Annotated in this window: 49 protein-coding genes and 1 pseudogene; 24 read left to right on the top strand and 26 right to left on the bottom strand. The window is 65.4% G+C overall.

From position 1 onward, the window contains the following. The 5 genes from SE92_RS31240 to SE92_RS31215 all read right to left on the bottom strand — a co-directional run bounded on the left by SE92_RS31240 (nt 1) and on the right by SE92_RS31215 (nt 7,577). Nucleotides 1–237, bottom strand: coding sequence for a DUF6894 family protein (locus SE92_RS31240; RefSeq protein ID WP_063202247.1), 237 nt, complete (start codon nt 235–237; stop codon nt 1–3). A gap of 251 nt (nt 238–488) precedes the next feature. Further along, nucleotides 489–842 carry a hypothetical protein gene (locus SE92_RS31230; RefSeq protein ID WP_157095764.1) on the bottom strand — a complete coding sequence of 118 codons (354 nt, stop codon included), beginning with the start codon at nt 840–842 and terminating at the stop codon, nt 489–491. A gap of 107 nt (nt 843–949) precedes the next feature. Then, nucleotides 950–3,535, bottom strand: a complete 2,586-nt coding sequence (locus tag SE92_RS31225) for an EAL domain-containing protein (protein WP_063202241.1) — start codon at nt 3,533–3,535, stop codon at nt 950–952. 158 nt (nt 3,536–3,693) lie between these two features. Then, entirely contained in the window at nt 3,694–4,992 is a 1,299-nt protein-coding gene (locus SE92_RS31220) for an MFS transporter (RefSeq protein ID WP_063202239.1), read from the bottom strand. 155 nt (nt 4,993–5,147) lie between these two features. Continuing rightward, nucleotides 5,148–7,577: a bifunctional diguanylate cyclase/phosphodiesterase gene (locus SE92_RS31215; protein ID WP_063202237.1), complete on the bottom strand. Its 2,430-nt coding sequence runs from the start codon at nt 7,575–7,577 to the stop codon at nt 5,148–5,150. Between the two features lie 289 nt (nt 7,578–7,866). Here SE92_RS31215 and SE92_RS31210 point away from each other — a divergent pair, with 289 nt between their 5' ends. Beyond that, nucleotides 7,867–9,033, top strand: a complete 1,167-nt coding sequence (locus tag SE92_RS31210; protein ID WP_063202235.1) for an ABC transporter substrate-binding protein — start codon at nt 7,867–7,869, stop codon at nt 9,031–9,033. Here the strand turns inward: SE92_RS31210 and SE92_RS31205 are convergent. Genes SE92_RS31205 through SE92_RS31195 form a run of 3 tightly spaced genes read right to left on the bottom strand, consistent with a single transcriptional unit; the run spans nt 9,030 to nt 12,912 of the window. After that, entirely contained in the window at nt 9,030–10,007 is a 978-nt protein-coding gene (locus SE92_RS31205) for a hydroxyacid dehydrogenase (RefSeq protein WP_063202233.1), read from the bottom strand. The two genes, SE92_RS31210 and SE92_RS31205, sit on opposite strands and share 4 nt — an antisense overlap. Nucleotides 10,008–10,019: 12 nt before the next feature. Continuing rightward, nucleotides 10,020–11,879, bottom strand: a complete 1,860-nt coding sequence (locus tag SE92_RS31200) for a TRAP transporter large permease (RefSeq protein ID WP_157095762.1) — start codon at nt 11,877–11,879, stop codon at nt 10,020–10,022. A 1-nt stretch (nt 11,880) separates the two neighbouring features. Next, a complete protein-coding gene (locus SE92_RS31195; protein ID WP_063202231.1) occupies nt 11,881–12,912 on the bottom strand; it encodes a TRAP transporter substrate-binding protein in 1,032 nt (343 codons plus the stop codon). Between the two features lie 425 nt (nt 12,913–13,337). On the opposite strand from SE92_RS31195, the gene SE92_RS31190 reads away from it, so the two are divergent. After that, nucleotides 13,338–14,810: a caspase family protein gene (locus SE92_RS31190; protein ID WP_063202228.1), complete on the top strand. Its 1,473-nt coding sequence runs from the start codon at nt 13,338–13,340 to the stop codon at nt 14,808–14,810. A 52-nt stretch (nt 14,811–14,862) separates the two neighbouring features. Here the strand turns inward: SE92_RS31190 and SE92_RS31185 are convergent, their stop codons facing one another. Together SE92_RS31185 and SE92_RS31180 are read right to left on the bottom strand one after the other, a co-directional pair. Continuing rightward, nucleotides 14,863–15,219, bottom strand: coding sequence for a hypothetical protein (locus SE92_RS31185; RefSeq protein ID WP_063202226.1), 357 nt, complete (start codon nt 15,217–15,219; stop codon nt 14,863–14,865). 51 nt (nt 15,220–15,270) lie between these two features. Then, the gene (locus SE92_RS31180) at nt 15,271–16,695 is read right to left on the bottom strand and encodes an FAD-binding oxidoreductase (RefSeq protein ID WP_063202224.1); all 1,425 of its coding nucleotides are present in this window, start codon (nt 16,693–16,695) and stop codon (nt 15,271–15,273) included. Nucleotides 16,696–16,780: 85 nt separating this feature from the next. Between SE92_RS31180 and SE92_RS31175 the strand changes: the two genes are divergently transcribed. Beyond that, nucleotides 16,781–17,287 (top strand): thioesterase family protein, encoded by a 507-nt coding sequence (locus tag SE92_RS31175; RefSeq protein ID WP_063202221.1) that lies wholly within the window; start codon nt 16,781–16,783, stop codon nt 17,285–17,287. A gap of 68 nt (nt 17,288–17,355) precedes the next feature. Here the strand turns inward: SE92_RS31175 and SE92_RS35245 are convergent, their stop codons facing one another. After that, nucleotides 17,356–17,529 carry a DUF1328 domain-containing protein gene (locus SE92_RS35245; RefSeq protein WP_011089300.1) on the bottom strand — a complete coding sequence of 58 codons (174 nt, stop codon included), beginning with the start codon at nt 17,527–17,529 and terminating at the stop codon, nt 17,356–17,358. A 236-nt stretch (nt 17,530–17,765) separates the two neighbouring features. Here SE92_RS35245 and SE92_RS31170 point away from each other — a divergent pair, with 236 nt between their 5' ends. The 9 genes from SE92_RS31170 (at nt 17,766) to SE92_RS31130 (ending at nt 26,029) form a co-directional block, all read left to right on the top strand. Next, complete coding sequence (locus SE92_RS31170) at nt 17,766–20,360, top strand: ATP-dependent helicase (RefSeq protein WP_063202218.1); 2,595 nt, start codon at nt 17,766–17,768, stop codon at nt 20,358–20,360. A gap of 8 nt (nt 20,361–20,368) precedes the next feature. Continuing rightward, a complete protein-coding gene (locus SE92_RS31165; RefSeq protein ID WP_063202215.1) occupies nt 20,369–20,653 on the top strand; it encodes a type II toxin-antitoxin system HicB family antitoxin in 285 nt (94 codons plus the stop codon). Nucleotides 20,654–20,741: 88 nt separating this feature from the next. After that, on the top strand, nt 20,742–21,155 hold the full coding sequence (locus SE92_RS36855) for a hypothetical protein (RefSeq protein WP_063202212.1): 414 nt from the start codon (nt 20,742–20,744) through the stop codon (nt 21,153–21,155). Next, nucleotides 21,155–21,826 (top strand): OmpA family protein, encoded by a 672-nt coding sequence (locus tag SE92_RS36850; RefSeq protein ID WP_063202209.1) that lies wholly within the window; start codon nt 21,155–21,157, stop codon nt 21,824–21,826. The genes SE92_RS36855 and SE92_RS36850 overlap by 1 nt, the downstream gene beginning before the upstream one ends. Before the next feature lie 170 nt (nt 21,827–21,996). Then, the gene (locus tag SE92_RS31150; RefSeq protein WP_063202206.1) at nt 21,997–22,515 is read left to right on the top strand and encodes an Mpo1 family 2-hydroxy fatty acid dioxygenase; all 519 of its coding nucleotides are present in this window, start codon (nt 21,997–21,999) and stop codon (nt 22,513–22,515) included. A gap of 28 nt (nt 22,516–22,543) precedes the next feature. Next, a complete protein-coding gene (locus SE92_RS31145) occupies nt 22,544–23,575 on the top strand; it encodes an NAD-dependent epimerase/dehydratase family protein (RefSeq protein WP_063202203.1) in 1,032 nt (343 codons plus the stop codon). A gap of 28 nt (nt 23,576–23,603) precedes the next feature. Then, the gene (locus tag SE92_RS31140) at nt 23,604–24,230 is read left to right on the top strand and encodes a methyltransferase family protein (protein WP_063202200.1); all 627 of its coding nucleotides are present in this window, start codon (nt 23,604–23,606) and stop codon (nt 24,228–24,230) included. 144 nt (nt 24,231–24,374) lie between these two features. Beyond that, a complete protein-coding gene (locus tag SE92_RS31135) occupies nt 24,375–24,584 on the top strand; it encodes a hypothetical protein (protein WP_063202198.1) in 210 nt (69 codons plus the stop codon). Between the two features lie 140 nt (nt 24,585–24,724). After that, entirely contained in the window at nt 24,725–26,029 is a 1,305-nt protein-coding gene (locus SE92_RS31130; protein WP_063202196.1) for a PQQ-dependent sugar dehydrogenase, read from the top strand. A 3-nt stretch (nt 26,030–26,032) separates the two neighbouring features. On the opposite strand, the gene SE92_RS31125 is transcribed toward SE92_RS31130, so the two are convergent. Both SE92_RS31125 and SE92_RS31120 read right to left on the bottom strand, forming a co-directional pair. Beyond that, nucleotides 26,033–26,857: an aspartate dehydrogenase gene (locus SE92_RS31125; RefSeq protein ID WP_063202195.1), complete on the bottom strand. Its 825-nt coding sequence runs from the start codon at nt 26,855–26,857 to the stop codon at nt 26,033–26,035. 37 nt (nt 26,858–26,894) lie between these two features. Beyond that, nucleotides 26,895–27,812, bottom strand: coding sequence for a LysR family transcriptional regulator (locus tag SE92_RS31120; protein WP_063202192.1), 918 nt, complete (start codon nt 27,810–27,812; stop codon nt 26,895–26,897). Nucleotides 27,813–27,967: 155 nt separating this feature from the next. Between SE92_RS31120 and SE92_RS31115 the strand changes: the two genes are divergently transcribed. Further along, nucleotides 27,968–29,041: a tartrate dehydrogenase gene (locus SE92_RS31115; RefSeq protein ID WP_063202189.1), complete on the top strand. Its 1,074-nt coding sequence runs from the start codon at nt 27,968–27,970 to the stop codon at nt 29,039–29,041. Between the two features lie 38 nt (nt 29,042–29,079). Here SE92_RS31115 and SE92_RS31110 read toward each other — a convergent pair whose 3' ends face one another. Together SE92_RS31110 and SE92_RS31105 are read right to left on the bottom strand one after the other, a co-directional pair. Further along, entirely contained in the window at nt 29,080–30,021 is a 942-nt protein-coding gene (locus tag SE92_RS31110; RefSeq protein ID WP_063202186.1) for a LysM peptidoglycan-binding domain-containing protein, read from the bottom strand. Between the two features lie 185 nt (nt 30,022–30,206). Next, a complete protein-coding gene (locus SE92_RS31105; RefSeq protein ID WP_245324747.1) occupies nt 30,207–30,689 on the bottom strand; it encodes a MarR family winged helix-turn-helix transcriptional regulator in 483 nt (160 codons plus the stop codon). A gap of 106 nt (nt 30,690–30,795) precedes the next feature. Here SE92_RS31105 and SE92_RS31100 point away from each other — a divergent pair, with 106 nt between their 5' ends. Both SE92_RS31100 and SE92_RS31095 read left to right on the top strand, forming a co-directional pair. Next, nucleotides 30,796–32,007, top strand: a complete 1,212-nt coding sequence (locus SE92_RS31100) for an ABC transporter substrate-binding protein (protein WP_063202183.1) — start codon at nt 30,796–30,798, stop codon at nt 32,005–32,007. A gap of 16 nt (nt 32,008–32,023) precedes the next feature. Further along, complete coding sequence (locus tag SE92_RS31095) at nt 32,024–33,202, top strand: cytochrome P450 (protein ID WP_063202180.1); 1,179 nt, start codon at nt 32,024–32,026, stop codon at nt 33,200–33,202. Between the two features lie 59 nt (nt 33,203–33,261). Here the strand turns inward: SE92_RS31095 and SE92_RS31090 are convergent, their stop codons facing one another. Next, nucleotides 33,262–33,882 (bottom strand): CGNR zinc finger domain-containing protein, encoded by a 621-nt coding sequence (locus SE92_RS31090; RefSeq protein WP_063202177.1) that lies wholly within the window; start codon nt 33,880–33,882, stop codon nt 33,262–33,264. Nucleotides 33,883–34,028: 146 nt separating this feature from the next. Between SE92_RS31090 and SE92_RS31085 the strand changes: the two genes are divergently transcribed. Beyond that, entirely contained in the window at nt 34,029–34,880 is an 852-nt protein-coding gene (locus SE92_RS31085) for an alpha/beta fold hydrolase (RefSeq protein ID WP_063202174.1), read from the top strand. A gap of 122 nt (nt 34,881–35,002) precedes the next feature. On the opposite strand, the gene SE92_RS31080 is transcribed toward SE92_RS31085, so the two are convergent. Continuing rightward, complete coding sequence (locus SE92_RS31080) at nt 35,003–35,722, bottom strand: hypothetical protein (RefSeq protein WP_063202171.1); 720 nt, start codon at nt 35,720–35,722, stop codon at nt 35,003–35,005. Between the two features lie 288 nt (nt 35,723–36,010). Between SE92_RS31080 and SE92_RS31075 the strand changes: the two genes are divergently transcribed. Together SE92_RS31075 and SE92_RS31070 are read left to right on the top strand one after the other, a co-directional pair. Continuing rightward, the gene (locus SE92_RS31075; protein WP_063202168.1) at nt 36,011–36,934 is read left to right on the top strand and encodes an ABC transporter ATP-binding protein; all 924 of its coding nucleotides are present in this window, start codon (nt 36,011–36,013) and stop codon (nt 36,932–36,934) included. Next, entirely contained in the window at nt 36,931–37,692 is a 762-nt protein-coding gene (locus SE92_RS31070; protein ID WP_063202165.1) for an ABC transporter permease, read from the top strand. Before SE92_RS31075 ends, SE92_RS31070 begins: the two co-directional genes overlap by 4 nt. Nucleotides 37,693–37,742: 50 nt before the next feature. On the opposite strand, the gene SE92_RS31065 is transcribed toward SE92_RS31070, so the two are convergent. Next, nucleotides 37,743–38,066, bottom strand: coding sequence for a hypothetical protein (locus tag SE92_RS31065; RefSeq protein ID WP_063202162.1), 324 nt, complete (start codon nt 38,064–38,066; stop codon nt 37,743–37,745). A 304-nt stretch (nt 38,067–38,370) separates the two neighbouring features. Between SE92_RS31065 and SE92_RS31060 the strand changes: the two genes are divergently transcribed. Together SE92_RS31060 and SE92_RS31055 are read left to right on the top strand one after the other, a co-directional pair. After that, nucleotides 38,371–39,165 carry a L,D-transpeptidase gene (locus SE92_RS31060; protein ID WP_198172824.1) on the top strand — a complete coding sequence of 265 codons (795 nt, stop codon included), beginning with the start codon at nt 38,371–38,373 and terminating at the stop codon, nt 39,163–39,165. Nucleotides 39,166–39,231: 66 nt separating this feature from the next. Further along, nucleotides 39,232–40,215 (top strand): glycerophosphodiester phosphodiesterase, encoded by a 984-nt coding sequence (locus SE92_RS31055; RefSeq protein ID WP_063202159.1) that lies wholly within the window; start codon nt 39,232–39,234, stop codon nt 40,213–40,215. 119 nt (nt 40,216–40,334) lie between these two features. Here the strand turns inward: SE92_RS31055 and SE92_RS31050 are convergent, their stop codons facing one another. Then, a complete protein-coding gene (locus tag SE92_RS31050; protein ID WP_063202156.1) occupies nt 40,335–42,614 on the bottom strand; it encodes a fused MFS/spermidine synthase in 2,280 nt (759 codons plus the stop codon). A gap of 227 nt (nt 42,615–42,841) precedes the next feature. On the opposite strand from SE92_RS31050, the gene SE92_RS31045 reads away from it, so the two are divergent. Continuing rightward, entirely contained in the window at nt 42,842–44,452 is a 1,611-nt protein-coding gene (locus SE92_RS31045) for a phytoene desaturase family protein (protein ID WP_063202153.1), read from the top strand. A gap of 324 nt (nt 44,453–44,776) precedes the next feature. Here the strand turns inward: SE92_RS31045 and SE92_RS31040 are convergent, their stop codons facing one another. Next, nucleotides 44,777–44,932 carry a Flp family type IVb pilin gene (locus tag SE92_RS31040; RefSeq protein ID WP_157095990.1) on the bottom strand — a complete coding sequence of 52 codons (156 nt, stop codon included), beginning with the start codon at nt 44,930–44,932 and terminating at the stop codon, nt 44,777–44,779. A gap of 163 nt (nt 44,933–45,095) precedes the next feature. Here SE92_RS31040 and SE92_RS31035 point away from each other — a divergent pair, with 163 nt between their 5' ends. After that, complete coding sequence (locus SE92_RS31035; RefSeq protein ID WP_063202148.1) at nt 45,096–45,983, top strand: 50S ribosomal protein L11 methyltransferase; 888 nt, start codon at nt 45,096–45,098, stop codon at nt 45,981–45,983. Between the two features lie 86 nt (nt 45,984–46,069). Here the strand turns inward: SE92_RS31035 and SE92_RS31030 are convergent, their stop codons facing one another. After that, the gene (locus SE92_RS31030; protein ID WP_063202145.1) at nt 46,070–46,249 is read right to left on the bottom strand and encodes a hypothetical protein; all 180 of its coding nucleotides are present in this window, start codon (nt 46,247–46,249) and stop codon (nt 46,070–46,072) included. 188 nt (nt 46,250–46,437) lie between these two features. Between SE92_RS31030 and SE92_RS31025 the strand changes: the two genes are divergently transcribed. Beyond that, complete coding sequence (locus SE92_RS31025) at nt 46,438–48,267, top strand: aminopeptidase P family protein (protein ID WP_063202142.1); 1,830 nt, start codon at nt 46,438–46,440, stop codon at nt 48,265–48,267. A 223-nt stretch (nt 48,268–48,490) separates the two neighbouring features. Next, entirely contained in the window at nt 48,491–49,765 is a 1,275-nt protein-coding gene (locus SE92_RS31020; protein ID WP_063202139.1) for a multidrug effflux MFS transporter, read from the top strand. A 42-nt stretch (nt 49,766–49,807) separates the two neighbouring features. Here SE92_RS31020 and ligA read toward each other — a convergent pair whose 3' ends face one another. The 5 genes and pseudogenes from ligA to SE92_RS30995 form a co-directional block, all read right to left on the bottom strand. Beyond that, nucleotides 49,808–51,955, bottom strand: coding sequence for an NAD-dependent DNA ligase LigA (gene ligA / locus SE92_RS31015; RefSeq protein ID WP_063202136.1), 2,148 nt, complete (start codon nt 51,953–51,955; stop codon nt 49,808–49,810). A 156-nt stretch (nt 51,956–52,111) separates the two neighbouring features. Next, entirely contained in the window at nt 52,112–53,785 is a 1,674-nt protein-coding gene (gene recN, locus SE92_RS31010) for a DNA repair protein RecN (protein ID WP_063202133.1), read from the bottom strand. 14 nt (nt 53,786–53,799) lie between these two features. Continuing rightward, nucleotides 53,800–54,702: an outer membrane protein assembly factor BamD gene (locus tag SE92_RS31005; RefSeq protein ID WP_063202130.1), complete on the bottom strand. Its 903-nt coding sequence runs from the start codon at nt 54,700–54,702 to the stop codon at nt 53,800–53,802. 261 nt (nt 54,703–54,963) lie between these two features. Beyond that, a complete protein-coding gene (lpxC, locus tag SE92_RS31000) occupies nt 54,964–55,926 on the bottom strand; it encodes a UDP-3-O-acyl-N-acetylglucosamine deacetylase (protein ID WP_063202127.1) in 963 nt (320 codons plus the stop codon). A 366-nt stretch (nt 55,927–56,292) separates the two neighbouring features. Beyond that, nucleotides 56,293–57,129: pseudogene (locus tag SE92_RS30995) on the bottom strand (cell division protein FtsZ); the annotation flags it as partial.

Here is a 57,129-nt window from a genome sequence, read left to right as displayed (position 1 = left end):
TCAATTGATCGAGTGAACCCTTTTACCGACGAATATCGCTCTTAACACCGGTCCGTTGGCATCCCGGACATTGACAGCCAAGCCGTCGCTGCTGGCGAGCGGCTCGAGTTGTCTGGCCATGTCGGCAAGCGACAGCGCAGCCTCGACCTCCGCGGCTCGCTGGCTGACCAAATCCAGGCCTTCTTCGTCTACGACGAGCGCTTCACCATCCCAGATGTCGAAGTAGAAGTGCGACATCTAAGGAGTCCTCTCGGACCGGCCTCGTCGTTCGGCCTCTCTCGCCAACCGTTCAGCCTTCAGTCGCTCCCGATTTGACTGGAAAGCCTGTTCCGCTTTCTCGTAGTCGGTCGCCGGCTTCGCCGCGACCTGCTTGAAGTGGCTGTTCGCCTCATCCGCTGCGTGCGATTGGGAATGCCGTCTCATCTCTCGTCCTTTCTGTCTGTGGCGGCGCGAAGTCCTCCGGTGTCGGGGCTTCCGCGTGCTGGCCACTATTCCTGGATCGGCCCGCCGCGTTTGGCTCGATCAATTCGCACACGGTCGAACTCCTTTGGGCCATCGAGCAGATCCTGCTTGCGGATGGCCCGATCGTTCGCCGACGTCGTCGCATCGCCCATTTGATCAATCGTATCGCCGGCCATCTCGCGGGCGCGCAGCTTCTGTCGGTCCCAGTCGGCGTGCGTAAGCCCCAGCTCCACCAAGCGAGCTATTGCCTGGGACAGGCTGGGCCTTTCCTCCTGAAGCGCCATCCATGCCGTGATGGCTCTGAGCAGCGATTGCGAAGGTCGAAAACCTGCCGGTCGAACCAAGGTAGTGGCGTCTTCCGGTCTCTTCGTCGAGCCCATGCATTCTCCAAACTGGCTACGGCGTGGCGCCCCTCCGGCAGATAGCATAGATCAAACCGCTGGCGTTCCGATACGTTCCTATTGGTCGGAAGATCGCCGAAAGGCAGTCACGCCGACCGTCTCACCGCAGCCATGCCGGCCGGTCCCACCTCGAGCCGCCCGAGCATCGCCTTCGCCTGCTCGGCGCAGTGCTCGATCAGCCAGCGCTCGAAGGCGACGGGGGGAAGTGCGGGGGAGTAGAGAAAGCCCTGCACGACGTCGCAGCCGAGCTCGGCCAGCGTCTTGCGCTGACCCTCGGTCTCGACGCCCTCGGCGACGACGGTCATGCCGAGGCCCTGGCCGACGCGCACCACGGCGGTGGCGATCGCGAGCGCGCCGGCGTCACGCTCGATGTCGCGCATGAAACTGCGGTCGATCTTGAGTTCGCGGATCGGCAGATGCGCGAGCCGGCTGAGGCTGGAATAGCCGGTGCCGAAATCGTCCACTGACAACCCGACGCCGAGCTCGCGGATCGCGTTCATCGTCTCGAGCGCGGCGACGCTGTCCTGCATGAACACGCCTTCGGTGATCTCCAGCATCAAGACATCGGCCGGCAGGTCGTATTCGGCGAGGATATCCTTGAGCCGCGCGGCCAACGTGACGTTGCGGAAATTGATCGGCGACAGGTTCACCGAGACGGAGGGAATGTTCAGGCCAGCGCGGCGCCAGCTCGCCATCTGGCGGCAGGCCTCACGCACCGACCACAGGCCGATCTGCTCGATCAGGCCGCACTCCTCGGCAAGCGGGATGAACTTCGCCGGCGAGACGTCGCCGAGCACGGCATCGTGCCAGCGCGACAGCGCCTCGACCCCGTGGATCGCGCCGTCGGAGCTGCGGATCTGCGGCTGGTAACTCAGGCTCAGCGCGCCGTCCCCGATGGCGCGGCGCAGCGCTACGATCAGCGCCAGCCGCTGCTCGGTGAGCCCGTTCATCTCGGCGCTGAAAATGCGATGGGTCGAGCGTCCGGCCTGCTTGGCCATGTACATGGCGGCATCAGCCTGCTGCATCAGCGTGTCGATGTCGGTGGCATGGTCGGGATAGAGGCTGATGCCGATGCTGACCGACATCGGCATCAGCTTCGTTCCGAGCCTCAAGGGGGCGGCCAGCGCTTCGGTGATTCCCGCAGCGACGCGCTCGGCGCCCTCGGCGTTACGCTGCGGCAGCAGGATGACGAACTCGTCGCCGCCGAGCCGTCCCAGCATGTCTTCGGGGCCGATCTGCTCGCGCAGCCGCTGCGCGAGCTGGACCAGCAGCTCGTCGCCGGCGGCGTGACCGAGCGTGTCGTTGACGTCCTTGAAGTGATCGACGTCGAGGAAGGCCAGCGCGATATGGCTGCCGGTCGGGCAGGCATCGATCGCGGTGGTGATCAGGTGCCGCAGCTGCGCGCGGTTCGGCAGGCCGGTGAGGATGTCGTGATAGGCCAGCCGCGCGATCTCGGCGCGCGCCTCCTTGCGCTCGATCGCGAAGGCGCCGAGATTGACGCAGGCGTCGACGATACGCCGGTGCCAATTGCTCGGCGCACGCGGCTCACGATAATAGAAGGCGAAGGTCGCAATGACCCGTCCGTCCTTGGCCTTGACCGGGGTCGACCAGCAGGCGCGCAAGCCGATCCCCATCGGCATCGCCTTGTAGGGCTGCCAGCGCGGATCGGTGTCGAGATCTTCGGCCAGCACCGGCTCGCCGTAGAAGGCGGCGGTGCCGCAGGAGCCGACGTTGGGACCGATGGCGATGCCGTCCAGTGCGCGGGAATACGCCTCGGGCAGGCTGGGACCGCCGAGCGGATGGATCAGGCCCGCGGCATCGACGTGAAGCAGCGAACACACGACATCGGGCGCGATCTCCTCGACGCGGCGACAGAGCCGGTCGGCGATCTCACCGATCGGCACCTCGTCGGCGAGCGCGCCCATGATGAGCTGCTGGAGCGAGCGCAGCTGCTTGGTCTCGGTGATGTCATCGAGCAGCGCGAAGATGTGCTTGACCCGGCCCTTCCTGTCGCGGAAGGCGTCGATCCGCGCGCTGACCCAGATCTCCTCGCCGGTCTTGGTATAGATCAGGACCTCGGCTTCACCGCCCGGACCGCCCTTGATGAGACGCCGTCCGATCGTCGTCAGCGCCTTGCGGTTGGTGTGACGGCCGGCCAGCAGGTCGGTCGCCCGCCGCCCCTCGGCCTCCGCGGCGGAATAGCCGAATAGCGAGGTGAACGCTGCATTGGTGTAGCGGATGTCGAGCTCGGTGTCGGTGATGAGCACGGCGCGGTTGGTCTGGTCCGAGACGGCATCGAGCAGCGCGATCCGCGCCCGGCGTTCCGCTTCGGTGGTCACGTCGCGCGCGAACACGACGCGATGGGTCACCCCGCCGCTCGCGAAGGACGAAAGCGAGACGGCCGCCCGGATCCGGGTGCCGTCGGGCCGCGTGAGGCTGATCTCGTCGCGGAATTCAGCGATCGAATCGTCCTGAAGACACTTCAAGGTGAGAATGTCGGCATCGCAGCCGAGCGCGTCGATGCGCGCGAGCTTCCAGATCCGCTCCGCGCCGGCGTTGAAATGCGTGATGCGACGCGCGCTGTCGACGATGACAATAGCGTCGTCGACGTGTTCCAGCGCGGCCAGCAACACGTCGGGAGTTTCAGTCACAAGACAATCGGAGGCGGACATCGATGGACCCGGGAGCATCGGGAAGAAGCGGCAATCGACCCGAAGCTAACGCTCCGATGGTGTCCAAGACGTTTTTGCAATCCCTCTCCGCGCCGACGAAGCCGCGACATGCTTAACGTTCAGCGAAAGACGCGCAGGTAATGCGGTGTGTTAGGAACTCACTCCGCGGCGCGGTCCTGAAGCTTGTGCAGCCGGCCGGCCACGGCCCGCACCTTGCGCGGCGCGGCCTGCCAGATCGAGAGCGCCGACAATCCGCTCACGACCATCGCGATGCCGAAGGCGAGCGTGTAGTCGCCGGCGCGATCGTAGAGCAAGCCGGTCACCCACGGTCCGGCCGCGCCGCCCGCCAGCGCCGCCAGCATGATCGTGCCGAAAATGCTGCCCTGATGCCTGCCCTGGAAAATCTCGAACACCACCGCGCCCATGATCGAGGTGAGGCCGTAGCCGAGCGCGCCTTGCGCAAACACCATGAGATACACGAGCCAGAACGACGGCTGGACCTTCAGTGCCATCAGCGCCGCAAAGCAGATCGCAAAGCCGGCACAGCTGATCGCCCGCACCCATTCCCGCCCTATCCGGTCGGAGACGTGGCCGAGCAGGATCTGGCCGGGAATGCCGAGCAGGCTGACGGTGCCGAGCGCCCACACCGCGACGGAAGGGCTGAAGCCGATGTCGAGCAGGAATTTCGTCTGGTGCACCTGCACCGCATACCAGATGTACAGGCCTGAGAAATAGCCGACCGAGATCCACCAGAAACGCGCAGTGGCGATGGCACGCTTGAGCGTCCAGTCGGTATTGACCCAATCGGGATCGACAATGTTGGAGACCGGTTGGACGCCGCCCACGGCCGGGGCGGCATCGCCGTCGGGTTCGAGGCCGATGTCCTGCGGACGCTTGTGCAGCAGCAAATTGATCGGCGCCAGCACGATCAGGACCAGCAGCCCCATCGCCGTACAGGCGGTGCGCCAGCCGGTCTGCTCGATCATGTGCTGCACCCACGGCAGCAGCGTCACCGAGCCGATGCCGACGCCGGCAAAGGCGATGCCGATGGCGAAGCCGCGTTTGCGGATGAACCAGTTCGGCAGGAACAGCGACTGGCCCGAATAGCCGAGACACACCGAGCCGGCACCGACCATGACGCCGATGGTGACATAGAGATGCCAGGGCGTGCTGGTGAGCGGGGCCAGCAGCAGCCCGCCGCCCATCAACACGACCCCGAGCTCCATCACCGCACGCGGGCCGGCACGATCCATCAGGCGGCCGATCAGCGGGCTGACCACACCCGACACCACGAAGCCGAAGGAGAAGGCGCCGGCAGTGACACCACGCTCCCAGCCGAATTCGGAGATGATGGGAGGAAAGAACAGTGAAAAGGCGGTACGCGCGTTGACGCCGATGGCCATGGTGACGAAGGTCACGGCAACCACGACCCAGCCGTAGAAGAACGGAAGCCGCATGATGTTATTGTTTCACCCCTAGATAGGCCTACCGACCATCTGAGGTTGTCCGGGTCAAGCGTTTTTCGCGCGATGCCTGCTTGGGTGCGTAACGCTCGGAAATGATGGAGGCATGGCAGCCGGTTGCGCCGCGGTCATCTTTAGACGCCCGCCGGTCAAGCGGCGTCGCGCCGCGAGGATTTGACCGGCGCATCGAACAGGATGCGCTCGATCGGGTGCGGGCGGCCGAACAGATAGCCTTGTGCAAAATTGACGCCGAGCGCTTTCAGCCGATCGAACTCCTCGCGGGTCTCGACGCCCTCGGCGGTGACCGACATGTCGAGCCCGCGCGCCAGCGTCACGATGGACGAGATGATGGCGGAAGAGCGCGGCTGATGCGTGAGGTTGCGGATGAACGACTTGTCGATCTTGATCTTGTCGAACGGGAACGCCGTCAGATAGCTGAGCGAGGAATAGCCGGTGCCGAAATCGTCGAGCGCGAGCTCGATGCCGAGCTGCTTCAACCGCTGCATGAAGGCATGGTTCTCGCTGCCGCGCTCCAGCAGCACGGATTCGGTGATCTCGATCTCCAGTCGCTGCGGCGGCAATCCGGAATCGGTGAGCGCCGCACAGATCATTTCGAACAGCTCGGCCTCCTTGAACTGGATCGGCGACAGATTGACGGCGACCGAGAGGTGTGACGGCCAGCCGGCCGCATCCGCGCAGGCGCGCCGCAGCACGAATTCCCCGAGCGGCACGATCAGCCCGGTCTCCTCCGCAAGCGGAATGAACTGGTCCGGCGGGATCAGGCCGCGTGTCGGATGCCGCCAGCGCACCAACGCCTCGAAACCGCGGCGCTCGCCGCTGAGCGCGTCGACGAACGGCTGGTAGTGCACCTCCAGCTGGCACCGCGCGATGGCATCGCGCAGATCGCCCTCCAGGGTGTTGCGAGCCTCCAGCTCGGCCGACATCGCCTCGTCGTAGATGGTGAAGCAGTTGCGGCCCGCCGATTTCGAACGATAGAGCGCAAGATCCGCCTTCTTCAGCAGCTGTTCCTGATCGCGGCCGTGATCCGGCGCGATGGCGATGCCGATGCTGGTGCCGATCTCGACGCGGTGACCGGGCAGGAGGAACGGTTCGGTCAGGAGCTTGGCGATCCGCGCCGCCAGCTCGGTCGAGCAGGCGCGCTGATCCTGGCACCGCTCCTGGATGATGGCGAATTCGTCGCCGCCGAGCCGTGCCAGCACGTCGCTGGCGCGCACGGCCGATTTCAGCCGCTGCGCCACCTGGCGCAGCAGCGCGTCACCGGCGCCGTGACCGAGGGAGTCGTTGACGTTCTTGAAGCGGTCGAGGTCGAGCATCAGGATCGAGAAGGTCGGCCCGCCGTCCTCCAGCCGGCCATTGAGCTCGTCGAGCCGGGCGAGGAAGAAGGCGCGGTTCGGCAGGCCGGTCAGGGTGTCGGTCTGGGCGAGCTCGAGCACTCGCCGGTTGGCCAGCGACAGCCGCCGCGAATTGCGGCTCGCCAGCATGAGATAGGTCGACAGCGACAGCGTCAGCAGCATGCCGACGATCAGCACCGTGCCCGCGCGATCGTAGGTCGTCTCCAGCGGACCGCCGGCAGTCGGAACCGCCCGCACCTGCCAATCGGTGTCGCCGATCCTGAGACTTCCCGACCAGTGCAGCGCCCGCGCGACGTCCCGCATCGACTGCGGCGCCGTCGCTGCCGACGAATAGTCCGGCAGCATCTGCTCCAGGCTGACGATCTGCGCGGTGAAGGGCGGATAGACGTTCATGCTGACCGCGGGGCTTGCCCCGGTGGTCACGCGAATGGCCTGGATCAGCAGCGGCAGGTCGAAGATGCCGACCACGAAACCGGCGAGATTGCGGCGCCGGTCGGCGACCGTCTCCCGCGAGGTTCCCTTGGCGTAGACGGGAACGGCAACGAGGATATCGGGCAGCCGGCCCCCCTCCCTCGGCTCGAACAGGCGCGTGCGAATGGCTGCGACCTTGTCGTTGTCGCGCGCACGCTCAAGGACCGTGCGGCGCTCCGGAACGGTGGCGTAGTCCATACCGTAGACCGCCGAGGTCTTCGGCTGGGTCGAGTAGAACACTGGAAAATATTCGTCGCTTTGCGGCGCAGTCGCGAAGGCTTCACCCTGGAGCGACTTGATGCGATAGCCGGAAACGCCGTCCGTGATCGCTAAGGCCTCGTATTCGGTGCGCTCCTTGCGGTTGACGCGCGGCAGCCAGGCGATGCGCAGCATGCCGGGATGGCGCTCGAACAGGCGGGCGCTGAAGGTTTCGAATTCACTGCGGGTGACTTCGTCGTTGGTCGATTCGAACAGCGTGCGCAGCGCGAGGAGCCGGGAGATGTACTCGCCCATGCCGTTCTGCATGACAATCGCTTCGGTTTCGGCGGCGTTCTCGAACTCGATCCTGTTGACGCGATCTTCCCACCGCGCCACGGCGGCCGCGCCCACCACCGAGAACAGAAGGCCGACGCCGGCCGCGACGAGCGCAGGGCGATAGAGTCCGAGCAGCGGCGCGGTACGCCACCATCCGGTCGCACGCCTCCGATCCTGATCGTTCTGATCGCGATCGCCCATCTTGAAAGCCGCTGTCCCCTATCTGCGACGAACCGAACCTCTGGTTGAGGCACCGGCGGGGCTATCGGAACAAGACCGCGGTTAAGAACTGCACAATTTCGGAACCCGAGCGTTATGCAACGCGTGAATTAGTTAATGAACTGCGTGAATGAGCCGGCAGAGTGGAAACAAGCTGCCGGTTTTGCCCGGAGTACTACGGGCTGCGGACACGCCGTCGGTTAGCGAGCTATTCAGGCTGCCGGGGATATCTTGCACGGGACTTCTTCCATCCATCCGGCAGAATCTTCCGATGCATCGATTTCGATCAGCGACATCCGTCGTCCTGACCATCGTGCTCCTGACCACGACCATGCTCGCGGCCAAAGCCGACGAGGCCGGCGTCAGCGAGGATGCGATTCTGTTCGGCCAGGCCGCCGCACTGGAAGGCCCCTCCTCCGCGCTCGGACAGCGCATGCGGCAAGGCATCGTCGCGGCGTTCAACGAGATCAACGCCAAGGGCGGCGTCAACGGCCGCAAGCTCCAGCTCATCAGCCGCGATGACGGCTACGACCCCGACCGTTCGGTGGCCCAGACGCTGCACCTGATCGAGGACGACAAGGTGTTCGCGCTGATCGGCGCGGTGGGCACGCCGACCGCGATGGCGACAATCCCGATCACCAGCGCCAGGAACGTTCCGTTCATCGGCCCCTTCAGCGGCGCGGAATTCCTGCGCGACCTCGAACTTGCGAACGTCGTCAACATCCGCGCGAGCTATGGTGCGGAGGCCGAAGCGTGGATCAAGCACCTCACCGAGGACCGCCACTTCACCCGCATCGGCATCTTCTATCAGGACGATTCCTTCGGCCGCGACGGTCTGACCGGTGTGAAGCGCGCGCTCGCCAAGCGCGGCCTGGAGCTTGCCGCCGAAGGCACCTTCGAGCGCAACACCCGCGCGGTCACGGCCGCCTGGCGGATGATCAAGCGCGCCGAACCCGAGGCCATCGTGATGGTCGGGACCTATGGTCCCTGCGCGGAGTTCATCAAGCTCGCGCACCGCAGCGGCTTCTATCCAACCTTCGTCAACATCTCCTTCGTCGGTGCCAACGCGCTTGCCAAGGAACTGGGCCCGGAAGGTGAAGGCGTCATCGTCTCGCAGGTCGTGCCGTTTCCCTGGGATCGCTCGCTCAAGCTGGTCGCCGACTATCAGGCGGCGCAGAAGGCGTTCGACCCGACGCTGACGCCGGACTTCGTATCGCTGGAGGGCTATCTCTCCGGCCGCCTTGCGGCCGCGGCGCTGGAACAGGCCGGGCCGAAGCCGACGCGCGCAAGCCTGCTCCGCGCCATCAACGATGTCGGCCGTTTCGACATCAGCGGCAGCACCGTCACCGTCGGCACGCGCATGATCGACACGCCGCCGAAGGTGTTTTTGACGGTGATCCAGAAGGACGGGACCTTCAAGGCGGTCGACCGGCTTTAGGGCCTTCGCGTCCAGCGCTCGGCGTTGACGGCGCCCGGCGGGACCTCGCCTTTGACGATCGCCTCGACCTGCCGCACCGTTTCCAGCGACTGATATTCGATCGCCTGCGGCGTCAGCCCGCCGACATGCGGGGTCGCGATGACATTGGGGAGCTTCGCCAGCTCCGGTGTCGGCATCTGGTCGGGCGCGCGGCCGACATCCATCGCCGCGCCGGCGATGCGGTTTTCGCGCAGCGCCCTCGCGAGCGCCGCTTCGTCGACGAGATTGCCACGCGAGAGATTGATGAACACGGCATGCTTTTGCATCCGCGCGAGCGCCCCATCCCCGATCAGATTCTCGGTCTGCTCGTTGGCGATGGCGAGGCAGACGACATAGTCCGATGCTGCGAGCAGCTCGTCCAGACCGACGTGCCTGATCGCGCCGTCGCTGACTTCAGCGAAGGGATCGGCGACCAGCACCTCCATGCGCAACACCTTTGCCACTTCGGCAAGGTATCGCCCGATGCTGCCATAACCGATGATGCCGAGCCTGCTGCCGGCGAGCTGACGGCCCATCCGTGCCTCTACCTTGCGACCGGCCTGGTAGTCCGCCGTGGTTCGCGACACGCCGCGGGAGAGATCGACCATGAAGCCCAGCGCGAGCTCGGCGACCGCCTGCACGAAGCCGGGCCCGGCGCGGGTCACGAGCACGCCGGCGTCGGAAGCCGCGTCCACATTGACGTTACGGATATCGACGGCACAGCGGACGAAGGCCCGCAGACGCGGCAGCTGCGCAAAGATCTCGCCGCGCCCTTCCGTCATGCGGTCGGCGACGATGATGTCGACGTCCTTCGCCGCGCGCACGAGCCCGGCCGCATCGAGCGGATCGTCCCCCTCATGCAGGATCACCTCCGCGGCCGCGCGAAGACCGTTCAGGCTGCGATCGCCGTAGTAGTTGCGCCGCATCTCCGGCGTATGCGCGAGCAGGACCTTCACGACATCTCTCCTTCAATAGCCGAATGCTCGCGGCAGCGCTGTGCTCAGCCATGGGACGAAGGCGATGACGAGCAGGCAGAGGAACAGGAGGCCAAGATAACCCATGATCGGCTTCACCGTCTGCTCGATCGGCACGTTGCCGATCAGGCAGGCACCGTAGAGCCCGAGCCCGAGCGGCGGCGCGAACAGTCCGATGCCCATGGCAATGACCAGCACGACGCCGAAATGCAGGGGATCGACGCCGAGCTGCACGGCCACCGGCAGCAGCAAAGGCCCGAAGATGATGAGGGCGGCGGCGCCCTCCAGCACCGAGCCCATCACGATCAGCACGGCAATGGCGAGAAGGATAAAGAGCCAGACGCCTGAGGTCTTGGAGAGCCCCAGCATGAAGTCGCCGACTGCGTGCGGCACCTGCTGCAGGGTCAGCGTGAACGCGAGCGACTGCGCGGCGGCGACGATGAACAGCACAAGCCCCGCGCGCGTCGCGGCCTGCACGAAACTGTGCGCCGCCGATTTGAAGCTGAGCTCGCGGAACACCACGCTGCCGACAACGAGCGCATAGGCCACCGCAAAGGCCGAGATTTCGGTCGCGGTGGCAAAACCGCTCTTGAAGCCGAAGAAGATCATGAAGATCAGGCCGAACGAGGCGATCGCGCCGCTCCACAGGCCCGACACCGGCATCTGTGGCTCGACCTCCTCAACTTGCACCGGCCGCTTGCCGAAGATGATGGACACCGCGATCAGCACAGACGCCATCAGCGCCGACGGCAACAGGCCGGCGACGAACAGGCCACCGATCGACAGATTGGCGACGAACCCGAGAATGATCAGGTTGATGCATGGCGGAATGGTCTCCGCCATCACAGCGGAGGCCGCGAGCAGAGCCACCGCGCCGCCCGGATTCTGCTTCGAGCGGCGCGCGGCCGGAATCAGCACCGAGCCGACCGCGGCGACGTCGGCCATCTTCGAGCCCGATATCCCCGAGAACAGCACCATGGACGCCACCATCACGACGTTCAACCCGCCGCGCATGCGCCCTACCGCGCGCTGCAGCAGCTCGATCAGGCGCAACGACATGCCGTTGGCTTCCATGAGGTAGCCGACGAGAATGAAGAAGGGGATCGCCAGCAGCACGAAATTGTCGATGCCGCGCGCCATCTGCTGGGCGAAGATGACGCCCGGCAGCGCCCCCTCGACCCAGATGAAAACAAGCGCCGCCAGCGCCAGCGCAAAACCGATCGGCAAGCCGCCGAACAGGGTTGCGAAGAAGCCGATCAGCATCAAGGTGCCGGCCGACGGCACCGAGGACGGCGACAGATAATCCCAGGCGAGATATAGGCCGGTCACGACGATGATCGCGGCGAGCCCCCTCACGATGTCCGGGAATGGGCGTGCGCAGAGATGATCGATTGCGAACACCGTCATGAACAGCGCGCCGACGCCCATGGGATAGAAGGTCAGCTCCAGCGGCAGGCCCGAGCCTGTGGTCTGGCCTGCGGTGAGCGAACCCAGCTTGATGGCGTTGGTGGCGACGTATCCCGAAATCAGCACGATCAGAAGGGCGCTCGCGGCGTCGACCAGCGCGCGCAGCCGCACCGGCAAGAGGTCGCGAAAGAATGCGACGCCGACATTCTCGCCGCGCGCGAGTGCACTCGCCGCGCCGAAGAAGGCCGAGCCGACCATCAGCCCGCGCGCGACGTCATCAGACCATTCGACCGGCGCGTTGAAGAAGAAGCGCAGCAGCACGGAGGCGCAGACCACGACGAGGTCGGCGGCGAGCAGGGTGGCCGCGATCGCATCGCTGGCACGCAGCAGCAGGGCAATGCTGCCGTGGCGACCGCCCGAGACGGGCACGGCGGCTGTGATGGTCATTTCAGGCTTGAGTCGCGCGGATGATGTCGATGACGGCCTTGGAGTCCGGCCGCGCCTTGATGAAGTTCTCGTGCTGCGGCGCCACACGCTTTTTGAACGCCTCGCGGTCGCATTCGGCCACCGTCACGCCCTTCTCGGTCAAGGCCGCCAGCGCTTCCTTCTCGACCGCAAGCCCATGGGCGCGGGTGTCGGCCGCGGCCTTCTTCGCGGCATCGAGGAAGCCCTCGCGCAGCTTCGGATCCATGCGGTTGTAGGTCATGTCGCTGAAGTAGATCGCGAGCGGCGAGAAATTGTGCTGCGTCAGCGCATAGAATTTCGACGTCTCGAAGAACTTGCTGGCGAGGATCGTCGGCGGATCGTGCTCGAGACCGTCGAGCACGCCGGCCTGCAAGGCCGTGTAGATTTCGCCGAACGCCAGCGGCGTCGCGGCGGCCCCCATCAGCCGCAGGCATTCGGTGATGACGGGGTTGGGCAGCGTCCTGATCTTGAGGCCGGCGAGATCCTCCGGCGTCTTCACCGGCTTCTTCGCCAGCACGCTGCGCGAGCCGAAATTATAGGCCCAGGCGATGATGCGGATGTTGCCGCCCTTGAGCAGCGCGTCCTCGATCGGCTTGGCGGCGCCGGCATCGAACGCCTTGGTCTGCTGCGGAAAGCTCGAGAACAGGAACCCGAGGTCGAAGGTGCCGACCAGCGGCACCAGATTGGCCGAGATCGACGAGCCCGACACCATGAGGTCGATGACGCCGAGCTTCACCGAGTTGATGACGTCGATCTCCTGGCCGAGTTGGTTGTCGGGGAAGAAGGCGACCTCGATCTGCTCGCCGAGCCCATTCCCCTTCAGGTTCTTGACGAGGTTGTCGTAGTAGACGCGGCCGTTGGCGAATTTGGCATCGTTCGGCAGCGAGGAGGAGCATTTCAGCTTCAGCGTCGCGGCTTCGGCGCGGCCGATGATGGCGGGGGAGAGCACGAGACCGGCGGTGACCGCCGCCGATGACTTGATGAACGCGCGACGGTTCACGGGCACGATGGTCATGGTGCGGCTTCTCCCACATTGTCTTTTTTGTTCGCCGCGGTCGTTGCCCCGGCCTGTTGCGTCAACTGTATGGCCAAAGCAACGGCACAGGCAAGCGTGAGGGTCAGTCGCCGCAGAGCGGCACGGCGTGCGCACAACCGTCCGCAAGCGCGGCGGAGCGACGACGAATCCCCTGATATTTGCGAGGCGGATCGGTCTGCGACCGCATCCGCGCAACGCGCGCGGTCACGAGAGCCGACATCGATCCAATTGGCGCATGGATCAATGCGCGATTCACATGGATGGACCCAGAACGATGCCTTCTCCGGGCAGACACCCTGCCCCATTTTGCCGCACGGCGAACGTGATCCAGCGCACAGACGGACAGATGGCGGCCCCCTAGAAAAAGTGACATCATCGCGCGTATTGCCGTTGGAGGTGACATCATGCGCCGTCCAGTCTTTTCGAGTTTGCTTCTTGCATCCGGTCTTCTTGCGTTCGCACAGGTGATGATTCCGACGGAGGCCGCCGCCGAAGCGCGGCTCGCGCTGGTGATCGGCCAGTCCGCCTATCGCACGGTGCCGGAACTGCCCAACGCCGCCAATGACGCCAAGGGCATGACCGAGCTGCTCGGCAGTGCCGGCTTCACCGTCACCACGGCCGCCAATCTGGCACAGAACGAGATGCGCGCGGCGATCTCTGATTTCGCCGGCAAGGTCAGCGCCAGTGGCGCCGACACCGTCGCGCTGGTGTTCTATGCCGGCCACGGCCTGCAGATCGACGGCGAGAACTATCTCGTTCCCGTCGATCTCGATCCCAAGCGCGAGGCCGACATTCCGCTGCAGGGTGTGCGACTGAACGATCTGCTCAACACGCTCGGCGCGCTGCCGACGCGGGCGCGCATCTTCATGCTCGATGCCTGCCGCAACAATCCGTTCCCGGCGCTCAGCGGTGCCGGCCACGGCCTGGCGATCGTCGACACCAAGGCCGGTGCGCCCGGCTCCTTCATTTCCTATTCGACCTCGCCCGGCGCAGAAGCCGAGGACGGCTCCGGCATCGACAGCCCCTACACCACCGCAGCCCTCACCGTCGCCAAGCAGCCGAACCTTCCGATCGAGGAGGTGTTCAAACGCATCCGGGTCGCCGTCGCGCAATCGACCGACGGACGACAGATTCCCTGGGAAAGCTCCTCGCTGACCACCGACTTCAAGTTCTTCGGCGAGAGCAGCGGCAGCACGCCCGCTCTTCCCGGCGCGTCAGCGATGGCGCTTGCCGGCGGCACGCGCAGTGTCGAGGACTGGCGCAAGGAATTGCAGGGCAAGCCGGCCATGGTCGCCTACGAGCTCGTCATTACCGACGACACCGTGCCGGCCTATCAGGCCTATATCGAGCTGTATGCGCAGGACACCCGCACACCGCGCGTGCGCACAGTGCTGGAACGGCGGCGCCAGATGCTGGCCTGGGAGCGTGCGACCGCGATCAACACCCGCGCTTCGTTCGAGGCTTATCTCGCCAACTGGGACAACAGCGACCTCGCCGCGACCGCGCGCCGGCTGCTGCTGCGCGTGCAGAACCGCAATTATGGCGTACCTGTCGCCGCCGCGACGACCCCGGTTGCCGTCGCGATGGCCCCGACCTGCCCGTGCTCGACGCCTCAGGCGCCGGCAACGCCGATCAATCCGAGCGTCGCGCCCGTGATCAAGAAGCGCGTCGACGACACGCCGCCGAAGCGGAAAGTCGTCGAGACGCCGCCGAAGCGCCGGCCGCCGCCCGAGGAAGTGGTCTACGAGCGCGCGCCGCCTCCGGGGCCGCCGCCCGGCGCCGTGATGCAGGGCATCGGCATTGGTATCGGAATCGGGATGGGAATGGGCGGCCGCGGCGGCGGCGACCATTATCGCGGCGACAACCGCAGATACTGAGTCGATCCGGCATCAGCATCGCACCGGCTCGCGCCCCCCGCGCGAGCCGGTTCTATTGCGATAGCGCCGGATGATCCCGCTCGATGGCTTCCCGGACCCAGCCGGCCTGGATCGCGCGAAACAGGATCTGCGCCGTCTTGAGATCGCCAGCCTTCATGCAGAGATCGACGATGCGGCGCACCGCGTCGTCGCGCATCAGCTCGTCGGAGATCTTCATCGCCATTTCCATCGCGACGCGGGCCGCGCGATCATAGCGTTCGCGCTCTCCGGCCTGCGCGGGTTCGGCCGCGCTCGCGGAGGCGGCATCGCAGATCGCGCGAATTCGCTCGGCGGCATCGATGTCACCGAGCGGTCCTTCGATCGCTTCGTCCCAGATGTCCCGTCGCGTCTTTCGCGCGAACCAGCGCATTGCCCGCTCCGTAGCTGATGGAGCGAGCATAAACGGCGCATCGCCTGCGCGCTACGCCTCGGGCACGATCTTGCCGGGGTTGAAGATGTTGAGCGGATCGAGCGCCCGCTTCAGCGCCCGCATCGCATCGAGCGCTTCCGGGCCGAGCTCGGCTTTGAGGTACTTCTGCTTGCCCTGACCGATGCCGTGCTCGCCGGTGCAGGTGCCGTCCATCGCCTGCGCGCGCTCGACCAGGCGATGCATGAACTCCTCGCCGCGCGCCATCTCGTCGGCATCGTTGGTGTCGCAGACCAGCGAACAGTGGAAATTACCGTCGCCGACATGGCCGACGATCGGCGACAGCAGATTGAGGCGCTTCAGATCTTCCTCGGTTTCGCCGACGCATTCGGCAAGCCGCGAGATCGGCACGCAGACGTCGGTCGCGACCACGCCGATGCTGTCTCCGGGCCGCAGCGCCTTCACGGACCAATAGGCATCGTGCCGCGCTTGCCACAGCTTGGTGCGGTCCTCCGGCTTGGTGGTCCAGGAGAAATCGCCGCCGCCGCAATCCTTTGCTATCTCGCCGAACGCCTTGGACTGCTCGGCGACCTCGATTTCGCTGCCGTGGAATTCCATCAGCAGCAGCGGCGTCTCCGGCAGCGTCAGCTTCGAATAGGCGTTGCAGGCCTTCACCTGCGCGGCGTTGAGCAGCTCGATGCGTGCCACGGGAATGCCGGTCTGGATCGCCAGGATCACGGCCTGACAGGCCCCATGCACGGTCTCGAACGACACCGCGCCGGCCGCGATCGTGTCGGGGATGCCGCGCAGGCGAATGGTCAATTCCGAGATGACGCCGAGCGTGCCTTCGGCGCCGATGAACAGATGTGTCAGGTCGTAGCCCGCCGACGACTTCTTGGCGCGCGTGCCCGTCGTGATGATCTCGCCGTCGCCGCGCACCACCTTCAGCGCCAGCACGCTGTCGCGCATGGTGCCGTAGCGCACCGCATTGGTGCCGGAAGCGCGGGTCGAGGCCATACCGCCGAGCGAGGCGTCCGCGCCGGGATCGATCGGGAAGAACAGGCCCTGGTCGCGCAGATGCTCGTTGAGCGCCTTGCGGGTCACGCCGGGCTGGATCACGCAGTCGAGGTCCTCGGCATGCACCGCGAGCACCTTGTTCATGTCGCGCAAATCGATCGAGATACCGCCGGCGGGCGCGTTGACCTGGCCCTCGAGCGAGGTGCCGGTGCCAAAGGCGATGACGGGGACGCCGTTCTTGGCGCAGATCCGCACCACGTCCTGGATGTCGGCGGTCTCCTGCGCCATCACCACGCCGTCGGGCGGCTGGTTGGGGATCCAGGTGGTGGTATGGCCGTGCTGTTCGCGTACGGCCTGCGAGGTGATGAGGCGGTTGCCGAAGCGGGCGGCGAGCTGCTCCAGCGCGCTTGCGAGGGCTTTCGGCTCCGGCCGCGGCGGATTATTGGTGATGGTCGTACCCACGGAATTCCTCCCGACAGAAGAACCGTGGCAAAGGACATAAAGCCGGTCAAGTCAAGCGACCGGACGCATAGCTTGGGAAGGAAACATGCCGGAGACTGCCGCCTCGACGCCCAAAGCAGAGCCGTTCCGCGCCTCGATCATGCAGATCGAGCCGCAATGGATCGACTATAACGGCCATCTCAACATGGCCTATTACAACGTGATGTTCGACCGTGCGATCGACCAGATCTGGGCCGAGCTCGGCATCGGGCCGGCTTACATGAAGGAGCGCGGCGGCTCGACCTTCACCGCCGAATGCCATGTGCGGTATTTGCGCGAGATTCACCTCGGCGACCCCGTACAGGTCTCGGTCTGGCTGCTGGAGGCCGACGACAAGCGGCTGCACACATTCCAGGAGTTGCGGCACGCGACCGAGGGTTGGCTGTCGGCCACCTCGGAAAACATGTCGCTGCATATCGACATGGGCTCACGCAAGGTGGCGACTTTCCCGCCCGACATCCGCGAGCGCATTGCGACCGTGGTCAAGGCCCATAGCGCTGTGCCCAGGCCCGAGGGCATCGGCCGGAACGTGGCGATGCCTTCGAAGAAATAGCAATTCGGCTGCCGCCGCCGCTTGTGGTTCACCTCTCCCCGTCGGGGAGGGGTGGGCACACTCACTCGCTATATCCTGGTGCGGCCGCGGGCCAGGCCGACCACGGCCGAGACCAGGAACAGGACGACCGCGATGAAGAAGATGATCTTGGCGATCTCGATCGAGGCGCCGGCGATGCCGCCGAAGCCCAGGATGCCGGCGATCAGTGCGATAACCAGAAACGTCACAACCCAGCCAAGCATGGTCAAACCCTCGTCTTGATGTTGTCTGCGTCGGCGCGGTGGGCCGCGCCACTTGCCCAGACAATCCTAAGGCGGGAACGATTGTTCCCTCCCGCGCGGGGAGGAAATTCGCTGGGTTGGTCGGAACAAATCGGCCTGCCGCGCACGTGGAAAACCTCGTTCCGCCGCCCCATATAGCCATCAATCCCTGTTAGAAGGCTCCCTTCCGCCTCCCCGCGGTGCCATCGTGGGGCCAAATGATTCGCATGACCGAGCCGAGCAAGATCACCTCCCAGAACGTCCCCGACCACCAGCCCGCAGCCGGCGGCATCGCCGCGCGTGCGCGCGCCTCCGTGGGCCCGAAATACCTCTCCGGGCTCAATCCGGAGCAGCGCGAGGCGGTGGAGACGCTGGACGGTCCGGTTCTGGTGCTGGCCGGCGCCGGCACCGGCAAGACGCGCGTGCTGACCACGCGCATCGCCCATATCCTGAGCCAGGGCCGCGCCCGCCCCGCCGAGATCCTGTCGGTGACCTTCACCAACAAGGCCGCGCGCGAGATGAAGCACCGGCTCGGGCAGATGCTCGGCCACGCCGTCGAGGGCATGCCGTGGCTCGGCACCTTCCATTCCATCGGCGGCCGCATCCTGCGCGTTCATGCCGAGCTGGCGCAGCTCAAGTCGAACTTCACCGTGCTCGACGTCGACGATCAGGTCCGGCTCCTGAAGCAACTGCTGCAGGCCGACAACATCGACGACAAGCGCTGGCCGGCGCGCATGCTCGCCGGCCTGATCGACGGCTGGAAGAACCGCGGCCTGATGCCCTCGCAGGTGCCCTCGGGCGAAGCTGCCATGTTCGCCAACGGCAAGGGCGGCAAGCTTTATGCGAGCTATCAGGAGCGGCTGAAGATCCTGAACGCAGCGGATTTCGGCGATCTGCTGCTGGAGAATATCCGCATCTTCCGCGAGCACCCGGATATTTTGCGGCAGTACCAGCAGCGCTTCAAGTTTATCCTGGTCGACGAGTACCAAGACACCAACGTCGCACAATATCTGTGGCTGCGGCTGTTGTCGCAGGCGCCGGCTTCCAGTTCGTCATTGCCGGGCTTGCCCCGGCAATCCATCGATTCTTTGCCAGACGGATCACCGGGTCTCGACGCTTCGCGTCGGCCCGGTGACGACGAGCAAGATGATGCAGCCCCTGTTCTCGTCAGCGAAAAGGCTCACGTCAAAAACATCTGCTGCGTCGGCGACGACGACCAGTCGATCTATGGCTGGCGCGGCGCCGAGGTCGACAACATCCTGCGCTTCGACCACGATTTCCCCGGCGCCAAGGTCATTCGCCTGGAGCGCAACTACCGCTCGACCGGCCACATCCTCGCCGCCGCCTCGCATCTGATCGCGCATAACGAAGGCCGGCTCGGCAAGACGCTGCGCACCGAGGATCAGGACGGCGAGAAGGTCACCGTCACGGGCTCGTGGGATTCGGAAGAGGAAGCCCGCGGCATCGGCGAGGAGATCGAGCAGATCCAGCGCCGCGGCGAGAAGCTGAACGAGGTCGCCATTCTCGTTCGCGCCTCCTACCAGATGCGCGAGTTCGAAGACCGCTTCGTCACGCTCGGCCTGCCCTACCGCGTCATCGGCGGCCCGCGCTTCTACGAGCGCGCCGAGATCCGCGACGCACTGGCCTATCTGCGCGTCATCAACTCCCCGGCCGACGACCTCGCCTTCGAGCGCATCGTCAACGTGCCGAAGCGAGGCCTCGGCGATGCCACCGTGCAGATGCTGCACGACCATGCCCGCAAGCGCCGCATTCCCCTGTTCGAAGCGGCCCGCGCGGTGGTCGAGACCGACGAGCTGAAGCCCAAGGCGCGCGGCTCGCTGCGCGACGTCGTCGCCCAGTTCGACCGCTGGCGCGCCCAGCGCGAAGTCACCGCCCACACCGATCTCGCCCAGATCGTGCTCGACGAGAGCGGCTATACCGAGATGTGGCAGAAGGACCGCTCCGCCGACGCCGCGGGCCGGCTGGAGAACCTCAAGGAGCTGGTGCGGTCGATGGAGGAGTTCGAGAACCTGCAAGGATTCCTCGAACACATCTCGCTGGTGATGGACCGCGACAGCGGCGCCGACGAGGACGCAGTGTCGCTGATGACGCTGCATTCGGCCAAGGGACTCGAATTCGACAACGTCTTCCTGCCGGGCTGGGAGGAAGGCCTGTTTCCGAGCCAACGCACGCTGGACGAACAGGGCCGCGCCGGTCTGGAAGAAGAGCGCCGGCTCGGCCATGTCGGCCTGACCCGCGCCCGCCGCCGCGCCATGATCTATTTCGCGACCAACCGGCGCATCCACGGCACCTGGTCGACCACGATCCCGTCGCGCTTCCTCGACGAATTGCCGGCGGCCAATGTCGAGATCACCGAATCCAAAGGCGGCTCGGCCTGGGGCGGCACCGGCGGCTATGGCGCTTCGCGTTTCGACGACATGGAGGCGTTCGGCTCGACCTATTCGACGCCGGGCTGGCAGCGCGCCCAGGCCAACCGCAACCGCGGCGGTGGCCGCAATGGCGGCGGCCGAAGCGGCGGCTTCGAGGAAGAGGCCGCGACGTTCTCATCCTCCTCATCATCCGGCCCCGATTTCGGCAGCTTCTCCTCCCGCCGCCGCGGTCCCCTGACCATCGAGGGCGAGCTGGTCGCCAAATCCACCGGCACGACCTCCGAATTCTCGCTCGAAGACCGCGTCTTCCACCAGAAATTCGGCTACGGCCGCGTCACCAAGATCGACGGCAACAAGCTCACCATCGCCTTCGACAAGGCCGGCGAGAAGAAGGTCGTGGACAGTTTCGTGCAGCGGGCGTGAGGCCCGGTATGGCTCGGTACGTTGCCATCATCGAGGACAGCGATCCGGACGCCGTCAGCCTGTGGTTTCCCGACCTGCCCGGCTGCATCTCCGGCGGCGACGATGTTGACGAAGCCCGAGAAAATGCCCCCGAGGCGCTCGCATTCTATGCGCAGGAGCTGAGCGCGGATGGCCGCGAGCTTCCCCCGCCGCGGACGTTGGACGAGCTCAAGGCCGACCCCGATGTGGCGGACGACCTCCGAAACCATACCATCGCCCTGATCGAATGGCCGCCCCTCGACGCCCCCGAGTGAGGACTGTTCGCCGCACTCGCCCAGCCTTCGACAGTTCTCCCCCGAACAGCCCTTGACCATCGCGAACTTCCCCGTATCAGATGCGGCCATGGTCCGGGGCATCGCACTGATCTTGCTGACATTGGGGATGCCGTCGCTCAGCGCGGCGGAGACCATGAGCTTTGGCGATTCGATCGGGCTGCTGGCCAAGAGTTGCGGTGCGGAAATCGTCGCCAATTGTCGCGGCGTCAACCCGGACTCGACCCGCCTGAAGGAGTGCCTGTCGCGCAACCGCGACGTGCTCTCCCCGCAATGCGCGAGCGACTATCTCGGCGCCTTCGACGCCATCCAGAAGCGCGTCGCGGCACGCGTCACGGTGGCGAACGCCTGCCAGCGCGAGATCGTCAAGGTCTGCGGCGGCTCGACCAAGGAGACCAGCAAGTCGATCCCCTGCCTGGTCTCGACCCCCAAGGGCATCAGCAACAACTGCCTGAAGGCCGTCGACGACGCGGGGTATCGCTGATGCGCGCCAAGAGGCTCTCCACGGCCGGACTAGGCATCGTGCTGGGCTTCGCCCTGCTCGCCGGCGCTGCGCGCGCGCAAACGGCGGCGCCGACCCGCGACGACATCGTCGGCAAGCTCAACCATCTCGAAGAGCCCGGCGAGGTCGATCTTCCCGCGCTGAAGCTGCAGGTGATGGAGCGCGCCAAGGCCAGGATCAAGAACGATCCGGGTCCGGTGAACCGTCCGCCGATCGCGCCTGACCTCGCCAAGCTGCCCGCCTTCAACGCGCAGATCCAGTTCGATGCCGATACGCCGATCATCCAGCCGGCGTCCTACCAGACCGTCGGCCGCATCGCGGACGCGCTGGTTCATTCCTCGCTGCTGCCCTACACGTTCCTGATCGTTGGCCACGTCGAATCCAATTCGAAGACACGCGAGGCCAACGCGATCCTGAGCCAGCGCCGCGCGGACGCGATCCGCGACGTGCTGGTGAATACGTTCAAGATCTCGACCAAGCGGCTGCACCCGATCGGACTCGGCGAGGAGCAGTTTCTCGACCGGGCCAAGCCGACCTCGGCCGTCAACGGCCAGCTGCAAATCCTGACCTATGCCAAGGTGGCTGAAGAGGCGCCCGCGCATCCGGCTGCGGCGCCTGCGCCTGCGGCTAAAAAGCCCGCCAAGAAGCGCTGAGCAAACTTGGCCTCGCACCTGACGGAACCCTTTGAAGTCCTGATCGTTTTGTAGCCTGTCCGGGGCGCACAAATACGGTTTCACGCGACAAGAGCGCCGGTTTGTGCACCGCCCGGTCCAGTGCTATAGGCACTGTTCGCCCTTCCCGACCCCGTGCTCATGAGACCGAAATGGGTGGCTATTTTCAGCGCCAACTTGCCGTTTATGTCGAGTACCATCGCGACCCCCGGAACACGGCGATGCATGTGGTCGGTATTCTTCTGCTGTTCACCGGCGCGGTGATGCCGCTGACGCTCGTGAGGCTTCCGCTGTTCGGTTTCGAAGTCAGCCTGGCCGTGATCCTGGCCCTGCCGGTTCTGGTCTATTGGCTGCTGCTCGACATGCCGCTCGGGATCGGCATCCTGGCGGTCTCGATCGTGCTGTTTTTGGTCGCGACGAGCATTGCGGCGCAAGTCAGCACCGCGACGATGTGGGCGATTTTTGCCGCGCTGGTGGTGCTCGGCCTCGCCGCGCAGACCATCGGTCACAAGGTTTTTGAGGGCCGCGAAGCCTCGTTGTTCACTTTTCCTTCGCATCTTTTGCTTGGACCGATGTTCGTGATGGCAAAATTATTCATTGCATTGGGCTTCCGTCGCGACCTTGCCGCGATTCTGGCGCCTCTTCCGACCAATTCCCTTTCAACCCGATAGCTCTAGACGCGAAACAGCAACCTTCTGCATGGCTCTCGTACTGGTTACCGGTGGCAGTGGCTTCATCGGACATCATCTCGTCGAAGCGCTCCGCGCCCGTGGGCAGCGGGTGCGCGTTCTCGATGTTCGCGCGCCGGCCACGCCGAATACCGACGTTGAACATGTCCACGGCTCGGTGCTGGACAGCACCGCAGTCGATGCCGCGATCGCCGGGGTCGATCAGGTCTATCACCTCGCCGGCCTGCCCGGCATGTGGGTCGCCAACAAGCAGGACTTTCACGACGTCAATTGCCGCGGCACCGAGATCGTGCTCGCGGCCGCAATGAAGCGCGGCGTGTCGCGCTTCCTGCACTGCTCGACGGAATCGATCCTGTTCCCCTATTGCGACCTCAAAGGCGTTCCCGCCGAAGAGGCGCTGCAGCCTGCCGATGCGATGCCGGGCGCCTATACGCGCTCGAAGTCGCTTGCCGAGCATCATGCCGCCAAGGCTGCGGCCGATGGGTTTCCGCTCGTGATCGGCACGCCGACCATGCCGATCGGCGCCGCCGACCACAATCTGACGCCGCCGACGGCGATGCTGTGGTACTTCCTCCAGAAGAAGGTGCAGCCGCATCTCAACTTCCTAGTCAACCTCGTCGACGTTCGCGACGTCGCCATGGGCCTGGTGCTGACCATGGAGCGCGGCCGCCAGGGCCAGCGTTACATTCTCGGCGGCGACTGCGTCCCGCTCGGCAACATCCTGCGGATGATGTCGGCGATGAGCGGGCGCCGGCAGTATCCGATCGTCGTCCCCGGCAGGATCGCCGAGCTCTCCGCGATCATGCTGGAATACATCTCCGATCACGTCACGCGTCGGCCACCCAACGGCACCGCCGAGGGCGTGCGCATCGCGCTCGCCGCGAGCGACCTCTCGATCGGCAAGGCGCGCAACGAGCTCGGCTATTCGCCGCGTCCGATCGAACCCGTGCTGCGCGAAACCATCACCCATCTTCTCGCCCGCAACGGCCTGCAGCCCTCCGGCGCCATCGAGCATCACGCGCTCTCCTCGCGCGCGAGCTAAAGCCGCCGCCCCAACGCAAAGAACCTTCATGTCCTTCGATTTCAGCAAGCTTCTCTCCGTCGCCTGGGGCGGCTGGACCACCGCCTGGCCGACAGAACTCCTGGCTCTGCTATGGCTCGCCTTTCTCGCCAGCTGGGTCGGTGCCTCGTTCTGGCAGGGACAGACCAAGAAGCAGGTCATGACGCTGGAGTCACAGCGCTATCGCCTGCCGATCCTGGTCGGCGGCATCCTGTACACGCCGTGGGTCGCGGAGCTCCTGGGCACGAAGCCATTCTGGGTGCTCGGCAACACCGGCATCACCATCGCCGCGGTCCTCTCGGCTGCCGGCATCGCCTTCGCCTGGTGGGGCCGGCTCCATCTCGGGAAATTCTGGTCGAACACCATCACCCAGAAGGAAGACCACCGTGTGATCGACACCGGCCCCTACGGCATCGTGCGTCATCCGATCTACACCGGCTTGATCTTCGGCATGCTCGTCACCGGCGTTGCGATCGGCTTGGCGACGACGATCCTCGGCGCCATCCTGATCTCGCTCGGCATGTGGCAGAAGGGCCGGATGGAAGAGGTGTTCCTCTCGAAGGAGCTCGGCGAAGACACCTACGGCGCCTATTGCCGCCGCGTGCCGATGATCATCCCGTTCCTGTCGCCGCGGTAAGGGCGTAGCAACTGGCCTCACTCTGGTGTCCCGGACGCGCTGCGCTGCGCCCCGGGGCACCAGCGCACGTTTCCACGCACCAAGGAACCGCTCCTCTCCTTGCCCGTTAGCCCCCGACACCTGCAACACGCAGAGCATAGAGTCATGTCGGACGCCTACGATTATTTCCGCGCGCATGCCATCGCCGCCGTCCGCAGGGCGCGGGCGCTGCCGCCGGGGCGGACGAAGCAGAAGCAGCGCACGGTGGCGCGGGTCTATCATCTGTTGTCCAGAGAGGCGGCGCTCACACCGAACGTCGATCACCTCGACGATTTTCGCGCGGCGCGGCAGCTCGAGCGGCAGATCGGCCGTTGATGCCGTGTAAGGCAATCGGCGTTCGTCCCATGCAAATTTGATCGGCTGCCATTCCACGGGAATAGCCCCGGCCGGCCCGGTGCACAGGTTGACGAAGGCCCCGCCAGCCAGTTGGATGCGCGCGCAAACAGGGGCGTCTCATGACATTTTCCAGTATCTTCGCGCAATTCGTCGCGGTCCTCGGCGGCATCGCGCTGCAATGGCGCAAGATGACGGGCACCGAGCCCGCGCCGGCCTGGGGAGAGAAGCCCGCCATTCCCGAAGCGAAGCCGCAAGGCGCGATCCCGACGCTGAAGATGCCGACCGCGCGCGGCTGGCGCGAAGGACAGAAGCCGACCGTCGCGCCGGGTCTCAAGGTCAATGCGTTCGCGACCGGTCTCGACCATCCGCGCTGGATCGAGGTGCTGCCCAACGGCGACGTGCTGATCGCGGAGGCGACGCAGATCGCGGGCGCGCCGAGATCCGTGTTTCATTACGCGATGCAGGCAACGATGCGGCGCGCCGCGGCGCTCGGCGTGTCCGCCAACCGCATCACGCTGCTACGCGACAAGGACGGCGACGGCGTTGCGGAGGTTCGCGGCGCCTTCATGGAAAACCTCAGCCAGCCGTTCGGCATGGCGCTGGTCGGCGACACCTTCTATGTCGGCAACACCGACGGTGTGATGGCGTTTCCTTACGTCGCGGGTGCCGACCGCATCACCGCGCCGGGCAAGCGGCTCACCACCTTCAAGCCGAGCGGACACTGGACGCGCAGCCTGCTCGCAAGCCCAGACGGCAAGAAGCTCTATGCCGGCGTCGGCTCGCTCAGCAACATTGCCGAGATGGGCATGGAGGTCGAGGAAGGCCGCGCCGCGGTGTACGAGCTCGACCTCGTTGCCGGTCCGCATCGCATTTTCGGCGCCGGCCTGCGCAATCCCGTCGGCCTTGCCTGGGAGCCGAACACGAACGTGCTCTGGACCGTCGTCAACGAGCGCGACGGGCTCGGCGACGAGACGCCGCCGGATTACCTCACCTCGGTGCGCGACGGCGGCTTCTACGGCTGGCCCTATTGCTACTGGGGCAAGACGGTGGACGACCGCGTGCCGCAGGATCCGGCGATGGTCGCCAAGGCGATTCAACCGGACTACGCGCTCGGCGGCCATACCGCCTCGCTCGGCCTGTGCTGGATGCCCGCGGGCACCCTGCCCGGCTTCGGAGACGGCATGGTGATCGGCCAGCACGGCTCGTGGAATCGCAGCAAGCTCTCCGGCTACAAGCTGGTGTTCATTCCCTTCGAGAACGGCAAGCCGTCCGGCCTCGGCCGTGACATCCTGTCGGGCTTCCTGTCCCCCGACGAGAAGGAATCCTACGGCCGCCCGGTCGGCGTGGTGATCGGTCCCGACAAAAAGTCGCTGCTGATGGCCGACGACGTCGGCAACGTGATCTGGCGGGTAACGGGGGCGTAAGAATCACGTCCCCACGCACAGCGTGGCGCGCTGCTTGCGCAGCAGCGCGATCACGGACAGCGCCGTAATCAGTCCTGTCTTGGGATTTTCGGACGGGATGTTCTCGATGCCCATCGAGAAGCGCGCCGAATCCGCCTCGACCTCGATGCGGTGAACGTTGCGCGTCACGGTCGGGTCGGCCCAGACCTGAATCTGGGTGCGATCAGGCCCGATGCCCGCTAGCGACAATGCAACGGCGACATTGACGTTCGCCGGGAAGCCCTTCGCGGCTTCCCGCGCACTGCCCTCGAACAATTTTAGCGGCTCGCGCAGATTATCGATGTCGATGTTGTTCTGCACGATGAAGGGCGCGCCCTTGAGCCCGTCGATCGGCTTGCGCGTCACCATCTTCACTGAATGGATCGTACCGACAGCGGCGGCGTTGACGGCGTCGAGCCCGATCAGCGCGCCGGTCGGCACGATGATGCGGCCGCCATTGGCGCGGGCGAGATCGACCAGATCGAAATTGTCGAGCAGCCCGCCGACGCTGACCACGACCGCGGCCTTGCCGCGCCTCACCGCGGGCTCGACGATGGCGCGCAGATGATGGCTCGGTGCGCACTCCACCACGATATCGGCGGCATCGCCGAGCTCGCCGATCGGCAGAATCTGCGGCGGGCGACGCAGGCTATCGATGAAAGCGCGATGCTTTGCGGAATCGCGCACCGCGACGGCGGACAGCGCCAGCCCCTCGATGCCCTGATCGAGCGCGGTCGCGATCTTGCTGCCGATTGAGCCCAGCCCTGCAATGGCAACGCGCAATTCACCCGGCGTCTTTTGTTCGCTCATCGCATCCACCTTCTCGCCCAGCCTACGTCATAGCCCCTCACGCCTCCCGCGCATAGCTGCGCAGGCGCGCCTCCAGCACCGCCAGCATGGCATCGCGAGCCGGATCGCGCGTGCCGCGCAGCCAGACGGCGGCGAGCGGCAGCCGGCCGACCGGACCGCTCTGCCTCAGCCGGAGCGGCACAAAGCGCACGCCTGACACCGCCATCCGCGTGGTCCAGCGCGGCACGATCGCGACGCCGAGCCTGGTGGCTACCAGATGGATGATGGTCTGCTTCTCGTCGGCGACCTGCACGATGCGCGGCGTCAGCCCGGCCTGCTCGAACAGCTTGATCGTGAGATCGTGGCTGTGCGGCCGCGAGCGGCGATCCGGCACCAGCATCGCCTCGTCGGCGATGTCGGCCAGCGTGATCGACTTGCGCCTCGCCAGTGCATGCCGCTGCGGGAACGCCACGATCGCGGTCTCCTGGAGCAGGTCGCGGAATTCGAGCCGCTTGTCCGCGCGGCCCGGCGGGCGGACAAAGGCAAGATCGAGCGCGCCGGTCAGCACCTTCGGCAGCAGCCGGACCGTCTTGTCCTCGAGAAGCTGCACCGCGATGTCAGGATGGTTCGCGCGGAAGTCGCGCAAGAGCGGCGGCAGCAGCCCGGCCGCCGCGCTGTCGATGGCACCGATCCGCAGCCGCCGCGCGGCTCCCGCACGCGGGCGATTGCGAAGGTTATTCTCGACTGCCTCGACCTTGGCGAGGATGGCACGGGCATCGCGCAGCAGCGTCGCTCCATCCTCGGTGAGCGACACCGCGCGCGTGGTCCGCGCAAACAGCCGCGTGCCGAGGTCCTCCTCCAGCAGCCTGATCTGCCGGCCCAGCGCCGAGGGCAGCATCTGGAGCTGCTGCGCAGCGCGGCCGAAATGCAGCTGCTCGGCTGCCGCCACGAAGCATCGAAGCTGATGCAATTCCATTCCCGGCCCCCTCACCTCAGACGGCGATGATTATATCATTTTTTTGTATAAACCAGCGCTGCTTGAGACGGTTTGAGCCACCGTCTAGATTCGGCACCGACGCAACCCGCCGGATCCGGCGCGGCGCCACCGACATCCCAAACGGAGCCTCCCCCATGCGCACCCATTCGATCGCGGCCATTCCCGCCGACGGCATCGGCCCCGAGGTGATCTCGGCGGGCATCCGCGTGCTGGAGGCGCTGGCACAGCGCAGCGGCGACCTTGCCTTCAACGTCAAGACCTTCGACTGGGGCTCGGACTATTACAAGAAGCACGGCGTGATGATGCCGGCCGACGGCCTCGCTGAACTGAAGAAGTTCGACGCGATCTATTTCGGCGCGGTGGGTGCCCCTGACGTGCCCGATCACATCACGCTGTGGGGCCTGCGCCTGCCGATCTGCCAGGGCTTTGACCAATACGCCAATGTGCGGCCGACCAAGATATTGCCGGGCGTCGCCTCGCCGCTGCGCAATGTCGGCGTCGGCGATCTCGACTGGGTGATCGTGCGCGAGAACTCGGAAGGCGAATATGCCGGCATGGGCGGCCGCGCGCACAAGGGCCTGCCGGAAGAGGTCGGCACCGAAGTCGCGGTGTTCACCCGTGTCGGTGTCACCCGCATCATGCGCTATGCGTTCCAGCTCGCACAGTCGCGCCCGCGTAAATTCCTGACCGTGGTGACCAAGTCCAACGCCCAGCGCCACGGTATGGTGATGTGGGACGAGATCGCGGCCGAGGTCGCGACCGAATTCCCTGACGTGACCTGGGACAAGATGCTGGTCGACGCCATGACGGTGCGCATGACCCTGCATCCGAAGAGCCTCGACACCATCGTTGCGACCAACCTGCACGCCGACATCCTCTCGGACCTCGCCGGCGCGCTGGCGGGCAGCCTCGGCGTCGCGCCGACCGGCAACATCGATCCGCAGCGCCGCTTCCCCTCGATGTTCGAGCCTATCCACGGCTCGGCCTTCGATATCACCGGCAAGGGCATCGCCAATCCGGTCGCGACGTTCTGGACCGGCGCGCAGATGCTGGAGCATCTCGGCGAGAAGGATGCCGCAATACGGCTGATGGCGGCGGTCGAGAAAGTCTGCGCGGCCGGCGTGCTGACGCCGGATGTCGGAGGCAAGGCGACGACCAAGGAGGTTACAGACGCGGTGATCGATGCCATCCACGGGTCGAATGTGTAACTTCGCCCCTCTTCCCGGCTGCGGTAGAGGCGAAGCTGCTACTTCCGCTTCGCCGGCACCGCCGGTGGTGTCGCCATCGCGGCCGCGGGCTCGGGCGGCGTCAGGTGGCGCGGGACGATGATGGTCTGTCCCGGCGTGAGCTGCGCGTTCTCGGCAAGCGAATTGCTCTGCGCCAGGGTCCAGAGCGGCACACGGTTGGCGGCGGCGATGCTCTCCATGGTGTCGCCCTTGCGCACCGGCACCCGCACGCCTGAGTCCCACAATTCGACCAACGTATCCGCAGGCACGAGGTAGCGCAGCGGCACCGCGTCGGCCTGGGTTTGCGGCGGAATGCGCGGCAGCTGAGTCACCATCTCGACGATCTGGCGATGGATGTCGTCGGACTTCTCGATGTTGATGTGCGAGACGCGCGCGTTTTCCTTCAGGTCGTAACTCGCATAATGGCCGCGAAAGCCGGGCACCGCGACGACGTCGCCGCCGCCGAGCACACTGTCGGACAGGAAGATGTTGATGAAGCGCTCGACATTGAGCGGCACGTCGCCGGTCGCATGCGCGGGATCGATGGCGATGACGAGGCTGATCGGGATGTTTTCCTTGGCCGCCATCTCGGAGATGACGATCGAGCACAACCCACCCATGGAGTGGCCGATCAGCACGATCGGCGCGGGGCTTTCCTTGTAGCTGGCGATGGCGCGGTCGCCGATGAACCGGCAGATAGTGAACTCATAGACGTTGGCCGAGAAGCCGGCCTTCGTCAGCTTCTCTTCGAGCCGATCCATGCCGGTCGAGAAGATCGGCCCCATGGCGCCGCGGAACAGGTAAATCTTCGGCGGCGGCAACGGCTCGAACGGCGGAGGCGGCGGCGCGGCAGGTACGGCCGCGGTGGACTTGGATTTGGCGGGTGAGGCAGCGGCCATGCCGGGGCCCAGGGCGAGCAGCGCAACAGCTGCCAGCGCGAGGAGTCGCCTCAGATCAATCATCAATCCAGCAGTCCCACCACGGGGGGGGTAAAAGGCCCCCTTCGTAGGCTTAGTGACCATCGATTTGGCGGATTTTGGGGCACGGAGGCGGGCTTCAATCCAGCGGAGCGAAATGAACCCACCGGCCACCTGCGCAATGCCGCAGGACATCGCGGCGATTGACCACACGCCGATCCGGCCAACGGCTAGAATGGCAGCATCCGGTTCAGCAGTTCGAGCAGCATGCGTTGCTCGGACTCGCTGAGTGGCGCCAGCATCTTCCGATTATAGGGCTCCGTCAGCCTTGCTCCGTCCTGAATGAGTTTTGCCCCCTTCGGCGTCAGCATCAGCTCGACGGCGCGGCGATCGGCCTTGGAGCGGTTGCGCTTGATGAAGCCGGACGATTGGAGCTCGTTCAGGATCTTGATCAGGTTCGGCAGGCGCAACCGAAGCACGCTGGCGAGGCTGCTCGGCGGAACGCCGGGATTGTCGCGAATGATCGCGAAGATCGCATAGGTCGCGGGCGTCAGGCCCAATGCGGCGAACTCCTCGTAGAAGCCCTCGAAGAACTTCAGCTGCGCGAGCCGCAGCATGAAGCCGGGCGTCCGCTGCAGCGCGCGCAGGTCCAGCGACGTCTCCGATGGCTGAGCAGACTTCGCTCCGGGTCCTCGTGCTTTCGAACTCATCATCCTCGATCCGCGGCGACCATCATCCGGCCGAATTGACACTCTCAAAAATAGCTATAAAATATAACTATTATATAGCGGCACCAAGACCGCGCATGGGAGGGATACAATGAACAGCAAATTCCTGCACAAATTGTGCATTTCGGCCCTGTTGCTGGCCGCCGCGGCTCCGGCATTCGCCGAGGATGTGGTGAAGATCGGCATCCTGAACGACCAATCGGGTCCGTTTGCGAGCTATCAGGGCATCGGCTCGGTCGTCGCCGCCAAGATGGCGGTCGAGGATTTTGGCGGAAAAGCTGCCGGCAAGCCGGTCGAGGTCGTCGCCGCCGATCACCAGAACAAGACCGACATCGGCATCGGCATCGCCCGGCGATGGTACGAGAACGACGGCGTCGATGCGATCTTCGACCTTCCAAACTCGTCGATCGCGCTTGCGGTGGCCGGCATGAGCGCCGAGAAGAACAAGGTCTTCGTCGGATCGGGCGCCGGAACGGTGCTGCTGACCGGCGAGAAATGCACGCCGAATACCGTGCACTGGACCTACGACACCTATGCCTACGGACGCGGCCTCGGCAAGGCGATCGTGCAGCAGGGCGGCAAGAAATGGTTCTTCATCACCGCCGACTACGCCTTCGGTCACGATCTGGAAAAGCAGGCTGCGGAGGCCGTGAAAGCGGCCGGCGGCGAGGTGCTCGGCAGCGTGCGGCATCCACTGGGAACCGCCGACTACGCCTCGTTCCTGCTCCAGGCCCAGGCGTCGGGCGCGAACGTCGTCGGCTTCGCCAATGCCGGTGACGATACCATCACCTCGATGAAGCAGGCCGCCGAGTTCGGGCTGACCAAGGACCGCAAGCTGGTCGGATTGATCCTCGGCATGAACGGCCTGCCCGCGCTCGGCTTGAAGTTTGCGCGAGGCGCGCAGATCATGAATCCCTTCTATTGGGATCTGAACGACGGCACGCGTGCTTTCGCCAAACGCTTCGCCGAACGCATTCCGTCGAAAGCCTATCCAAACGACATGCAGGCCGGCGTCTATGCCTCGGTCATTCACTATCTCAAGGCGGTCGACAAGGTCGGCGGCGCCAAGGACGGCAAGGCCGTGGTCGCCGCGATGAAGGAGATGCCGACCGACGATCCGCTGTTCGGCAAGGGCTATATCCGCAAGGACGGACGCAAGATCCATGCGCTCTATTTGCTTGAGGTCAAGGCACCCGAGGAATCGAAATCGGCCTGGGATCTGCTGAAGGTCGTCGCCACGATCAAGGGCGAGGACGCGTTCCGCGCCGAGAGTGACGGTCAGTGCCCGCTCGCGAAGCAATAGCTGACGGGAGCAAACCATGAGCGGCATCGCATCCAGTCCGGTCGACCCGTTCGCGCCTGATTTCCTGATGGATCCCTATCCCGCCTATCAGGCACTGCGCGCGCTGGGGCCAGCCTTCGCGCTTGAGCGTTACGGCGTGTGGGCGATGGCCGGCTATGCCGAGGTCGAGCCCGCCCTGAAAGACTGGCAGACCTTTATCAGTGGCGAGGGCGTCGGGCTCAACGGCATGAACCCGGCCCTGCCAAAGCCGCTGACCCTGCAGATCGATCCGCCCGACCACGACAAGGGCCGGAGGGTGCTCGGCCGCACGCTGTCTCCGGGCGTTGCAAGGAAGCTGCGCGAGACGTTCCAGCAGGAAGCAGAGCGGAAGGTCTCGGAGCTGATCGACAAGGGTACGTTCGATGCCGTGACCGATCTTGCCGAAGCCTACCCGATGAAGGTGTTTCCGGATGCGATCGGCATCCGGCCGGACGGCCGCGAGAAGCTGCTCGCCTGGAGCACCTTCGTATTCGACAGCTTTGGCCCTGAAAACGAGATGTTGGCCGCATCCCGCAAGGCGGGCCTCGCGGCGCAGAGCTGGATCATGGAATGCTGCGCGCGAGAGGCGTTGCGGCCCGACAGCCTCGGCATGATGATCTACCAAGCCGCCGACGACGGCGACATCACCGAGCACGAGGCGACGCACCTGGTGCGGCCGTTCCTCACCGCGGGAATCGACACCACCGTCAACGGCATCGGCAACACCCTGCTGGCGCTCGCCACGCATCCGGATGAATACCGCAAGCTGCACCAGAGACCGGAGCTGGCGCGCAACGCCTTCGAGGAAGGCCTGCGCTACGATTCACCGGTGCAGACGTTCTTCCGCACCACCTCGCGCGATGTCGAGATCAGCGGCGGCGTGATCCCGGCACACCGCAAGGTGCTGTTGTTCATGGCCTCCGCTAACCGCGATCCCGCGCGTTGGGACAAGCCGGATCGTTTCGAGGTGGAACGGGTCGCGACGGGGCATGTCGGCTTCGGCGCAGGCATCCACGCCTGCGTCGGTCAGATGATCGCGCGCCTGGAAGGCGAGTTGATCTTCAGCGAGCTCGCAAGGCGCGTGAAGACCATCGAGCTCGCGGCGGAGCCGAAGCGCAGGCTGAACAATTCCTTGCGCGGGCTGGAGAGCATGCCGCTCCGCGTGACGCCCGCTTAAGGGGCACCCGCGCATGCCGTCGGGCCAGCGGCGCGCGATGAACACGTCACCACCACCGACTACTGCCTGCTCTTGAGCCGGCTTCGATGCGCCGCCTGCTTGGCGCGGTTGCCGCAAATCGCCATCGTGCACCAGCGCCGCGCACGCCTGCGGGTATGGTCGGCGAACAGCATCGTGCAGTTATGGCCTTCGCAGGCCTTCACGTCGGAAAAGTCCTCTTCGCAGACGAATTTCGCCAAGGCTTCGCCGACCGGGAGCAGCAGCGCTTCCGGTGATCGCCAGCGCCGCATCCTTTGCAGCGCGAGACCATCACCCAGCGCACCACGGCGTGTCACGATCTGCTGGAACGCATCCTCGCGCTCCAGGATGCCGTTCAACGGGGCAAGCTCATGCAACGCCTTCGCCGTCAGCGGCCGGCCCGCATGCTCCCGGACAAAACCCCTGAACCACTCGCGCAAGTCGCGGGCCTGATCGGCGACCCTGTCGAGCTCCCCGGGCTTCGCCTGCGCCTTCAGCGCCTCCAGCTCCTGCGCCGGCACCAGCTTCGCCTGTGCCAGCCAGTCGATCAGCCCATCGCCATCGCCGAGCCAATCGACGGGCGTATCGATCGGTGTCGCCACCGAGTTGAGGAAATCGAGACCGAGCGAGTCGGCGATGAACATGGCGGGCGCACGGTCCATGGGCGGTTTTTCGATCGGTCCTTTGGCGCGTCGGGAAAAGATAGAAACTTAGTAACCTCTAAAATCGCTGTTGACAAGTTACGTCTCGGCTCAATAACCTCTAATAGACGATTTAACAGGTTACGAAGCTGCCCCAGGAGACGGTCATGACCCCGACGACTTACCGCACTGCCGACGTTGATGGCTTCAAGGTGTTCTATCGCGAGGCCGGTGACAGAGGCGCGCCGAAGCTCCTGCTGCTGCATGGCTTCCCCAGTGCCGGCCACATGTTCCGAGACCTGATCCCGTTGCTCGCGGACAAGTTTCACATCGTCGCGCCGGATCTGCCGGGCTTCGGCCAGTCCGACATGCCGCCGCGCGAAGACTTCGTCTACAGTTTCGACAACATCGCGCGTGTGATCGAGCGCTTCACCGAAGTGATCGGCTTCGATCGCTTCGCCGTCTACGTCTTCGACTACGGGGCGCCGACGGGCTTTCGACTGGCGCTCAGCCACCCCGAACGGATCACGGCCATCATCTCGCAGAATGGCAACGCCTACGAGGACGGCCTCAGCGATGGCTGGACCCCGATCCAGGCCTATTGGCAGGATCCCTCTCCGGCCAACCGCGAGGCGCTGCGCGGCTTCCTCACGCCGGATGCGACGCGCTGGCAATACACGCACGGCGTCCCCGACCCGGCCCTGGTGTCGCCGGACGGCCAGAACCTCGACAATTTCTACCTGGCGCGCCCGGGCTCGGACGATGTGCAGCTCGACCTGTTCGGCGATTACAAGAGCAACGTCGCGCTTTATCCGCGCTTCCAGAGCTACTTCCGCACGCACAAGCCGCCGTTCCTGGCGGTGTGGGGCAAGAATGATCCGTTCTTCATTCCGCCCGGCGCCGAAGCGTTCAAGCGCGACAATCCCAACGCGGTGGTCCAGTTCTTCGACACCGGCCATTTCGCGCTGGAGACGCATGCGAGGGAGATCGCGGAGAGCATTCGCACGTTCTTCAAATGACGGGAGCCTGCTCATCGTCTGTCTGAGGACGGAAGCGTAGGGCGGCCATGCTTAAAGCAATGCCGCCGTCGACCAGGTGTCGACGGCGGCACAGACGAAGTCTCGATCTGATTTGGCGGGCTTCAATTCCTGGTGGCAGCCGTCGCAGCAGCCGAGCGCGCCTGACGCGGCGCGCCGGGTTCGGCAACCGGCAGCGCCGGCGCGCGCGAGCGCATGATGGCGGCGTCGATCTCGGCAATGACGCGGCGCTGGATCGACTCGTTCTTGTCGATCGAGATGTGGCCGACGCCGGTGCCGCGCACGTCAACATTGTCGAGCTTGCCGCGCAGGCCCTGCGCGGCCCGCACCGGCTCGCCGGGACCATCGCCGATATAGATGTTGATGTAGCGCTCCGCACCGGTCGAGAGCTTGGTCTTGAACACCGAGTCGAGGCCGATCGCGAGCTTCACGGGCACGCCGAGCTGGTTGAGCTTGGCGATCATGTCGGGCAGCGCGGTGGCGCCGGAGGAATGGCCGACCAGGATGATGGTCTTGAGGCGGCCGGCCTTGTAGGCGGTCGCGGCTTCGTCGGCGAGCGAGGACCAGGACACGAAGTTGGCGACGGTGACCGGCACGCCCTGCGCCTGGAGCCGGGCGCCGATCGTGTCGAGCCCGAGCGAGAAGATGTTGAGCACGCCGCGGAGCAGGTAGACATGCGTGGTCGCGGCCTGGGCCTGGCTCGGTGCCGCGTTGGCGGGAGCCGGGCTCATGGCGACAGTTGACAGCAGGAGCAGGCCCATCGCCCAGACGCGGAGGGCGGACAATTGGCTGGCGCCGGCGGTGTGACGGCCGTTCGGTCTCATCGATGTTTTCCCTGGGGACATACGCTTCGCGATTGGCCGGAATCGTAGTCATGCCCTGCTCGCAGACGCAACAAAGAGCCGCGTGAACGGCAATCTTAGCCACAGCCCGTGACCATCGCGCAACACTTGCCTGGAACTCGCCATCGAAGAGCCTGCTTTGAGACCATTTTTCTCCAGCCGATTGCGGCCGGGCAATGGCATTCCTATCTCAGGGCTCCGCTGACCCGCCCTCCCGGCAGGGGCCAGCCTCCCCTCCCCCAGCCTTTGCCCCTCATCCTTGCGGCCCCCATGTCATCCATCATTTCCGTCGCCAATCTGTCGAAGACCTATGGGTCCGGCTTCAAGGCGCTCAAGAACGTCAATCTCGACATCAAGCGCGGCGAAATCTTCGCGCTGCTCGGCCCGAACGGCGCCGGCAAGACCACGCTGATCTCGATCATCTGCGGCATCGCCAATCCCAGCGAAGGCCGCGTGCTCGTCGGCGGCGAGGACATCCAGACCTCCTACCGCAAGGCGCGCTCGCTGATCGGTCTCGTGCCGCAGGAATTGCACACCGACGCCTTCGAGAGCGTGTGGGCCACCGTGAGCTTCTCCCGCGGCCTGTTCGGCAAGCCGAAGAACCCTGCCCATATCGAGAAGGTGCTGAAGGACCTCTCGCTGTGGGACAAGAAGGACAACAAGATCATCACGCTCTCCGGCGGCATGAAGCGCCGCGTGATGATCGCCAAAGCGCTGTCGCACGAGCCGCGGATCCTGTTCCTGGACGAGCCGACCGCCGGCGTCGACGTCGAGCTGCGCAAGGGCATGTGGGAGGTGGTGCGCACGCTGCAGCAGTCCGGCGTCACCATCATCCTGACCACGCATTACATCGAGGAAGCCGAGGAGATGGCCGACCGCATCGGCGTCATCAACAAGGGCGAGATCGTGCTGATCGAGGACAAGGCGACCTTGATGCAGAAGCTCGGCAAGAAGCGGCTGACGCTGCATCTGCAGAACAAGATCACGTCGCTCCCGGAAAGCCTCGGGCATTACGAGCTCGAGCTCTGCGATAGCGGTGCGACGCTGGTCTATGATTACGACACCAAGGGCGATCGCACCGGCATCACCAGCCTGCTCAGCGACCTCCGCGCCGCCGGCATCCGCTTCAACGATCTCGACACGACGCAATCGTCGCTCGAGGACATCTTCGTCGATCTCGTGAGGACGTCATGAACCACCGCGCCATCCGCGCCATCTATCTGTTCGAAATGGCACGCACCTGGCGCACGCTGCTGCAAAGCATCGTCTCGCCGGTGGTCTCCACCTCGCTGTATTTCGTGGTGTTCGGCGCCGCGATCGGCTCGCGCATCAGCCAGGTCGAGGGCGTCAGCTACGGCACCTTCATCGTGCCGGGCCTGATCATGCTCTCGGTGCTGACCCAGAGCATCGCCAACGCCTCGTTCGGCATCTACTTTCCGAAATTCACCGGCACGATCTACGAGATTCTGTCGGCGCCGATCTCCTATTTCGAGATCGTGCTCGGCTATGTCGGCGCCGCCGCGACCAAGTCGATCATCCTCGGCCTGATCATCCTCGCCACCGCCGGCTTGTTCGTGCCGCTGCACATCCAGCATCCGGTCTGGATGCTGACCTTCCTGGTGCTGACGGCGGTGACGTTCAGCCTGTTCGGCTTCATCATCGGCATCTGGGCCGACGGATTCGAGAAGCTGCAGATGATCCCGATGCTGGTGGTGACGCCGCTGACCTTCCTCGGCGGCAGCTTCTATTCCATCGACATGCTGCCGCCCACCTGGCGCACGGTGGCGCTGCTCAACCCCGTCGTCTATCTGATCTCCGGCTTCCGCTGGAGCTTCTATGAGATCGCGGATGTCAGCGTATCCGTCAGCATGGGCATGACGGTGGCGTTCCTGCTGGTCTGCCTGGTCGTGATCTGGTGGATTTTCCGCACCGGCTACCGGCTGAAGAACTGACGGCCCCGTAGCCCGGATGGAGCGCAAGCGCAATCCGGGCTACGGGCTCGTCACCTGTAGCAATGGAAGCGGTGATAGCCGTCGTAATACCCGCGGCAGCGATGACGGTAATGACGGTGCGGAATGCCGAACACGCCCTCCACCGCGCCCACGGCGCCTCCAACACCGGCGCCGACTGCGCCACCAACCACGCCACCCACGGGGCCGGCGATCCGGTTGCCTTCATAGGAGCCTTCCTGGGCGCCGCGCACGATGCCTTGGGCGTGGCCGGCTTGCGGCAACGCCAGCGCAAGCAGGAGGGCGGCAGCTGCGAACGGCAGGTGGAGGCGCAAACCGGCCGGGGACGGCGCGGCGGCGATACGGGCTTTGTTCATCTTCGATCCCAATGGGTGAACGGCGGCGGGCGCCGCCTGTCAAAGGTAGGCGAGCATCAACGCACCGAGCGGTGGAATGGTTGCGCCGTTATGATGAATTGTCGGCGTCGTGAGCGCGCGCCGCTCGCGAAAATGTCAGCTCCGCCGCAAGCTACGCGTCACAAAGCGGCCTTGCTTACGCCGGCCATCGCGTTAACGATGGGCAAGCAGGCCGCTGGAACGAAAGCCGGATTGCAGGCATATTGCACGCCGGGGACGGAGAGCCGCGGCGCCTAGCGTGAACAGGCCGGAGGCCAGAATTCAAATGCGTTTCCAGATGCGTTCTTTTTTTGTCGCTTTCACCTCCCTGATGCTTTTGAGCGTGGGCACCGCGCAGGCCAAGGTCGAGATCACCGTCGACAAGGATAATCAGCAGATGACCGTCGCCGTCGACGGCGTCGCTCGCTACCACTGGCCGGTGTCGACCGGCATTCCCTCGCGCGAGACGCCGAACGGCGCGTTCCGCGCCTTCCGCATGGAAGAGGATCACTACTCCAAGGAATTCGACGACGCGCCGATGCCGCACGCGATCTTCTTCACCAAGGTCGGTCACGCCATCCACGGCACGGACTCGGTCGGCCGCCTCGGCTCGCCGGCGTCCCACGGCTGCGTGCGGCTGTCGCGCCAGAACGCCTCGACACTCTATGCGCTCGTGCAGCAGCAGGGCGTGCTCAATACCACGGTGACGCTGACCGGCTCGGCGCAGGTGGCGCTCGCGAGGAATCCGCGTGGCCGCGCCAACACTGCGGTGGCGCGCGCTCCGCAGCAGCCCGCTGAAGAGCAATACGCCACCACGGGCGATCCCGTGAACATCACGCCGCCGCAGCAGCCCGCCCGCCGCTACATGCCGCAGGACGACAATTACATCTATCCGGCCGACGGCAGCGACACCGGCGCGCGCTATCCGGCGCCGCGCCCGATCACGCGCCCCTATGGCACGCAGGCCTATCAGCAGCTGCCGCAGCCGACTTATGACCAGGGCTATGGCCAGCAGGGCTATTACTATCAGCCGCAGCCGCGGCAATATTACCAGCCGCGCAGCTATTACTATCAGAACTGACGCCGTCGCTGCTCCGTCACCGTCGTCGGTGGTCAGCGCAAACAAGGGATGGCTATTCGAGGCACCATGCCGTCACGTGCCACGACAATTCTGGCTGTGCTGTCGGTCCTGATAACGAGGCAAGCCATGGGATTCGATCTCGAGGCGCATCGCGGCGGCCGGGCGCTGTTGCCGGAGAACACTCTGCCGGCCTTCGCCAACGCGCTGTCGATGGGCGTGGACACGCTGGAGCTCGACGTCGGCGTGACCGCGGACGGCGAGATCGTGGTTTCGCACGAGCGCGGGCTCAATCCGGATCTCGCACGCGGCGCCGACGGCGCATACATCGCTGCGCCCGGCACGCCCTTGGTTAAACTGCGGCTGGACGAGGTCAGGACCTATGACGTCGGCCAGATCCGGCCGGACAGCGTCTATGCGAAACAATTCCCCGACCAGCGTGCCATGCCGGGGACGCGCATCCCGACCCTGCGCGAGCTGTTCGCGCTGGTGCGCAAATCTGGCAACTCGGGTGTGCGATTCAACATCGAGACCAAGATCGACCCGAACCATCCGGACGACACGCTCGATCCTCAAGCCTTTGTCACGAAGCTGCTGGGACTGATCGAGACCGAAGCTTTTTCCGACCGGGTCCTGATCCAGTCCTTCGACTGGCGAACCTTGCAACTCGTCCAGCAGCAGGCTCCGAAGATCCCGACGGTGTACCTGACGCTGCAGCGCGGCTCAGGCCAGACAGTGGCGCTGGACAAGGCCACCAGCTGGACAGCGGGCTTCAGCCCGGCCGATCACGGCGGCTCGCTGCCGCGCACGATCAAGGCGGCGGGCGGTGCGATCTGGTCGCCCTATTTCGGCGACGTGACCGCCACGCTGGTCACCGAGGCCCACGCGCTCGGACTGCGCGTGGTGGTGTGGACGGTCAACAAGCGCGAGGACATGGCGCGGATGATCGAGCTCGGCGTCGACGGCATCATCTCGGATCGCCCGGATCTGCTGCGACAGGTGGCGGGCGAGAAGGGAATTGCGCTGCCGGCGGGGACGCCGGTCGAGCCGTAGAAGCCTCTCGCCTTGTAGCCCGGATGGAGCGAAGCGCAATCCGGGAGAAGTGCCCACCACGCACGAGCGGCCCCGGATGACGCTTCGCTCCATCCGGGCTACGAAGTTACGAAGTGGCCCTACTCCCCGTCCCGCAAGCGCCGGTACAGCGCGCCCAGGATGTTGGAATAGTCGTCCGTCCAGACCCGCACCCTGTCGTCGGCTTCGGTCTGCTCCCAGGACTTGGATGAGGCAAGCCGGCCGATATCGGCATCCTCGCGCGCGGAGATGACGACGTCGGTCGAGAAGATGTAGTCGCCGTCGCGCCCGGAATCCTCGTTGAAGACCCAGCTTTTGAGATCGTTGGCATCGGCAATGCCGACCACGACGGTCTCGAGATCGAGGTGGCGGTTGGAGACATGCATCACCACGGCGCCGTGCGGCGCGAGCTTGTCCTTGTAGATCTTCATCGCCTCTTCGGTGGCAAGATGGATCGGGATGGCATCCGACGAATAGGCATCGACGATGATGAGGTCATAGGCGCCGTCGGGCTCTTTGGCGAAGGTGAGGCGCGCATCGCCGATGACAGGCTTCAGGTCCGGCAGACAGCTCGAGATGTAGCGGAAATTTTTGGGATCACGCGCGGCATCCACCATCGACTGGTCGATCTCGAAGAATTTCCAGTCCTCCCCTCGCTCGGCGGCACAGGCGAGCGTGCCGGATCCGACGCCGATCGCGGCGACCTTGAGCGGCGCGCCCTTGCGCTCGCGGATCGCGCTGACGGCCTGACCGATGCCGCCGTCCTTGTGATAATAGGTGATCGGTTCGGGCCGGCCAGTGACCGGCGTGCCGTCATTGTTGCGGAAGCGCTCGGCACCATGGATGGTGGTGCCGTGCATCAGCACATGGAAATAGCCGCCGGGCGTCACCACGATCTTGTGCACGCCGAAGAAGCTGCGTACCGTCGTGACGCGGCCCTCATCCGCCGGATAGACGCGGATCAACGCCAGCGCGAGCGCGACGGTCGCAAAGATCTTCCAACGGCCGGCATTGAGCGTCAGCGCCAGAAGCGCTGCGAGCACGCCGACGGCGCCGGCGACCCAGACCCGATGGTCCTCAAACCAGGTCGAGAGGCTGCCCGTCGTGATGGACGGCACCACCAGCGCCACGGCGAGCGCAGCGAGTGCGAGCCAATACCATTTGACGATGCCCGCCAGCCGCTCGTTCGCAGGCGGCCGGCACAATGCCGCGAGCGCAACCAGGATCGGATATTCGGCGATCCACGAGAAGGTAAAGGGCGCAACGAGTCCGGCAAAGAGGCCGCCGACCATGCCACCGAACGACAGCGCGACATAGAACCCGGTGAGATATTTGGCGGCCGGCCTCGTCCGCGCCAGTTCGCCGTGACAGGCCATGGCGATGACGAAGAAGCAGAGCTGGTGTCCGCCGAGCGTCAACAGCAGATTCTGCTCGCCACCGAAAGCGAGCAGGACGACGACGCCCGCGATCGCGACCGGCTGCAGCATCAGCATCCATTTGTGCGGCAGCAGCGGCCGCGACTGGAACACCACGACCCAGGTGAGCAGATACAGTGACAGCGGCAGCACCCAGAGCAGCGGCGCCGCCGCGACGTCGGTCGAGATGTGCGCGGTCACCGCGATCAGCAGACCCGACGGCACCGCGGCAAGGAAGATCCAGCGCAGCCGCGTCATCAGACCCGGCGCCGGTGCATGCGCCTCCTCGGCTCGCGCATCGACCTCGGCCAGCTTCGGCGAGCGTAGCAACAGCACGCCGCAGGCGGCGATCAGCAGGATCAGAAGGCCATAGCCGGCAGTCCAGAACCGGTTCTGCGTGTGCAGCGTGAACATCGGCTCCAGCAGAAACGGATAGGACAACAGCGCCAGGAAGCTGCCGATGTTGGAGGATGCATAGAGGAAGTAGGGATCGTGGCCGGCGGGATGGCCGGTGCGGACAAACCAGGCCTGCAGTAGCGGATTGTTGGCGGCGAGCGCAAAGAACGGCAGGCCGATCGAGACCACGAACAGGCCGAGCAGCCAGAAAGCATAGCCGGAAGCGGGCGGCTCGCCATAGGCGGAGGCGATGCCGAGCGGGAGCGTGGCGAAGGCTGCGATCAGCAGCACCAGATGCACCGCGACCGGAACGATCCGGTTCTTCGCCTGCATCAACAGATGCGCATAGGCATAGCCCGCCAGCAGCAGCGACTGGAAGAACACCATCGCCACCGACCACACCGCCGGCGAGCCGCCGAGCCGCGGCAGCACCATCTTCGTGAACAGCGGCTGCACCGAGAACAGGAGCAGCGCGCTGACGAAGATCGCGGCGGTGTAGACCGTCAGCAGCAGCCGGTTGCGCGACGACGACGGCTGCTCCGTAGCGGCGGGGTGCACGATCGAATCCATGGAAGCTCCGGCTCAAACCCCGGCGGGTGCCGGACGGGCGCAATGGAGCACAAGGCGCCTGAACGGGCAATAAAGGGACTCGTGATGTTGCAGCGAGGAATGCTTGATATAGAGATGTCGTTCCGGGGGCGATGCGACGCATCGAACCCGGAACCTCGAGATTCTCTGGTGCGGAGCCCGCACCAGAGTTCTCGCTTCGCGAGCCCCGGAATGACGCCAGGAATATCATGAGCGAAAGCGACGTCGTCATCATAGGCGCTGGCCATAACGGCCTCACCTGCGCGGCCTATCTCGCGACGGCGGGCCTGCGCGTGCGCGTGGTCGAGCGCCGCAAGGTGGTCGGCGGTGCCGCCGTCACGGAGGAATTTCACCCGGGTTTCCGCAATTCGGTCGCGGCCTACACCGTGAGCCTGCTCAATCCGCAAGTGATCCGCGACCTCAAGCTCGCCGAGCAGGGCCTGCGGATCGTCGAACGGCGCGCCCAGAATTTCCTGCCCGCGCCTGACGGCAGCTATCTTCTCACCGGGGAAGGACGGACGAAGGCATCAGTCGCACGGTTGAGCGCGCGTGACGCTGCCGCGCTCGACGGGTTCTCGCGCGAGCTGGAAGACATCGCCGACGTGCTCAGGCAGTTCGTGCTGCGCGCGCCGCCGAACCTCGTCGACGGTTTTGGCACAGCGGCCGTCCGCGAGGGTATCAACGCCTGGAAGACCGCCAACATCCTGCGCGGCCTGACGCTGGAGCAAAGCCGCAGCCTGCTCGATCTCTTCACCCGCTCGGCCGGCGAGATGCTGGACGAGCGCTTCGAGCATGATCTGGTCAAGGCGCTGTTCGGTTTCGATGCCATCGTCGGCAACTACGCCAGCCCCTACGCCGCCGGCTCGGCTTATGTGATGCTGCATCACGCCTTCGGCGAGGTGAACGGCAAGAAGGGCGTCTGGGGCCATGCCATCGGCGGCATGGGCGCGATCACGCAGGCGATGGCGCGCACGGCGCGCGACCGCGGCGTCGTGATCGATACCGACGCTGGCGTCCGCGAGATCATCGTCGAGCGCGACCGCGCCGTCGGCGTCGTGCTGGAGAACGGCGAAACGATCCGCGCGAAATATGTCGCGGCCAACGTCAATCCAAAGCTGCTCTACACGCAACTGATCACGGCCGACGCTCTCCCTGCGGACTTCCTCGCCCGCATCCGGCACTGGAAGAACGGCTCCGGCACCTTCCGCATGAACGTGGCGCTGGACCGCCTGCCCTCCTTCACGGCGCTGCCTGGCGAAGGCGATCATCTCTCATCCGGCATCATCCTGGCGCCGAGTCTTCCCTACATGGACCGCGCCTGGCTCGACGCGCGGGCACAGGGCTGGAGCCGGGAGCCCGTCGTCGAGATGCTGATCCCCTCCACGCTCGACGACGCGCTGGCCCCCGCCGGAAAGCATGTCGCGAGCCTGTTCTGCCAGCACGTCGCGCCAGAGCTTCCCGACGGAACATCATGGGACGACCATCGCGACGAGGTCGCCGATCTCATGATCGCGACGGTGGATCAATACGCGCCGGGCTTTGCGGGAAGCGTGCTCGGCCGCCAGATCCTGTCCCCGCTCGATCTCGAACGCCAGTTCGGCCTCATCGGCGGCGACATCTTCCACGGCGCGCTGACCTTGAACCAGCTGTTCTCGGCGCGGCCGATGCTGGGCCATGCCGATTATCGCGGGCCGCTCAGGGGCCTCTATCATTGCGGCTCCGGCGCCCATCCCGGCGGCGGCGTCACCGGCGCGCCCGGCCATAACGCCGCGCAGGCGATCCTGAAGGATCACCGCTCGCTGTTCGGAAGCCGTGGATAGGTCTGTGGAGAGGCTGTGGACAGACTGTTGGTCATGCTGTGGTGAACTGGGCCCGGTCTCTCGGGACCGCCTGGGATCAAGCTGTGGAAACGGCGCGGGATAAGTGGGGTATAAGACGGTGGATTGCCGCGGAATGACGCGCGGACAGGCTGTGGACGTCCGGTGGTGTCTCGCATGATCGGCGAGAGCAGAAACGCGGACGATCTTCGCTGGAGCGAACAGAGGCCAAAACGACTTCGCCCGCCCGGGATATTCCCGTGCGGGCGGTCGTCGGAAAGTGTCTATGAAGAAAAAGCAGCCCCCGCTGGGAAATGGAGGCGGAAATTACTTCAAGGAGGTGCTAATCGACGTGAACTTCTCGTTCATGGTGACACCCAGGCTGTTCACCACGGTGATGATCGCCAGGGCGATACCCGCGGCAATCAGACCGTATTCGATCGCCGTTGCACCGGACTCATCCGACCAGAACTTCTGAATCATGCTTTTCAAGACTAGCCTCCGTTTCAATTCCAAGCTGTGTTGGCTTAATTCGACATCCGGGAAGGTACGGGACACAACCTTCGCCCCAGTTAATCGGGGAACCGCAACTTGTCCGATAAATTGGGAACAAAAGTTCCAAAAATTGAACCCAACGGAACCCTGAATGCAGCCTTCCCCCACCCATCGCGCCAGCTTTTCGATCGGTAGCGAGGCCGACGCCAAACGCGTCGTCGACATGCTCACCGAGGTTTTTTTCGAAGGCGATGCCGCCGTCGCCGCCTTCGAGCAGCCGGACGGACAATGGGACGTCACGCTTCATTTCGCCGAGGCGCCGGACCAGGCGCTGCTGCGCGAACTCGTTGTAAATTCGGCAGGAAATGCGATCGCCGATACCCTTGCCTTCGACACGATGGATGCCAAGGACTGGGTCAAGGCCAGCCTGGAAGACCTCGTCCCGGTGCCGGCCGGCCGTTTCGTCGTGCACGGCAGCCACGACCGTGACCGGGTGGCGCCGAACAAGCTCGCCATCGAGATCGAGGCCGCGCTCGCCTTCGGCACCGGCCACCACGGCACGACGCGTGGCTGTTTACTGCTGCTTGACCATGTCCTGAAGAGTACGCGCCCGAGGAAGCTGCTCGACCTCGGCACCGGCACCGGCGTGCTGGCGATCGCCGCGGCGAAAGCCCTGCACCGCCATGTGCTCGCCTCCGACATCGACCCGCCGTCGGTGCGGGTGGCCGCCGAGAATGCGGCGCTGAATGAGGTTCGCAACCATGTGCGGGTTATCCGCGCCACCGGCTTCGCGGCGCCGGATTTCGGTCAGGCCGGTCCGTTCGACCTGGTGCTCGCCAACATCCTTGCCAATCCCTTGCGGCAATTGGCCGGCCCGATGGCGCGGCATCTGGCGCCCGGCGGACGCGTCATCCTCTCCGGCCTGCTGACGCACCAGGCCCCCGCCGTGATCGCCGCCTACCGCGCGCGCGGGCTCGTGCCGTTGAAGCATCTGAGGATCGAGGGGTGGAGCAGCCTGTTGCTGCGGAAGGTGGGATGAGAGAGGCGCCGTAGGGCTAGCCCTCCCACTTCGCTTTCCATATGGATCGACGTTGGGGATTACGGCTCGGCTCACCACCCAACGCCCTACTCCACCGGCTTGTCGTCCTGGCGCATCGCGCGCTCGACCTGCACGGCGCGGCTTGCGCGGCGCTCGGCGATGCGCTCGATCACCTGGCTGATGACGCTGCGCGGCTTCTCCGGCGTCGCCGCAGCGGGAGCCCGGCGCACTGGCGGCGAAATCTTCTCAAACGTAAACGCTGGCATCGTGTGTCCCCTCGTCGTTGAGATGAACCACCTGCTCGAATTTCCCTGTTATCCGGACAAAGCGCGACTGCCGCATCCTTTACTCCACTCGACTCGAGTGGAACCATTTCAAGCACGGTCCATGCCAGATGCGGCGCCAAATGCGTCCAGATTGCGGACTCCTCCTCATGATCCTAAAGTGATCCACCATGTTCGAAGCACACTTCCAGACATTCGAGGAGCCGGAGGCCGGCGTCGCATTGACCGCACGGCTGTCCGCACTTCGCGAAGAACTCGCCCGTCGCAAGCTGACCGGCTTCGTCATTCCACGCGCCGATCAGCAGCAGAACGAATATGTGCCGCCATCAGAAGAGCGGCTGGCCTGGCTGACCGGTTTTACGGGCTCTGCAGGATTCGCGGTGGTTCTGATCCAGGAGGCCGCGCTGTTCGTCGACGGCCGCTATACGCTGCAGGCCGCCAAGCAGGTCGATGCAAAGGCCTGGGCCGTGGAATCGCTGATCGACCCGCCGCCGGAGAGCTGGGTGTCGGCGCATCTGAAGGCCGGTGACCGCCTCGGATTTGATCCGTGGCTGCACACTTTTGCGGCAGCCGAACGCCTGTCCGCCGCCTGCACCAAGGCCGGCGCCGAGCTGGTGGCGGTCGATAGCAATCCGATCGACGCGATCTGGCAGGACCGGCCGCAGCCGCCGATCGCCCCCGTTGCCGTGCACAACCTCCAAAACGCAGGTGTCGCGGAGGCCGAGAAGCTGGCTCAGATCAAAGGCGAGATCGGCAAGCTCGGCGTCGATGCGCTGGTGCTGTCCGACAGCCATGCGGTCGCCTGGACTTTCAACATTCGCGGCGCCGATGTCGCCCATACCCCGCTTCCGCTGTCCTACGCGCTGGTGCCGAAGGACGGACGTCCCACCATCTTCATCGATCACCGCAAGCTCTCCAACCTCACGCGCGACCATCTCGAGCAGTCGGCCGACGTGCGCGAGCCCGACGCGATGGCACCGACACTGATGGCGCTCGCCAAGGGTAGCGCATCGATCGCACTCGACAGCGCCACCGCGGCCGACGCGCTCAGCCGGCTGATCGCGGGCGCCGGCGGCAAGCCGGTGCGCGGCAGCGATCCAATCGCGCTGCTCAAGGCGGTGAAGAACGCGACCGAGATCAAGGGCACCAAGACGGCCCATGTGCGCGATGCCGTTGCACTGGCGCGCTTCCTCGCCTGGGTCGACCGGGAAGCGCCGAGCGGCAAGCTCACCGAGATCGACGCGGTCGAGGCGCTGGAAACGTTCCGCCGCGACACCGGCGCGCTGAAGGACGTGTCGTTTCCGACCATCTCCGGCACCGGCCCGAACGGCGCCATCGTGCACTACCGCGTCACCCGCAAGAGCAACCGGCGCATCGCGCCCGGCGACCTCTTGCTGATCGATTCCGGCGCGCAGTACGAAGACGGCACCACCGACGTCACGCGCACCATGGCCGTCGGTGAGCCCACGGACGAGATGCGCGACCGTTTCACCCGCGTGCTGCGCGGCCATATCGCGATCGCGCGCGCCGTCTTTCCGGACGGCACGACGGGCGCGCAACTCGATACGCTGGCGCGGCAATATCTCTGGGCCGCCGGCCTCGATTTCGAGCACGGCACCGGTCACGGCGTCGGCAGCTATCTCTCGGTGCACGAAGGGCCGGCGCGGATCTCGAAGCTCGGGACCACGCCGCTGAAGCGCGGCATGATCCTCTCTAACGAGCCCGGCTACTACAAGACCGACGGTTTCGGCATCCGCATCGAGAATCTCGAGCTGGTCGTCGAAGCCAGCATCAAGGGCGCCGAGAAGCCGATGAACGCGTTCGAGACGCTGACCTTGGCGCCGATCGACCGCCGGCTGATCGATGTAGCGATGCTGAGCAAGGATGAGCTGGACTGGCTCAACGCCTACCACGCGCGCGTCCGCGCCGAGGTGCGGCCGGCGCTGGACGAGGCGACCAGGGCGTGGCTCGATCAGGCTACGGCGGAGCTGAAGGGATAAGCCCCCTGTTTCGAAGCGCGCATAGCGCTACGCGATTTGCGCAAGGCTGCTTCGCCACCACCGGGGTCAATCCCCGCGAAAAGCGAGAGGCAACACGCCCAATCGGTCGCCACTGCGCTGGTAATATAACCGTCCCGGAATCCGTATAGCCGCATTCCGAAACGCCGATATCCGTCTTGCGCTAGCGCGCTACAGTCGATTCGAATTCGAAAGACGGACGTTTATGCACGGCATGATCAGCAAGCCGCCGGGAGCGGCCACCAACCTTGCGACCTCCCGCGTGGTGTTGCTCTTGCTCGTCGTCATGACCGGGGTCGCACCGATCTCGCTTTACATCCTGGTCCCGGCGCTGCCGGTGCTGGCGACGAATTTTGGGCGCGACATCTCGATCGCACAGATGACGGTGTCGCTCTACATGGTCGGCATCGCGCTGTCGCAGCTGATCATGGGGCCATTGTCGGACAAATTCGGCCGGCGTCCGGTGCTGCTCGGGGGCCTTGCGCTGATGGTCGCGGCGAGTATCGCCTGCATCTTCGCCGAAACCCTGCCGCAACTGATCGCAGCGCGTTTCTTCCAGGCGCTCGGCGGCGCCTCCGGCATGGTGATCAGCCGCGCCATCATCCGCGACATCTACGAGCGCGACCGCGTCGCATCCATGATTAGCCTCGTGGTCGCCGCGCTGATGATCGGACAGATGGTTTCACCGCTCACCGGCGGCCTGATCGAGACCGCGTTCGGCTGGCGCGCGATCTTCTACGCCATCACCATCGCCGCGATCGTCGTCGCCGTCGGCATTGCGCTGGCGCTGCCCGAGACGCGTCGCAGCCGCGCCGCCGGCAGCGGCTTCCGTAGCGACATCGGCATCCTGATCAAGAGCCGCGCCTTCGTCGGCTATGTGATGTGCCAGGTCCTGGCCTCGCAGATCATCTTCACGTTCGCCGGCGGCGGCCCCTACATCGTCGTGACGCAGATGGGCCGGACCAGCGCCGAATACGGCGCCTGGTTCGCAACCTCGGGCTTTGCGTTCCTCGTCGGCAATCTGCTCTGCGTGCGCTTTGCGCCGCGGCATTCGCTGGCAAAGCTGATCTGGTTCGGACTCGCGCTCCAGCTCGCCGGCAGCCTGCTGAACCTGCTGTGGAGCGTGACCGGCTGGAACGAAGCGCCCGCCTGGCTGTTCGGCACGCAGATGATCGTGATGGTCGGCAATGCCTTCGTAATGGCGAATTCCGCGGCCGGCGCGATCAGCATTCGACCCGAAGCCGCCGGCACCGCGTCCGGCGCCATGGGCTTTCTACAGCAGGGGATCGGCGCGCTGATGTCGCAATTCGGCGCTTATCTCGGCGGCCATTCCGCAACGACGCTGCCGCTCACCGCCGCGGTGCTGGCGATCTCGCTGCTCTGTGCCTGCATGATGTTCTTCGTCGTACCCCGCCGGGATGTGGTGGTGAGCGAGACGCTGATCGAGCAGGCGGAAGAGGAAGAGAGCGGGATGATGTGACTCTTTCTTCCTTCTCCCCTTGTGGGAAAAGGGAAGAAAACCTCACTCCTCGATCAGCTTCAACCACTCGTCCTCGGTCAGCACTTTGACGCCGTGCTTGTTGGCCTCGGCAAGCTTCGAGCCGGCGCCCGGGCCGGCAACGACGAGATCTGTCTTCTTCGACACCGAGCCGGACACCTTGGCCCCTAACCGCTCAGCCGTCGCCTTGGCCTCGTCGCGCGTCATCTTCTCCAGCGAGCCTGTGAACACCACGGTCTTGCCGGCGACGGCTGAATTGCTCTTCGGCTTCTCGGCGTCGACGATCTCGACTTCCCTGGTCAGCCGCTCGACAATGCCGCGATTGTGGCTCTCGCCGAAATAATCGGCGATGCTCTTGATCACGGTGTCGCCGATCTGGTCGAGCGCATCCATCTCCGCTATCGCTTCCTCGTCGCCGTGAGCGACCTTGAGGCAGGCGTCGTGGAAGGCATCCCAGGAGCCGTAGCCGCGCGCCAGCGCCAGCGCCGTGGTCTCGCCGACATGGCGCATGCCGAGCGCATAGATGAAGCGCTCCAGCGCGATCTTGCGCCGGCTCTCGATGGCGCCGAACAGATTGCGCACCGAGGTCGCGCCGTAACCCTCGATCTCCTCGAGCTTGAGCTTCGCGTTGCGCTTCTCCAGCGTGAAGATGTCGGCGGGCTCCTTGACCCATCCCTCGTCGAAGAAATACTGCAACTGCTTCTCGCCCAATCCGTCGATGTCGAAGGCACGGCGCGACACGAACAGCTTGAGATGCTCGATCTTCTGATACGGGCAGGCGAACTCGCCGGTGCAGCGGGCGCGAGATTCCTCTTCGCCGGCAGCCGTCTCGCCGCGCACGACGTCGGTGTGCAGCGGGCACGGGCACTTCTTCGGGAAAGCAAATTCCTTGGCACTCTTCGGCCGCTTGTCGAGCACGACATCAACGACTTGCGGGATGACATCGCCGGCGCGCTGGATCACGACGGTGTCGCCAATCCTGATGTCGCGTCCCTCGCGCAACAACTCGCCCTTGTTGCCGATCCCCTTGATGTAGTCCTCGTTGTGCAGCGTGACGTTCTGCACGATCACACCGCCGACGCCGACCGGCTCGAGCTTGCCGACTGGCGTGAACGAGCCGGTGCGTCCGACCTGGATCTCGATGTCGCGCAGCACCGTCATGGCGCGCTCGGCCGGGAATTTGTGCGCGATGGCCCAGCGCGGCGTACGCGAGACGAAGCCCAGCCGCTCCTGCCAGTCGATGCGGTCGACCTTGTAGACGACACCATCGATATCGTAGTCGAGCTCGGCGCGCTCTTCCTCGATGCTCTGGTGGAACGCGATCAACTCCTCGACGGAGCGGCACAGCCTGGTCAGCGGATTGGTCTTGAAGCCACAGCGCTCGAACCAGCTGATCATGCCGCTCTGCGTATCTTCCGGCATCTCGCTCATCTCGCCCCAGGCATAGGCGAAGAAGCCGAGCGGCCGCGAGGCGGTGATGGTCGGGTCCTTCTGCCGCAGCGAGCCCGCGGCCGAATTGCGCGGATTGGCGAAGATGGTATCGCCTGCCGCCTTCTGCCGCTCGTTGAGCGCCAGGAACGCCTTCTTGGTCATGTAGACCTCGCCGCGGACCTCGCAGATGTCCGGGATATTACGTCCCTTCAGCTTGTGCGGCACGTCTTCGAGGGTACGGATGTTGGCGGTGACATCCTCGCCCACCGCGCCGTCGCCGCGCGTCGCCGCCGTGACGAGCTCGCCGCCCTCATAGCGCAGCGACATCGACAGGCCGTCGATCTTCGGCTCGGCGGAAAAATTGACCTCGTCGTCGCCGAGCTTGAGAAACCGCACGATGCGGCCGACGAAGTCGCGCACGTCCTCTTCGGCAAAGGCGTTGTCGAGCGACAGCATCGGAACGGAATGCCGGACCTTCCTGAAGCGGCCGGACGGCGCCGCGCCGACCTTCTGCGAGGGCGAGTCCGCCGTGACGAATTCCGGGAACCGCTTCTCGATGGCGTTGAAGCGCTGGCGCAACGCGTCGTATTCGGCGTCGGTGACGGTGGGCGCGTCTTCCTGATAGTAGCGCTCGTTATGTCCCTCGATCTCGAGCGACAGCCGCATGTGCTCGACCTTGGCCTGGGCCTTGGTGAGATCTGCGACGTCACGAAGCGGTTTGGATTTTGCTGCTCTGGCCATGATGCTTGGATACGATGGAGCGGGCGGGAGGGTAAAGACAGAAGAGCTCTCGCGCCCCGGACGCAACGCGGCGCTTCAGCGGTGCGCTGCAGAGCCGGGGCCCACGGGGGGCATTCTGGGTCCCGGCTCGCGCTTCGCGCGTCCGGGACACGAGACCTACGCCGTAGCAGCCTTGAGCAGCCGTTCCGCCGCCGCCCTCGCCTCGGCCGTGATCTCGGCGCCGGCCAGCATCCTCGCGATTTCCTCGCGGCGGTGGTCGGCCGCGAGTGCATTGACGCGGGTGGCGACGCGCTTGCCCTTGTCGAGGGCGTCCTTGGAGATCAGCAGATGCTGGTCGGCGCGGGCGGCAACCTGCGGGGCGTGGGTCACGGCCATCACCTGGACCTTGCCGGCAAGGCGCGCCAAGCGGCCGCCTATGGCGTCCGCGACCGCGCCGCCAACGCCGGTGTCGATCTCGTCGAAGACGAGCGTCGGCGCCGAGCCGCGGTCGGACAGCACGACCTTGAGCGCCAGCAGGAAGCGCGACAGCTCACCGCCGGAGGCGACCTTCATCATCGGCCCCGGCTTGGTGCCCGGATTGGTCTGCACCCAGAACTCGACGCGATCGAAGCCTTGCGGCCCCGGAGCGGCCTCGTCGGTCGCGACCTGGGTCATGAACTTGGCGCGTTCGAGCTTGAGCGGCGCCAGCTCGGCGTTGACCGCCTTGTTGAGCTTCTCCGCCGATTTCTGCCGCGCCAGCGACAGCTTCTTGGCGGCGGCAGCATAGCGGCTATCGGCCTCGATCGCGGCCTGCTCCAGCCTCTTCAACTGCGAAGCACCGGCGTCGATCAGCACGACGTCGGCGGCATATCTGGCGGCGAGCGCGGCAAGCCCGTCGACCGGGGTCGAATATTTGCGCGAGGCGGCCCTCAGCGCGAACAGGCGTTCCTCGATGCGCTCGAGCTCTGACGGATCGAAATCGGTCGCGGCAAGGGCGGCCTGCAGATGCTGGTCGGCTTCCTCCAGCGCATTGATCGCCGCGTCGATCGCCTTCACGGCGGGGTCGACCAGCGCCGGCGAATTGACGCCGCGGCGCTCCAGCCGGCGCACGGCGGCCGCGAGTGTCGCGACCGGCGAATTGTGACCGCCGACCGCTTCCTGCGCCTCGCGCAGATCGGAGGCGATCTTCTCGCCCTGCATCATGGTGGTGCGGCGATTGGCAAGAGAGGTTTCCTCGCCGTCCTTGGGGGCGAGCTGCTTCAGCTCGGCCGAGGCATGGCGCAGATAGTCGGCCTCCCGCGCGGCGCGCTCCATGCCGGCGCGATGCTCCTCCAACGCGGTGTTGGCGGTCCGGCGCGCGTCCCAGAGCGATTCGACGGCGGCGACGTCCTTCTCCAGGCCGGCAAAGGCGTCGAGCAGGCGGCGATGGGTGGCGGCATCGACCAGCGCGCGTTCGTCGTGCTGGCCGTGGATCTCCACCAGAGCTGCGCCGACCGCCTTCAGCGTCTGCACGCTGATCGACTGGTCGTTGATGAAGGCGCGGGTGCGGCCGTCGGCGAGCTGCACCCGGCGCAAGATCATCTCACCGGTGTCCTCCAGCCCGTTCTCGGCGAGGATCTTTGTCGCAGGGTGATTCTTGGGGACATCGAATACGGCGGTGACCTGCCCCTGCTCCGCGCCGTGGCGCACGAGGCCGGCGTCGCCGCGGCCGCCGAGCGCCAACGCAAAGGCATCGAGCAGGATGGATTTACCCGCACCGGTTTCGCCGGTCAAAACCGCGAGCCCGGTGGCGAATTCGATATCGAGCCGTTCGATCAGGACGATGTCACGGATCGACAGACGCGCCAGCATAGAGGAGCTTCCTGTTAGAGGCCCATCTTCTTGAAGGTCCTGCTGATCCAGGATCCCTGATTCTCGGCGGGCTCGAGTCCGCCGGATTTTACAAGATTATAGGCGTCCTTGTACCAGCGGCTGTCAGGAAAATTGTGCCCAAGCACGGCGGCCGCGGTCTGGGCCTCGCCGACGATGCCGATCGCCATATAGGACTCGGTCAGCCGGAACAGCGCCTCCTCGACGTGACGGGTGGTCTGGTACTGCGTGACGACGGTCTTGTAGCGGTTGATCGCGGCGGTGTAGTCGCGCTTCTGCGCGTAGTAGCGGCCGGTATTCATTTCCTTGCCGGCGAGCTGGTCGCGGGCTCCCTCGATCTTGGCTTTCGCCGACGTGGCGTATTCCGAGTTCGGATATTTGCGCACCACCTCTTCCAGCGCAGCGATCGCCTTCTCGGTGCGGGCCTGGTCGCGGCTGACGTCCGGGATCTGGTCGTAATGGGAGGCCGCGATGAGATATTGCGCATAGGCCGCGTCCGGGCTGCCGGGATGCAGCGTGACGTAGCGGGTGGCCGCGCCGATGCAGCCGTCGAAGTCGCCGCCCTGGTAGGACGCGTAGGCCGACATCAGCAGCGATTTACGGGCCCAGTCGGAATAAGGATGCTGGCGGTCGACCTCTTCGAACTTCTTGTTCGCCGCCTTCATGTCCTTCTTCTCGTTCATGAGGTACAGGCCCTCATTGTAGATCTTGTCGGCGGGCTCCTCGACGAAGGTGTCGTCCTTGGCGGTGAACTTGTCCCAGAGCGAGCCGGTGCCGCAGCCGGCGAGCGGCAGCGCGAGCAGGATGAAGGTGGCGGCCTGAAGCAGCCCACGCCCTCGCGACGAGACCTCTCGGGACAAGGGCTGGAAATATCCGCGCGTCATACGCTGTGCCGACATGAGTTTAAGCCCTGACGCCCTGTGATGCAGTGCCCGCCAGCCCATGAACCCCGTCATGGGCGCGAAATGTAACCGTGGTGCCTGCCATGCGACCACGCCGATGTATCCGAAAAGCGATCTTTAACCAACCGGATAGGCAGGCATTCTGCCCGGATTAAGGCGAACGCGCCGCAATCCTAGACGATCATCGTTACCAGGAGTTTCCCGGGGTAAGCCGCGGCTGGTGCCCTGCGACAGGAACGGCCTGCGACAGGAAGGCCGTCAGGAGACGTCCGGCCCGTAGGCCGCAGCGATCCGGCCGCCGACAATACCACGACCGACTTCGCCCTGGGGACGCGTGGTGCGGCGGGCCGCCTCGCCCTCGACCACCCGCCAGGCGGTACGGTCGGCGAGCAACGCGGTCAGGACGGCGTGGTTGAGCTTGTGGCCGCCACGCACCGAGCGGTAGGCGCCCAGCAGCGGCAGGCCGGCCAGCGAGAGATCGCCGATCACGTCCAGCACCTTGTGGCGGGCGCATTCGTCGGCGTAGCGCAGGCCCTCGGTGTTGAGCAGCCGCTCCTCGTCGAACACGACGGTATTGTCGAAGGAAGCGCCGAGGGCATAGCCCGCGCTCCAGAGCCGCGCGACATCGGACATCAGACCAAAGGTCCGGGCCCGGCCGACTTCGCGGCGGAAACGTTCCGGGTTGAGGTCGAAAGCGTAAGCCTGCTGGCCGATGACGGGATTGGTGAAGTCGATCTCGACTTCGACGGAGAACCCGTTGGCGTAGGGCCTGATCTCGCCGAAGGAGTCGCCGATCTTGACCGAGATCGGCTTCAAAACCTGAATGAAGCGGCGCTGCGCCGACTGGGTCATGATGCCGGCCTGGTCGATCGCCGCAATGAAGGCCGCGGCGCTGCCGTCCATGATCGGCACTTCCGGACCGTCGATCTCGATGGTGGCGTTGTCGACACCCATACCCCGCAGTGCAGCAAGCACGTGCTCGGCGGTGGACACCAGCGGACCGTTGCGATCACCGAGGACGGTGGCGAAGTCGGTCGCGATCACCTGGTCTGCGGTCGCCTGAACTTCGCGATCACTTCCCTCAAGGCCCGTCCGGACAAAAATGAAGCCCGCGTCGACGGGCGCAGGCCCAAGCGTAAGGGTGACGGGAAGACCGGAATGAACGCCCACGCCTGCCACCGAGGCTTGCGCACGAAGCGTTGTTTGCCGGCTAAATTTCATCAGGAACCCGCCCCACTACGACCCACTGCGCGACTTATACGAGACCCACTTGGCCGGCCAGTGCCGAACCCCCTGCGAATCCGCATCCCCAAGTCACGGCAAACCATAGTCACTGCCTCAAACAGCGCCAACTCACGCTTTTTTACCGATTGTTACCCCAAACCTGCCGTATTCGCGCCAAGGCTTAACCAAATTGCGCCGAGGTTTTGGGTCGCTGCCGGCAGTTTGACTGAACACCCAAACACGTAATTAATGATTTAAAATCAGTTGTTTGGCTGCGCAATCCGGGCATGCACGGGACAAAAGGAAAGGTCCCGGCAAGCTTGTTGCCGGGACCTGTTTTCGTCCGCCTTATTGTAACAATCCTCAGGTCGCCTGCCGCCGCAGGAAGGCCGGGATATCAAGATGGTCGTCACCCTGTGGCGCGGGCGCAACAGGCGCGGGACGGCCGTGCATGTCCAGGCCCTGCGGCGCGGGACGGCGAGCATACTCCGATACCGGCTCGCTCGATGCGATCTGCTGCGCCACGGTCTTTTGCGGCCGGCGCTCGGGCAGCGGCGGCATTGCGGGACCAGCGGTGCGGGCCGCGACCGGAGCTTCGCTCTCCTCGTCACGACGGCCGAGGCCGACATTGGCGAGGCGCTGCAGCAGCGACAGGCGGCTCTTCGGCGGCGTCTCCTCCTCGACCTCGCCGCGGGCCTGGCGAAGCTCGGCCTGGGCCGGCATCGGCAGCTCGTCGATTCGCGGCATCCTGGGCGCGCGGACCGGGCGCTCGGCCTGCGGCGGGATGAAGGTCTCGGGCGTCATCGGCTCCTGCATCGCGACCGGGGCCTGCTCGGGCTCCGGAAACAGGGTCGGCTTCTGAGCGATCGGGCGCACGGTGACGTCGCCGTAGGTCTGCATCGGCGCCGGTGCCTGCGGAACGTCCGCAACGGCAGCCGCGATGGCGGCGGGCGCGGCGCGCTCGACGTTCGGACGGGGCGCGGCAGCGACCGGAGCCTGTGCGGCCGGCATCTGCGCTTCCAGCTTCTGGGCGCGCTCGGCCATGCGCTGATTGTCGGCGCGGAGCCGCGCGGTCAGGTCGGCGAGACGGCTCTCGGCAGCCACAGGCGGCGCTGCGGGAGCCTGCTGTGCCTGCGGCGCCGCGTTCGCGACCGGAGCGGAGGTCGCCTGGCTGTTGCGGGCGATCGCGGCCTGCTCGAT

The organism is Bradyrhizobium sp. AT1, from assembly GCF_001590795.1.
Lineage (GTDB): Bacteria > Pseudomonadota > Alphaproteobacteria > Rhizobiales > Xanthobacteraceae > Bradyrhizobium.
This window is presented reverse-complemented; position numbering and strand designations above follow the sequence as displayed.

Coding starts and splice junctions, on each gene's coding strand:
- SE92_RS31185 (WP_063202226.1), bottom strand. CDS start 15,219: ATGCGCTGGTTCGCGCGAAAGACGCGACGGGACATCTGGGACGAAGCG.
- SE92_RS31125 (WP_063202195.1), bottom strand. CDS start 26,857: ATGAGCGAACAAAAGACGCCGGGTGAATTGCGCGTTGCCATTGCAGGG.
- recN (WP_063202133.1), bottom strand. CDS start 53,785: ATGCTGGCGCGTCTGTCGATCCGTGACATCGTCCTGATCGAACGGCTC.
- SE92_RS31210 (WP_063202235.1), top strand. CDS start 7,867: ATGCATCGATTTCGATCAGCGACATCCGTCGTCCTGACCATCGTGCTC.
- SE92_RS31175 (WP_063202221.1), top strand. CDS start 16,781: ATGCCGGAGACTGCCGCCTCGACGCCCAAAGCAGAGCCGTTCCGCGCC.
- SE92_RS31075 (WP_063202168.1), top strand. CDS start 36,011: ATGTCATCCATCATTTCCGTCGCCAATCTGTCGAAGACCTATGGGTCC.
- SE92_RS31060 (WP_198172824.1), top strand. CDS start 38,371: ATGCGTTTCCAGATGCGTTCTTTTTTTGTCGCTTTCACCTCCCTGATG.
- SE92_RS31045 (WP_063202153.1), top strand. CDS start 42,842: ATGAGCGAAAGCGACGTCGTCATCATAGGCGCTGGCCATAACGGCCTC.
- ligA (WP_063202136.1), bottom strand. CDS start 51,955: ATGGCCAGAGCAGCAAAATCCAAACCGCTTCGTGACGTCGCAGATCTC.
- SE92_RS31145 (WP_063202203.1), top strand. CDS start 22,544: ATGGCTCTCGTACTGGTTACCGGTGGCAGTGGCTTCATCGGACATCAT.
- SE92_RS31190 (WP_063202228.1), top strand. CDS start 13,338: ATGCGCCGTCCAGTCTTTTCGAGTTTGCTTCTTGCATCCGGTCTTCTT.
- SE92_RS31240 (WP_063202247.1), bottom strand. CDS start 237: ATGTCGCACTTCTACTTCGACATCTGGGATGGTGAAGCGCTCGTCGTA.
- SE92_RS31135 (WP_063202198.1), top strand. CDS start 24,375: ATGTCGGACGCCTACGATTATTTCCGCGCGCATGCCATCGCCGCCGTC.
- SE92_RS36850 (WP_063202209.1), top strand. CDS start 21,155: ATGCGCGCCAAGAGGCTCTCCACGGCCGGACTAGGCATCGTGCTGGGC.
- SE92_RS31050 (WP_063202156.1), bottom strand. CDS start 42,614: ATGGATTCGATCGTGCACCCCGCCGCTACGGAGCAGCCGTCGTCGTCG.
- SE92_RS31070 (WP_063202165.1), top strand. CDS start 36,931: ATGAACCACCGCGCCATCCGCGCCATCTATCTGTTCGAAATGGCACGC.
- SE92_RS31025 (WP_063202142.1), top strand. CDS start 46,438: ATGTTCGAAGCACACTTCCAGACATTCGAGGAGCCGGAGGCCGGCGTC.
- SE92_RS31085 (WP_063202174.1), top strand. CDS start 34,029: ATGACCCCGACGACTTACCGCACTGCCGACGTTGATGGCTTCAAGGTG.
- SE92_RS31035 (WP_063202148.1), top strand. CDS start 45,096: ATGCAGCCTTCCCCCACCCATCGCGCCAGCTTTTCGATCGGTAGCGAG.
- SE92_RS31020 (WP_063202139.1), top strand. CDS start 48,491: ATGCACGGCATGATCAGCAAGCCGCCGGGAGCGGCCACCAACCTTGCG.
- SE92_RS31150 (WP_063202206.1), top strand. CDS start 21,997: ATGGGTGGCTATTTTCAGCGCCAACTTGCCGTTTATGTCGAGTACCAT.
- SE92_RS31095 (WP_063202180.1), top strand. CDS start 32,024: ATGAGCGGCATCGCATCCAGTCCGGTCGACCCGTTCGCGCCTGATTTC.
- SE92_RS31030 (WP_063202145.1), bottom strand. CDS start 46,249: ATGCCAGCGTTTACGTTTGAGAAGATTTCGCCGCCAGTGCGCCGGGCT.
- SE92_RS36855 (WP_063202212.1), top strand. CDS start 20,742: ATGGTCCGGGGCATCGCACTGATCTTGCTGACATTGGGGATGCCGTCG.
- SE92_RS31220 (WP_063202239.1), bottom strand. CDS start 4,992: ATGCGGCTTCCGTTCTTCTACGGCTGGGTCGTGGTTGCCGTGACCTTC.
- SE92_RS31165 (WP_063202215.1), top strand. CDS start 20,369: ATGGCTCGGTACGTTGCCATCATCGAGGACAGCGATCCGGACGCCGTC.
- SE92_RS31110 (WP_063202186.1), bottom strand. CDS start 30,021: ATGATTGATCTGAGGCGACTCCTCGCGCTGGCAGCTGTTGCGCTGCTC.
- lpxC (WP_063202127.1), bottom strand. CDS start 55,926: ATGAAATTTAGCCGGCAAACAACGCTTCGTGCGCAAGCCTCGGTGGCA.
- SE92_RS31080 (WP_063202171.1), bottom strand. CDS start 35,722: ATGAGACCGAACGGCCGTCACACCGCCGGCGCCAGCCAATTGTCCGCC.
- SE92_RS31230 (WP_157095764.1), bottom strand. CDS start 842: ATGGGCTCGACGAAGAGACCGGAAGACGCCACTACCTTGGTTCGACCG.
- SE92_RS35245 (WP_011089300.1), bottom strand. CDS start 17,529: ATGCTTGGCTGGGTTGTGACGTTTCTGGTTATCGCACTGATCGCCGGC.
- SE92_RS31065 (WP_063202162.1), bottom strand. CDS start 38,066: ATGAACAAAGCCCGTATCGCCGCCGCGCCGTCCCCGGCCGGTTTGCGC.
- SE92_RS31170 (WP_063202218.1), top strand. CDS start 17,766: ATGATTCGCATGACCGAGCCGAGCAAGATCACCTCCCAGAACGTCCCC.
- SE92_RS31130 (WP_063202196.1), top strand. CDS start 24,725: ATGACATTTTCCAGTATCTTCGCGCAATTCGTCGCGGTCCTCGGCGGC.
- SE92_RS31100 (WP_063202183.1), top strand. CDS start 30,796: ATGAACAGCAAATTCCTGCACAAATTGTGCATTTCGGCCCTGTTGCTG.
- SE92_RS31140 (WP_063202200.1), top strand. CDS start 23,604: ATGTCCTTCGATTTCAGCAAGCTTCTCTCCGTCGCCTGGGGCGGCTGG.
- SE92_RS31005 (WP_063202130.1), bottom strand. CDS start 54,702: ATGTCGGCACAGCGTATGACGCGCGGATATTTCCAGCCCTTGTCCCGA.
- SE92_RS31040 (WP_157095990.1), bottom strand. CDS start 44,932: ATGATTCAGAAGTTCTGGTCGGATGAGTCCGGTGCAACGGCGATCGAA.
- SE92_RS31120 (WP_063202192.1), bottom strand. CDS start 27,812: ATGGAATTGCATCAGCTTCGATGCTTCGTGGCGGCAGCCGAGCAGCTG.
- SE92_RS31090 (WP_063202177.1), bottom strand. CDS start 33,882: ATGGACCGTGCGCCCGCCATGTTCATCGCCGACTCGCTCGGTCTCGAT.
- SE92_RS31195 (WP_063202231.1), bottom strand. CDS start 12,912: ATGACCATCGTGCCCGTGAACCGTCGCGCGTTCATCAAGTCATCGGCG.
- SE92_RS31225 (WP_063202241.1), bottom strand. CDS start 3,535: ATGTCCGCCTCCGATTGTCTTGTGACTGAAACTCCCGACGTGTTGCTG.
- SE92_RS31215 (WP_063202237.1), bottom strand. CDS start 7,577: ATGGGCGATCGCGATCAGAACGATCAGGATCGGAGGCGTGCGACCGGA.
- SE92_RS31115 (WP_063202189.1), top strand. CDS start 27,968: ATGCGCACCCATTCGATCGCGGCCATTCCCGCCGACGGCATCGGCCCC.
- SE92_RS31055 (WP_063202159.1), top strand. CDS start 39,232: ATGCCGTCACGTGCCACGACAATTCTGGCTGTGCTGTCGGTCCTGATA.
- SE92_RS31200 (WP_157095762.1), bottom strand. CDS start 11,879: ATGACCATCACAGCCGCCGTGCCCGTCTCGGGCGGTCGCCACGGCAGC.
- SE92_RS31105 (WP_245324747.1), bottom strand. CDS start 30,689: ATGATGAGTTCGAAAGCACGAGGACCCGGAGCGAAGTCTGCTCAGCCA.